Origin of the sequence: Mycobacterium vicinigordonae, from assembly GCF_013466425.1 — a bacterium.
GTDB classification, from domain to species: domain Bacteria; phylum Actinomycetota; class Actinomycetes; order Mycobacteriales; family Mycobacteriaceae; genus Mycobacterium; species Mycobacterium vicinigordonae.
Genome location: NZ_CP059165.1, coordinates 2,010,112 through 2,067,349 on the forward strand (window position 1 = coordinate 2,010,112; position 57,238 = coordinate 2,067,349).

A 57,238-nucleotide genomic window follows, 5' to 3' on the forward strand; every position below is an offset into this window, starting at 1 on the left:
ACCAGGCGGCGGCCTGGCGCTCGTACCGGTCCAGCACGCTGATATTGTCCAGCGGCGGATGGCCCGCGGTGCCCAGGAATGCGGGCCGCTGTGATTTGACCGGCCGGTCGAGCCAGAGCCGGTGTACGACAAACGGAGGTGCGGTGCGCAATCCTGCTATCTGCGCACGCCACTGCTCGCTGCCCAGGCCGTCGGATTCGCCGACGATGCTCTGCAGCCCATTCACGTCGACCGCGAGCACCACCGCGTCAGCGTCGGTGATCTCGCCTGAATCATCGAAGATGCGAAAGCGTTTGGCGCTGCCGGTGTCGACTTGCCGAACCCGGGTGCCGAGTCGGAACTCGACGTCCAGTTCACTCAGGTAGTCGCGCAGCGGGTTCCACAGGCCGTCGAAATTCGAGTTTGCGACATCGAAGATCAGGCCCTCGCTGGATCCCAGGAAGTAGATGTGGAACATCGTCGCCAACTCGCCGGCGGACAACTGTGACGGCTCGGCGAAGAAGCTGCGGGAGAACACTTCGAACGCCAGGTGGCGCGCCGAATGGGGGAAATTGATGCTCTTCAGGAAAGTTTCGGCGTCGATGTGATCCAGCTGGTGATAAATGTCGGGGACCGATACCGCGGCCAGGGGCGCGGCTGCCCGGGCATCGATGCGCGCCAGGTCGGCCAGTCGGAAAGTCGGGCTGCGCAACGCGAACGCCAGCGCGTTCCACGGTGGTATGCGGGGCAGGCCGCGGAAGCTGTCGCGTCGGCCCGCGCCGTCGACCAACGGATAGTCGCGCACCGGCGTCAGCATTTTAAGCTGCGGGTCGACACGGCGCAGCAGCGCGCGCAGATTGTAGTACTGGCGGAAGAACGCGTGGAAGCCGCGGTTCATCGCGAGTTCGGCGCCATCATGATGCTCGGTCCAGCCGCCAACTCGTCCCCCGAGGTAGTGCTCGCTCTCCACAACCGCGACGGCGACCCCGCGCTCGGCGAGGCCGGTGGCGGCGGCCAGGCCGGCGATGCCGGCTCCCACCACCACCGCACGCGGCCGCCACGACAGCGCACCGGCATCGGCGTAGCCGGGCGAAGCCGGATGGATCTGGCGGTGCCGGTCGGTCATCGCGGGTCCTCTCCGTTGGGAGCCTTTCCGACGAAGGTGTGGACGATGTTCTTCTCCCACCCTGGCACCGTTTCGCTGTGCACCGCAACGTATCCGGCTTCGGACATCCGGCGCCGGAACGCGGCGGCGCCGTCGAAGGCCAGCACGCTGCGCCACAGGTGCCGGTACAGGGTGCTGCTCCGGGTTCGCCACCAGCCGGCGGGGATGATGATGCCCCAGCAGACCGCGGTCCAGATTCGGGTGGCCGCACGCGAATCGCGCACCGAATACTCGTGCGCCACCAGCGTTCCGCCCGGGCGCAGGAGGTTGCGGAAAGCGCGCAGTTGGCGGTCGGGGTCGTCGAGGTTGCGCAGCAGGTAGGCGGCGAAGATGCCGTCGAAAGGTCCGGTGACCCCGTGTTCCTCCATTTCTTCGACGCGGGAGTTCACGAACCGCACCGACGACGGCCACGATTTCGCTTTGGCCGCATCCAGCATGCCACTGGCGGCGTCGACCGCGACGATCTGTGCCTGGGGGGCTGCCGCCAGCAGTGCGGCCGTCGACGCCCCGGTGCCGCAGCCGGCGTCCAGCAGTCGCAAACCCGAACCGTTGCGCGGCAAGCCCATCCGGCGCGCCGAAAGCCTCAGGTTTGTGTGATATCCAGGGTTGGCGCCGACCAGGCGATCGTAAGCTGGGGCGCCCACGTCAAAGGCTCCCGGCACTTCACTGCGAGACAGGCCGGCCCTATCCACGCTGGCGCTCCCAGAGCATGAGCACCGCGGTGACGAGCGCGAACCCGAACAGGAAATCCTCGACGGGGATGTCGAGCGGAAACCGCACACCGCTGGTCTGCCGTTCGTTGTAGATCACCACTGGTGCGCTCAGTTTGGTCAACCAGCCATCGACCGGTATCTGGAACCCCAGCACGATCGCCATCGACAACCAATAGGCGGGCTTACGAAACAGACCGGTGCGCAACAGCTTCCATTCCAGCACGCATACTCCCAACACCGACAGTACGGCGGGCAAGGTGTAGCCCAGGCCCGTCATTTGCGCTTGCCCCAATTCACGATCGTGGACACGGCGTTGTAGGTCAACAGTCCGCACAGCGGGATTACCAGGAAAAACAACACCTCCTCGATCGGGATGTTGGGCGGCACATCGAAACCGCTGATGTACTTGCCATCGTAGGTCCACACACCGGCCGCGATCGCCACCGCGTCCCACACCAAGAACACAACCGCCACCGGCAGCACCGCGCGCACCGTCCGGTGCAGTCGACGGTAGACGCCGTCGCCGAACAGTTCCAGCGGTGCCGTGATCAACAGACACAGCCCGAGCAGGATCAGGTACTGCCACCGGTCGCTCACGCTGCACGCGGCCTGCGTTGCTCGTGCGCACGGCGTGCGCGCCACGACCGGACCAGGGCGCTGCCGGCGACCTGGATCCGGCGAGCGGTCCCGACGGTGGCGCGATGGCTGAACACTGCAAAGTCGCTGTCTTCGATGCGATCCAGGATCTCCGAGTACAACGTCAACGCCGTCGCCACGCATGGGCGGGACCGTGGGTCCAGCATCGCGACGCCGTGGGAAGCGAATTGGTAGATTTGCCGGGTGGTTTCGTGCTGTGCTGCCAGCGCGGCGCGCACCTTGGGATCAGTGCGGCGATGAGTGTGGCACCACATCAGCAGCTGCCGATCAACGCCGTAGGCGGCCAATTCGTCGGCCGGCAAGTAGACGCGATCGCGCATCAGGTCCTCGTCGACATCCCGCAAGAAGTTGGTCAACTGGAAGGCGCGACCGAGTGCGGCGGCGTAAGGTTCCGCTTCGGCGACGTCGACGACCGTTCCGAGTATCGGAAGCATTTGCAGGCCAATAACTTCCGCCGAGCCTCTCATGTAGCCATCGAGGGCGGACCGATCAGCGTAGTCGGTGACGGTAAGGTCCATGCGCATGGAGGACAGGAAGTCCTCGAACAGCTCGCTGGGAATGTGGTAGCGGTTCACGGTGTGGTCCACCGCCGCCAGGATCGGTTCGTCTCGATGTTCACCGCCGGCGAAGAACCGCTCGGACAACCGCTGCAACCGGGCGGCCCGCGCGGCGGTATTGAGGTCTGCGTTGAACTCGTCGAGAATGTCGTCGGCGTGGCGGGCGAACGCGTACAGCGCGTGCACAGCCGGTCGCTGGTCCGGGGCGAGCAGCCGGGTGGCTAGGAAGTAGGTGCGGCCGTTGTCGGCCGCGATCTTGCGGCAGCGGCGGTACGCGGTGCGCAATCGCGGATCTTCGATGCCCGCGGCGTCCAGTTCATGTCCAATCACGGCATTTTCGCCTTCAGGTCCAACCGGGTCGCTGATTCGCGCGCCACCCCGGTGACGCGGTCGGCCGCCAGCCGCCCAGAGATCAGCGTGGTGGGCACCCCTACACCGGGGACGGTCGACGAACCCGCCAGTACCGCGTTGTCGATACCCCGCAACAAGTTTCCCGGTCGGAACGGTCCGGTCTGTGCGAAAGTGTGGGCCAGCGCGAACGGCGTTCCGGCCATCATGTTCTGGCGCGCCCAGTCAGCGGGAGTGTCGATGTGCAGTACACGCGCGTCGTCACGCAGGTTGGGCAGCAGTCGTTGCCGCACCATCTCCAGCATGGACTGCGCATACGGCGCAGTGGTGCTGGTCCAGTCGACCTGACGGCGAGACAGGTTGGGCGCCGGGGCCAGCACATAAAGCAGATCACGTCCTGCCGGTGCCAGGTCGGGGTCGCTGGCGGTCGGGCGCGTCACTAGCAGCGAGGGGTCGCGCATGAGACGGCCGTCGCGCACTATATCGCTGAATGTCTGCTCCCAGGCGTCGCCGAAAAGGATGGTGTGGTGCGCGGTTTGGGGCTGGTCGGCCGCGGCGGCCCCGCACCCCACGTGCACTACCACCGCCGACGGTGCGGCGCGATGTGGCAACAGCCGCCGCGGGCGACGTCCCAGCAACCGGTAAGTGTGCGGCAGTTCGGTGGTCAATACCACTGCGTCGCAGGCAATACGATCCCCATCGGCGGTGACGGCCGCGCTGACCCGCGTGCCGCTGCGCTCCAATTCGGTGACCGCCGAGTTGTAGCGGAACCGCACGCCGGCGTCCTGCGCGGCCGCGGCCAGCGCGTCGGGCAGCGCACGCATGCCGCCGCGCGGGAAATAGACGCCCGAAACGGTGTCCATATAGGCGATCACCGCGTACACCGCCAGTGCCTGTTGCGGCGACACCCCCGCGTACAGGGACTGGAAGGTAAATACTCGTCGCAACCGTTCGTCGGCGATGTGCCGCCTGACCATAGTGTCCCACTTGCGAAACCCACCGATCCCGGCAAGCCGGGCCAGCTGCGGGGTCAGCATGGACAGGGGTGAGTCGAAGTTCGACGCGATGAAACCGTCGAATTCGGTGCGGTACAAGCGGTGTAACCAGCTGCGCAGCGAGCGGTAGCCGTCGGCCTCCCGCGGTCCGGCGAAGTCGCGCACTGCGGTCGTCATCGCGTCGGCATCGGTGTGCACATCGATGCTGCTGCCATCGGCGAACTGCGCCCGGTAGGCCGGGTCGAGTGCATCCAATTTCAAACGCTGCGAGGTGTTTTCGCCGACCGCGGCAAACGCCTCGTCGATGATGTCCGGCATGGTGAGCACAGTCGGTCCGGTGTCGAGCAGGTAGCCGTCGATGTCGCGGCGACCCGCCCGCCCGCCGGGCCAGGGCTCGCGCTCTACCACGGTGACCGCCCGGCCCCGCCCGGCCAGGTGTAGCGCCGCGGAAAGGCCGGAGAAACCGGCGCCGACCACTACCACGTGGTCGGCGCGTCCGGAAACGGTGCGCATCTAGCTCATCTCCTGCCCGCTCATGCGGCGCGGCGGGTACACACGCCGGCCATGTCGGTCAGTGCCGACCGGATCAACGTGTCAACGCCGCTGCTGTCCAGCGCTTTGTGAGCAATCTCGACGCGGTTGTCGATCAACTCCTCGATCCACTGCACCGCGCCGGTACCCAGGATCAAGCTGCGCCAGCGGTCCAGCGCGGCGTCGTCAAGATCGTCGGCGTCGATCAGTTCACCGAAATCTTGCCGCGTCGCCCTATTGGCCATCTCATACGCGGCCACCACGACGCTGGTGGCTTTGCGTTCCAGTAGATCCCCGCCATTGGGCTTGCCTGTCGTTTCCGGCGACCCGAAGACACCGAGGATGTCGTCACGAAGCTGGAACGCTTCGCCGACGGCGGTACCGTATTCGCCAAGCCGGGAAAGTGCGCGTTCGTCGCAGCCGGCCATCGCCGCCCCGATCTCGAGCGGCCGGCGCACCGTGTAGTTGCCGGACTTCATTCGAGCCACCCCGAGCACCGACTGCATCGTCGGGAGATTGCGCAGATCCATTGTGAGATCCGCGAATTGGCCGACCGCAAGTTCGGTGCGCATGGCATCGTAGCGGGGCCAGGCCCGCTGCAGGTGGTGGCGTTCGAGGCCGGAGTTCCGCAGCATCTGCTCGGCCCAGATCAAGCACAGGTCGCCGAGCAGGGTGGCGGCAGATTCTCCGAAGCGGCGCGCAGACCCGGACATGCCCTGCTTACGATGCCACTCCGCCAACTGGACGTGGGCTGCCGGCTGCCCGCGTCGCGACGGCGAGTCGTCCATCACGTCGTCCTGGAGAAGCGCGAAAGCGTGCAGCAACTCCAAACTGGCGGTGGCCGACAGAGCGGCGCCGTTGGGTCTAGCACCGGCGAGCCAGCCCAGGTACATAAACGTGGACCGCAGACACTTACCGCCGCGGACGAACTCCAGCAAGACGTCGCCGGCCACGTCGACCCCACAGCCGCCCATTTCGTCCGCGCACCTGGCCGACACGAACTGCGCTACCTCGTCGAGAACGGCGCCACGCAGGCTCAGACGCCAGGAGTCGAACTGCTCGGGAATCGGCACGCGGCCTGCCGCCGGATGGACGGAACTGTCCAAGTTCGCCGACTGAAGTGTGCGCATGGCTCCCACGAGGTGCCCCCTCTCGGGGTCGGTCGGCAGCTGATCCGAACGGCTCAGACTCACGCGTTGGTACCCCCTCGAGGAACTATCAAACGCCGGCGTACCAGCGCGACACAAAGTGTGATTCAACAATTTAATCTTTAATTTAATGAATGAGTGTGCTGTGCGCCAGTCAGGGGTGCCGGAGGGGTAGCGCTGCTCACTTGTCGGTGGGCTTGAGTGCCTCGGGTTTGTGTATGGCGTCCCGGCCGGTCTTGTCGCTGCGGAGCTGGTACTGCGGTTCGTCCTGCGATGCGCGCACCTTACGTCCGGCGGCCTCGGTGTCGGAGGTGATCGCCCTCTGGACTTCTCCGTGCACGGTGTTCCCGTGGCTTTGCCACGTCACCTTGTCACCTTTGTGGAAGTCTTTGTCGCTCATAGTGGTTAAGCACTATCCGGCCCGAAGTCGGGTGGCCGCCAACGCGGTGTTCGATCGACTATTGGTTTGCTTGCTGGCGCTTTTCGGCGGCCTTGGCGCCCGCGCGGGCCGAATCGGCCGCCGCTTCCTTCTTGGCAGCCTCGCGTTGCGCGTCGGCTTTGTCCTGCTGCGCCTTGGCCTCCTCGGCGAGGCGCTCGTTGCCGGTGACCAAGCCTATGATCTGCTTGATCACGCCCTTGATGCCCTCGACAACCCCACTGACGAGTTCTAGCGGTTGGCTCTTTGCCATTTTCACCCTCCGACTGATTGCCCGGCGGGCCTTGCCGTCCGCCGTCCTGTTCAGCGCTGTTCCCGCTGCAGTCGATCAGCAAACCCGGGGAAATACCAGATCGGCGCAGCAGTCCGAAACAGCACAGCGCTGCACTGCGCAGCTGCAATCTTGGAGTGACCGATGTCTCACTGGCGGCAAATCGACTGGTTTGCCAGGCCGAACAGCGGGTAACAGCGTTGATTGTGGCAGTTGGAAAATCCTTGGGGCGGGTCCGTCGCGCCGAACGGACGGCGATGCGCCTGCAACGCCGGCTCTGGCTCACCCAACTGGGTTTCTGGTCTGTGGCAATTGTGACCGCGATGTCCATTTTGGTTGTGGCGGCTCGTATCTGGCGGCACCGATTGCAACAGGGCGGCTTATCTGAGAGCGGCTTGCAAAGCCCCCCGACGCCCTCCGCTACGGATCCGCAGGAGCCGGCGCCGCTGCGCCCGCTGCCGGAGGCCTAGCCGGAGCTGCGGCCCAGCAGGTGACACAGCGCATCGTCGAGGCGAGGCCAGCGAAAATTGTGCTCCGACTGGTTCAGTCGCGCGGGATCCACCCGCTGGCTGGCCAACGCCAACTCGCGAGCGCCCTGGTCGCCCAGCAACACCTTGGGCCCCGCTGCCGGTACTGGCAGCACCGTCGGCCGGCGCAACACCCGACCCAGAGCGCGGGTGTACTCGGCATTGCGAACCGGTTGGGGTGCAACAGCATTCACCGGGCCGCTCAACGCGGCATCCCATAAGCCGCGGTGGTAGACGTCGACGAGATCGTCGATGCCAATCCACGACAGCCATTGTTCGCCGTCGCCGAGCCGCCCGCCCAAGCCCGCGCTGAACAGTGGGCGCATCAGACGTAGCGTGCCGCCCAGTGGAGACTGCACGATGCCGGTGCGCACCAACGCCACTCGGGTCCCGGCCTGCTCGGCCGGAGCCGTCGCTTGCTCCCAGTCGGCGACGACGTCGGCCAGAAAGCCCTCGCCCCGTTCGCTGTTCTCGGTGAGAACCTCCTCGCCGCGGTCATAACCGTAGAACCCGATCGCCGACGCCGAGATCAGCACTCCCGGACCGTTGCGCGCCACCAGTTCGGCTAACTTGCGGGTGGGCCCGATTCGGCTGTCGCGGATAGCTTTGCGATGCTTGTCGGTGAATCGGCCGGCAATCGACGCACCCGCCAAGTGGATGACCGCATCGACGCCGTCGAGCAGGTTGGGGTCGGGGTCCTCAGGGTTCCACCGGCGCTGGTCCGGGCCGCGGGGCGTGCCGCGGATAAACCGGACCACCCGATGACCGCCGGTACTCAGGAACGCGCTCAACGCGCTGCCCACCAACCCCGAGGACCCTGTGACCGCAACCGTAGCCGGGCGTAGGCCGTGCTCGGCCGCGCGTGTGTGCGCTGCCAGGTCGTCGGCCAACTGGCGGTGCCGGTAGGCGAACATGGATCGCAACGCGAAGCCTGGCAACGGCGTGTCGACCCGGTCGGTGACCAGCGTCGCGTTGTCATCCACGTCGGCGAATTCGTGGGTGTGGCGCCAGCGCCCGATCAACCGTGGTGGCAGCGAAGCGGGCCCGTCGCTAGCCAGCACGTCGACGAAACGCCTTGGCGGATCGTAGGAATCGGCCTGGTGCTGGGCGATCCAGCGGATGCCACCCGGCAAACGCAGGGTGGCCCGGCCGTCCTTGAGGGATTGAGCCTCGGCGACCAGCCGCATCGGCGACCACGGCGGCGAAAGCCGGGCGAACGCGCCCGGCCGGCTGTGCCAAGCGAATACCTCGTCGCGCGGCGCGTTGATTACGGTCGAATAAGTCAGCCCCATCTCACGACGCTACCGGCGGGGCGGCCGTAGCGCAGGTCAGCGGTCTGGCAGGGCGTGTTCGACAATGGGCAGCCGGGGCTGTGGCTGTCGCTCGCCGCGTTTGGCGGCCAAGTACACCTGCGCCGTCTCGTCGGCCACCGTCTGCCAGTCGAAGTCCGAGGTGAGCCGGTCCCGAGCCGCGCGGGCGCGTCGCTGGGCGGCGGCCGGATCGTCGAGCACCGTGCGCACCGCCTGCGCCAGCGCGGCAACATCGCGGGGGGGACACGAAACCCCGGTGACACCGTCGATCACCGCCTCGCCCAGACCGCCCGTGTTGGAGGTGACCAGGGGAATGCCGGCGGCGGCGGCCTCAAGTGCCGCCAGGCCGAACGGCTCGTAGTGGCTGGGCAGCACCGCCGCATCGGCCCGATGCAGCGCGGCCAGCAACTCGTCGTGGTGAAGATGGCCGACGAAGCGGGTTGCCTTGAGCACCTTGTGCTTTCGTGCCTGGCCGGCCAGGAACTCCTGCTGGGTTCCGTCGCCGGCAACCGTCAGCGTGGTGCCGGGGTGGATACGTCTGACCCGGGCCAGCGCCGCGATGGCATCGTGCACACCTTTCTCGTACTCGAGGCGCCCGACGTAGAGTAGCTCGGCCGGGCCGGTGCGGGGGCGGCGCGGTGCGAACGGCCAGCGAGCTGCGTCGATACCATTGCGGATCACCGTGGTTTCAGCCAGGCCGGGACCGAACAACTCGGTGATCTCGTCGCGCATAGACGCCGAACACGTGATGAGCGAATCGGATTCACGAACCAGCCACGACTCGACCGCATGCACCTGACGGCTGATGGCCCCGCTGACCCAACCGGAATGACGGCCGGCTTCAGTGGCGTGAATCGTGGAAATCAATGGCACATCATAGAATTGGGCCAATGCGATGGCCGGGTGGGCGACCAACCAATCGTGTGCGTGCACTACGTCGGGGCGCCAAGGCTGGTCACTGTTGGGCCGCTTGAGCGATAGTCCAGCCCGGACCATGGAGTGACCCATCGCCAGCGTCCACGCCATCATGTCAGTGCCGAAGGTGAACTCGTGCGGATCGTGGGCCGCCGCGATTACCCGTACCCCTTCGGCGATCTCGTCCGAGCATGGGTGGGTGCTGGGATCGGTGCCGGTCGGTCGGCGGGACAGCACGACGACATCGTGGCCGGCCGCGGCCAACGCGGTGGACAGATGGTGCACGTGCCGGCCCAGGCCCCCGATCACTACCGGTGGGTACTCCCACGAGACCATCAGGATCTTCATGTGCCGCTCACCGGGGCAGCCTCCGCGCGTCCAGCGCGCCGAACAGTCCGTCGGCCCGCGTCCACCCCTCGGCCAGCCGCTCGGCAGCATCGCGCCGGCCCGACGCCAGCGCCCCGGCGATTTCCCGGGTGGCGTGGGCATGTAGGTGAGCGCGGTAGCGGGCGTAATCCGCGGCGGAATCCTTGCTGACCATGAACGGCCAGTCACTAGACACCGTCAGCAGCGTCTCGCGCAGGATCTGATCGGCGACATTGTCGCGCGGGGTCGGGCCGTCCAGCGACGCGGTCTGCGCCAGCGCCTTGTCCACGGTGCTCAGCGCGGTGTCGACCACCTCGGCGTTGAGCTGGACCAGATCGGCCACCTGCTCGCCGTTCCACACCTGCCAGTCCTTGCCGGAACCCCAAGAGCTGGCGGGCAATTCGACTCTGCTGCCGACAAAGCCATCGTCGAGTGCGTCGCGTAACGTGCCCACCCGAACGCCGGACTCTGGCAGGGCGCGCAACGTCCGCGCCAGCCAGGTGGGGCCCTCGTACCACCAGTGGCCGAACAACTCGGTGTCGAAAGCCGCGATGACGTGCGCCGGACGGCCGATCCGCTCGGACTCCGACAGCAGCCGGTTGCGCACCACGTCCACGAAGTCGGCGACGTGCACGTCGATCGCGCGATCGGCGCGCACGGGATCGTAGGGCGCCTTGTCCTCCGAGGACACGCCGCGCCCGGTGACTCGCGCCGGCTTGAGACCGGTGAGATGGTCGTAGGTGTGGAAGTCGCGGTAGGCCGCGTGGCCGGGATAGCCCGACTTTGGTGACCACACCCGGTAACTGACCTGCAGGTCGCGACCGAAAGCGACCACGTCGGTCTCGCCGACGGGCCGGCCCAATGCGGTGTCCCCGTGCAGCGAAGGGCCGTCGACCATGAAGTGGGAGACGCTGGCAGCCCTGTACTCGGTTTCCAGGCCTGGGGCGTAGGCGCATTCGGGCGCCCAGATACCGGTCGGCCCGCTGCGCCGGCCCAGTCGCAGCCGCGCGTCGGCCAGGCCTTCGCGCAGGGCGAACTCGCGCAACCGCGGCGCGAGCAGCGGCTGGAACGGATGGGCCAGCGGACCGCCGAGCAGCTCCACCGTGCCGGCGTCGATCAGCCCACGCAGCAGCGGACTGCCGCCGTGTCGCCACAGTGTGGCGAAGTCTCTGAGCGCCTGTTCGGCTTCCGCAGCTTCGCGAGTACCGAAGGCGCGCAACGCTTCTGGCGTGCACGACTGATATCCGGCCGATTTGGAACGCGGAATGGAGCGCACGCTGGCAGCCTCGGCGGCGCGCAGCCCCCAATTGGCCAGCCAGTGGTACATGCCCTCCAGGCAGTACGGGTCGTCGAGCTGGGCGTTGACCACCGGCGTCATGCCCAGCGTGAGCAGCCCCTGGCGCCCCTCGGCGGCCAGCTCGTGCAGGACCCGGAAAAGGGGCAGATAGGCCGCCGACCATGACTGGTACAGCCACTCCTCGCCGACCGGCCAGCGGCCGTGATGAGCCAGCCAGGGCAGATGGGTGTGCAGCACCAGGGTGAACATGCCGGGTACCCGGTCGGTCGTCGTTATCACCCGCGCACCGCGATCGCGACAAGATCCAGGCTGGCATCGATGTCACGGACACCGCGCTCGACTAGGTCGAAATCGGACGTGGTCACCGCGGCCACGTCCGCCACCAGCTGGGGGGACCACGGCGCGTCGGCCACTGCTCGCGCAATCTGCGCGTCGATGATCGAGCCGCCGTGCCGCGCGTCCATTTCCAGCAGCCGCGGCCCGTGGAACAAACCATTCATCGACACGTCGCGAAAACCGCTGTCGACCAGCAGCTCGGCGAGCTCGTCAGCGTTGAGCTCGCGGGTGTGGAATGGGTTGATCGGGGTGTCGCGACCGGGGGAGAAGGTGATCCGGTTGGGTGTGGAGATCATCAGCAGACCGCAGGGGCGCAGCACCCGTGCGCACTCCCGAACAAACTGGCCCTGATCCCACAAATGCTCGATGACCTGGAAGTTGACCACCACGTCAACCGACGCGTCCGGCAGCGGCAGCTCAGCCAAATTGCCCTGCAGGACTTCGACCCGCGGGTAGCGGCTGCGGACGTGGGCCACGGCGGACTCGTCGTAGTCCACCGCCACCACCCGGTTTGCCACGCCGGCGATCAGGTCGGCGCCGTAACCTTCGCCACACCCGGCCTCCAGCACATCGCGGCCCGCGCAGCGCGGCGCCAGTCGCTCGTAGACAACCTCATGGCGGCGGAACCAGTAGTTCTCGATGTCCAGGCCAGGGATGGTGCGCTCACCGGTCAGGGTCAACACCGAGTCGACCGCCCCGCCGTCGGCGGAGGCAGCTATCCGGGTGGACCCGTCGGGGACGAATGCGCTCATTGCTAAGGCAGGCTAATGCCTGGCACCGGATTCGCGAACCGCACCGTGGATCAACCGGTAGCCCGGGCGGACGAACACGGTGTCGGCAAGGAGCCCCGGCCCACTAGTGAAGCGGGGAGGAGGTGGGCAGATGGGCAAATGCGACCCGCTATGGTGAGGAGGCAAACCGCACGAAGTTACCGCTTAGTAACATGCGCTGTGCGGTTGCGTTAATGCGTGACCGAGGTCCTGCAGCCGTCGCTGCGGGACTCCTTCGAGGAGGACGAACCACACTCATGACGAACATCGTGGTCCTGATCAAGCAGGTCCCAGACACCTGGTCGGAGCGCAAGCTGTCCGACGGCGACTGGACGCTCGACCGCGAGGCCGCTGACGCGGTCTTGGACGAGATCAACGAGCGCGCCGTGGAAGAAGCGCTACAGATCCGCGAGCGCGAGGGCGGTGAAGGGTCGGTGACTGTGCTGACCGCCGGCCCCGAGCGCGCCACCGAGGCGATTCGCAAGGCCCTGTCCATGGGCGCCGACAAGGCCGTCCACCTCAAGGACGACGGCTTGAAGGGCTCCGACGTCATCCAGACCGGCTGGGCGCTGGCCCGCGCGCTGGGCACCATCGAGGGCACCGAGCTGGTGATCGCCGGCAACGAGGCCACCGACGGCAGTGGCGGCGCGGTCCCGGCCATCATCGCCGAATACCTGGGCTTGCCGCAGCTCACGCACGTGCGGAAGCTGTCCGTCGAGGACGGCAAGGTGACGGCCGAACGTGAGACCGACGACGGCGTGTTCACCCTCGAGGCCACCCTGCCCGCGGTGGTCAGCGTCAACGAGAAGATCAACGAGCCGCGCTTCCCCTCCTTCAAGGGCATCATGGCCGCCAAGAAGAAGGAAGTTACGGTACTGACCCTGGCCGAGATCGGTGTCGAGCCCGACGAGGTCGGACTGGAGAACGCCGGATCCACGGTGAAGTCCTCGACACCCAAGCCGCCGAAGACGGCCGGTGAGAAGGTGACCGACGAGGGCGAGGGTGGCAACGACGTCGTCAAGTACCTGGTTGCCCAAAAGATCATCTGACCTAGCCGCTGATCCCTTAAGACGAGAAGAGCGAAATCCATGTCTGAAGTTTTGGTGCTCGTTGAGCACGCCGACGGTGCGCTGAAGAAGGTCACCGCCGAGTTGATCACCGCCGCCCGCGCGCTGGGCGAGCCGTCCGCCGTCGTAATCGGCGCGCCCGGAACGGCAGAGCCGCTAGTAGAGGGGCTCAAGGCGGCCGGTGCCGCCAAGATCTACGTCGCCGAGTCCGACGACGTAGACAAGTACCTGATCGTGCCTTACGTGGACGTGCTGGCCGCCCTGGCCGAGGAGAAAGCCCCGGCCGCGGTGCTGGTGGCCGCCAACGCCGACGGCAAGGAGATCGCCGGCCGGCTGGCCGCCCGGATCGGTTCCGGACTGCTGGTCGACGTGGTCGAGGTCAAAGAGGGTGGAATCGGCGTGCACAGCATCTTCGGTGGCGCGTTCACCGTCGAGGCGCAGGCCAACGGCGACACCCCGGTGATCTCGGTACGTGCGGGTGCCGTGGAGGCTGAGCCCGCGGACGGCGCCGGTGAGGTGATCAATGTCGACGTTCCGTCCCCGGCCGAGAACGCGACCAAGATCACCTCCCGCGAGCCGGTGGTCGCCGGTGACCGCCCGGAGCTCACCGAGGCCACCATCGTGGTGTCCGGAGGCCGCGGTGTGGGCAGCGAAGAGAACTTCAAGGTGGTCGAGGAGCTGGCCGACTCGCTTGGTGCCGCGGTCGGCGCCTCGCGTGCTGCGGTCGACTCCGGCTATTACCCCGGACAGTTCCAGGTCGGCCAGACCGGCAAGACGGTGTCGCCGCAGCTGTACATCGCGCTAGGCATCTCCGGGGCGATCCAGCACCGGGCCGGTATGCAGACCTCGAAGACGATCGTCGCGGTCAATAAGGACGAAGAGGCACCAATCTTCGAGATCGCCGACTACGGCGTGGTCGGTGACCTGTTCAAGGTCGCCCCGCAGATGACCGAAGGGATCAAGGCCCGCAAGGGTTAGCGTTTCCCACGGTAGAGGGCAAAAGCACCTCATTTTCCTCCGTGTTTCGGCGCGTTTTGGGCGGAAATGGGGTGCTTTTTGCATCCGCCTGACGTGACGGCCCGCAATCCTGTCACCTGACGTGCACCGACATGTCAGCGCACCGATGCTACCTAGCCGAACGATTGCGCCACGTTGTTGGCATGAGCATCGCTTCAGTCCTCATACCCAGTGACAAACCCCGCGGTCCGTTCCCGGCATCGGGAGGTCCGCACTACTCCCTGCTGCTCTCCACCGACTCGAGCCTCATCGAGGCGGCCCAGCGCTTGCGCTACGACGTATTCAGCAGCACCCCAGGATTCGCTCTGCCGGCAACCTCCGAAGAATTCGCCGGCCGCGACGCCGACCGTTTCGACGAGTACTGCGACCACCTGTTGGTGCGCGACGACGACACCGGCGAACTGGTGGGCTGCTACCGGATGCTGCCTCCGCCCGGCGCGATCGCCGCCGGAGGGCTTTACACCGCAACGGAATTCGACGTCCGCTCCTTCGACCCGCTGCGGCCGTCGCTGGTCGAGATGGGCCGCGCGGTGGTGCGCGACGGTCACCGCAACGGCGCGGTGGTGCTGCTGATGTGGGCCGGCATCCTGGCTTACCTGGACCGCTGCGACTACGACTACGTGACCGGCTGTGTTTCGGTTCCGGTGCGGACCGGTGCGGATGCGCCGGGCGGCCAGATCCGCGGGGTGCGCGACTTCGTGCACAAGCGGCACGCGGCGCAATACCGGGTGCGTCCCTACCGGCCCGTCTGCATCGACGGCAAGAGCCTGGACGAAATCGAACCGCCGGCACGGCCGTCGGTGCCACCGCTTATGCGCGGCTATCTGCGCCTGGGGGCCCGGGTCTGCGGCGACCCGGCGCACGACCCGGCCTTCGGAGTCGGCGACTTCTGTGTGCTGCTGGGCAAGCGCGACGCCGATACCCGCTATCTGAAGCGTCTCCGGTCGGTATCGGCTGCGTCCGAAATGGGAGGGGCGATGGCGGGCGGAGCAGCCTGATGAACGGGTCGCCGCACGGGCCGGTTGGTCACTCCTGGTTGCCGCGAGCATCGTGCGACATAGGCTGCGTGGGCGGTGCGGCGGTGTCGCGGTCGGTGGCCGAGCGGGTGCGGGTGGCGCTGCGGCTGACGGTGGCGCTGCTGCTGGCGCCGGGAATCCCGCTGCTCGGCGTACCGTTGCCGGGGAGCAGCCATCTGCAACGTGCCTACTGCCGGTTGGTGCTGCGCTGCTTTGGAGTGCGAATCAGCGTGCACGGCAATCCGATTCGCAACCTGCGCGGTGTGCTGGTGGTCAGCAGCCACACCTCCTGGCTAGACGCCTTCGCCATCGGAGCGGTGCTGCCCGGGTCGTTCGTGGCCCGCGCCGACATGTTCACCGGACCTGCCACGGGCATTGTGGCCCGAGCCCTGAAAATCATCCCGATCGAGCGGGCTAGCCTGCGCCGGCTGCCCGGTGTGGTCGACGCGGTCGCCCGGCGCCTGCGCGCCGGACAAACGGTGGTCGCGTTCCCAGAAGGCACGACATGGTGCGGCCGGGCGTCGGGCAATTTCTATCCGGCGATGTTTCAGGCCGCGATCGACGCCGGCCGTCCGGTGCAGCCGCTGCGACTGACGTATCACCACGGCGACGGCAGCGTGTCGACGACGCCCGCCTTCGTCGGCGACGACACCCTGCTGAGGTCGATGTTCCGGTTGCTGCGGCAGCGCCGGACCCTGGCCTGCGTCCGCGTCGCATCACTGCAGCTGCCGGGCACCGATCGGCGCGTCTTGGCCCGCGACTGCCAGTCCGCGGTGCACGCCGCGGCGGCGCCGCGCCCGCATCACGGTCACGTCCTGGTGGCCTGACTGCTGCTGTCTGGCCAGCTGTTCACCAACTGACGATTAGCGCCCTTGCCTGAAACGGATCGGATACCCGCTCGGCAGCCGACGAGTCGGGCCATTCCGGCCTGCTAACGCGCTGGAGGGGACCGGTATCGTGGGGCGGGTCATGGTTTACCTCGATCACGCTGCAACCACCCCGATGCACCCGGCTGCCATCGAGGCCATGACGGCTGTATTGGGCTCGGTGGGCAACGCAGCATCGCTGCACACCACCGGCCGGACGGCTCGCAGACGCGTGGAGGAGTCTCGCGAGCTCATCGCGGAGAAGCTTGGCGCCCGCCCGTCCGAAGTCGTTTTCACCGCGGGCGGCACCGAGAGCGACAACCTGGCCGTAAAGGGGATTTTCTGGGCCCGCCGTGACGCTGAGCCCGTTCGCCGGCGGATCGTGGCGACCGAGGTCGAACACCACGCTGTGCTCGACGCGGTGAACTGGCTCGTCGAGCATGAAGGCGCCGAGGTCACCTGGCTGCCCACCGCGCCCGACGGCTCGGTGTCGTCGGCCGATTTGCGCGAGGCGCTGCAGACCTACGACGACGTGGCACTGATCACGGTGATGTGGGCCAACAACGAGGTGGGCACCGTGATGCCGGTCGCCGAGCTGGCCGCGGTCGCCGCCGAGTTCGGTATCCCGATGCACAGCGACGCCGTGCAGTCAGTTGGCCAGCTACCCGTCGACTTCGCCGCGAGTGGTCTTTCGGCGATGAGCGTGGCATCCCACAAATTCGGTGGCCCGCCCGGTGTCGGCGCGTTGCTGTTGCGTCGCGACGTGACTTGTGTGCCGTTGCTGCACGGCGGTGGTCAGGAGCGTGATGTCCGTTCCGGCACACCATATGTCGCCGGAACCGTCGGGATGGCGACAGCAGCCCGTATTGCAGTGGACGGCCTCGAGGCCGGCGGTGTGCGGCTGCGCGGCCTGCGCGACCGTCTGATCGATGGGGTGCTCACCGGAATCGACGATGTCCGGTTAAACGGTGCCCGCGATCCGATGCGACTGCCGGGCAACGCGCACTTCACCTTTCGTGGCTGCGAAGGCGATGCGCTGTTGATGTTGCTGGATGCCAACGGAATCGAGTGTTCTACCGGGTCGGCTTGTACCGCAGGTGTGCCGCAGCCATCGCACGTGTTGGTCGCGATGGGCGTCGACCCGGCCGGTGCGCGCGGGTCACTGCGATTGTCGCTGGGGCACAACAGTGTCGACGCTGACGTCGACGCGGCGCTGCGGGTGCTGCCCGGCGCCGTCGCGCGGGCGCGGCGCGCCGCGCTGGCAGCTGCGGGGCTTTCGTAATGAAGGTTCTCGCCGCGATGAGTGGCGGTGTCGACTCGTCGGTCGCCGCCGCCCGCATGGTGGATGCCGGACATGACGTGGTCGGGGTGCACCTGGCGTTGTCCACCGCCCCGGGCACACTGCGCACCGGATCTCGTGGCTGCTGCTCCAAGGAAGATGCGGCAGACGCGCGACGTGTTGCGGACGTGCTCGGAATCCCTTTCTACGTCTGGGATTTCGCGGAGAAGTTCCAGGCCGACGTGATCGACGATTTCGTGTCGTCCTACGCGCGCGGTGAAACCCCCAACCCGTGCGTGCGTTGCAATCAGCAGATCAAGTTCTCGGCCTTGTCGGCCCGCGCGCTGGCGTTGGGCTTCGATACCGTGGTCACCGGGCACTACGCCCGGCTCTGTGGCGGCCGGCTGCGGCGCGCCGTGGATAAGGACAAGGACCAGTCGTATGTGCTGGCGGTGCTCAGTGCCAAGCAGCTCAGCCATGCCGCATTCCCGATCGGCGACACACCCAAGCCGCAGATCCGCGCGGAGGCCGCCCGACGTGGCCTGGCCGTCGCGGACAAGCCGGACAGTCACGACATCTGCTTCATCCCGTCGGGAAACACCCAGGCATTCCTGGGTTCCCGCATCGGAGTCCGGCGGGGCAGCGTAGTGGACTCCGACGGCACGGTGCTGGCCGAACACGAGGGTGTGCACGGCTTCACCATCGGCCAGCGCAAGGGCCTGGGCATCGCTGGCCCCGGTCCGGACGGCCGGCCGCGCTATGTCACGGCGATCGACGCTGGCACCGCGACCGTTCATGTCGGTGCCGCGGCCGATCTGAATGTGCACGCGCTGACCGGGCGGCAGCCCGTCTTCACCGCTGGACGCGCACCGGCGGGTCCGATCGAGTGCGAGGTCCAGATTCGTGCCCACGGCGAAATCGTCGCTGCAGTAGCCGAATTGGTCGGCGACGAGCTGCGGGTGCAGTTGCGTGCTCCGGTGCGCGGGGTGGCACGCGGCCAGACGCTGGTGCTTTACCGTCCCGACCCCGCCGGCGACGAGGTGCTCGGCAGCGCCACCATCGCCGGGACCTGCCGCGGCGCGCCTGCGGGCGACTAAACCGCCAATCTCCAGCGGCGATCCACCAAGGTTGACGCTACCCATCCGGCTGAAGTTAGGGTACCCTAATTTGTATTGCCGCGGAGATTGCCAACGAACCTGCAAGCGGCTGAGCACGTTTGACGATGCCTGAGAAGGCTTAGGAGGAGTTGTGCCAAAAACCTGGATGGACACCCTGTTCCTGCCGACGCGCTGGGGTGGAACGTTCCCGTTCCCGCACCAGGCCGCGTTCGCATTGGACAACCCGCTGCGGCGGCGCATCGACAACCCAGCCGAGACTGTCGACGCCCTCGACCTGACCGGGAACGAACGCGTGCTGGAAGTCGGCCCAGGCCCAGGGTTCTTCAGCGTCGAGATCGCGCGACGGCTCGACACCGGACGTCTGGAACTCTTCGACATCCAGCCGCAGATGCTGGAGAAGTCGCGCCGCAAACTCGACCACGCTGGCTGTGCCAACGTGGGGTTTCACGCCGGCCAGGCCGGTGACGGACTTCCCTTTCCGGACAACTCTTTCGACGCCGCCTTCCTGGCCAGTGTGATCGGAGAGGTGCCGGACAAGGCCCAATGCGTGCGGTCGCTGCACAGCGTGCTCAAGCCTGGCGGCCTGCTGGTGTTCCGCGAGACCTTCTCCGACCCCGACCGATTCGATGCCGACGAACTGCGCGAGCTTGCCGAGCCGGCAGGCTTCAAGTTCGTCGACACCACCGGCTCGGCATGGCGCGACATCATCCGGTTCCGTAAGCCGTCCTGAACCAATGTGCCTGTCGTCAAGGAACTTTAGCGACAATGTTGGTCATCACGATCTCGGACACCGATTCGGTGAACCCGCAGTAGGTGACTTCCAGCAAGACCACCGACAGCACCCGGTAATCACGGCCGCAATTGCCCGGCCGCATCTGCAGCGAGTCGGCGTCGGACTGCCAGTTCTCCACCAACAGTGAGCCCATCGAGCTTGTCGCGCATTGCCCCACCGTGGCCACCAGCGCCCCGAAGGCTCGCCGCGCCGCGTCGTTGTCGAGGTAGCTGGCTGCCCCCTCGGAGATCAGCCGGCCGCCGGGTGGATCTTGGAACGTGGTTTTGTGGAACGCCTTGACCTCGGGCCCGAAGGTCGCGGTTTCGGCGAACACGAAGCGGCACTCCGGCGGTGCGGTGGCTGCCAGGTTCTCGACATCCACCGGGTAGCTGCCGTCCATCGACGGGATGATGGTCAGATGCTCACCCGCGCCGGTGATCGCGCGCATCCGCGACTGGTCCAGCAGCACCGCGCCGGCGTCCAGGACACCGACTGGGATGGCGCCGAACGGCAACGTCGCTTCACCGTCCACTACCCGGGTGCAAGCCGACATCAGCAAAACCACCAGACACAGCAGCAGTCTTGCCATCGGCCACCTTTCCAGGTCGAACCTACCTGCGCCGGCCGGCCGTAAACACCCCTGCTGAGCGGTCGCCGAGGTGATCTCGAATACGGTTGCCCGGTGAGTGTTTTCGCAACCGGTACCGGGATCGGATCGTGGCCCGGCACGGCGGCCCGACCCGCCGCCGAGGTGGTAGTCGGCGAGCTGGCGGACGCGATGGCCCATCTGGTCGAGTTGCCGGCCAGGGGAGTGGGCACCGACCTGCTGGGACGGGCCGGCGCGCTGTTGGTCGATGTGGCCATCGACACAGTGCCGCGCGGCTACCGTATCGCCGCACGCCCGGGCGCGGTGACGCGCCGGGCGCGCAGCGCGCTCGACGAGGACATGGACGCGCTGGAAGAGGCTTGGGAGACGGCGGGCCTGCGCGGCGGCGACCGGGTGGTCAAGGTGCAGGCTCCCGGGCCGGTCACGCTGGCCGCGGGGCTAGAGCTGAGCAACGGGCACCGCGCGATCACCGACCCAGGCGCGCTGCGCGACCTGGCTGCCTCCCTGGCCGAAGGGGTGGCCGCCCACCGCGCGACACTGTCGCGACGTCTCGACTCTCCGGTGGTGGTGCAGTTCGACGAGCCCACGCTGCCGGCCGCCTTGGGGGGTGCGCTGAGCGGCGTTACGGCGCTGAGCCCGGTTCGCCCGCTGGATGAGGCGGCGGCCGCCGCTGTGCTGCAAAACTGCGTCGAGACGGTCGGCGCCCCCGTATTGGTCCATTGCTGCGCCCCTAGCATCCCGTGGAGTCTGTTGCAGCGCGGTGCAATCAGCGCGGTCTCTGTGGATGCCGGGACACTGCGGGCCGACGACCTGGAACGCCTCGCCGAATTCATCGACTCCGGCCGTGCCGTGGTGCTGGGCGTGGTTCCCGCCACCGTGCCCGACCGCAGGTTGTCGGCCGAGGAGGTGGCGCTTTCTGTGGTCGCGGTGACCGACCGGCTCGGCTTCGCCCGCGCCGCATTGCGCGAGCGCATCGGCGTCAGTCCAGCCTGCGGGCTGGCAACCGCGACGCCGCAATGGGCACGCACCGCCATCGGTTTGGCCCGTGAGGCCGCAGAAGCATTCGTGTCGGATCCGGAAGCAATCTGAAGTTTCCGGCAATCGTCGATATCGACCTGTTCAGCACCGATGCCACGTCGCCTCACTTTCCTCGCGATGCGGAGTCTTAAAGAGCAACCTTTCACCCTGGCGAGACCCCGACGGAGTGCGGCTCACCATCGTGGAGTCCGGGTTCGACGCCATTCCGCAAGCGCGGAGCGACGACGCGTTCGAGGTCAATGCCGAAGGCTGGACCATTCAGGTCGATCTCGTGCGCCGGTACGTTACCCAGTGAACGCCGTCGAAGCCCTGGTATTCGACGCACTCGGTGACCCCAATCGCCTGCAAATTGTCGTACGGTGGTGTGACCGCGGCCCGGGCTTGAAATCGCAAGTGATACAAGTACTTCCGGTTACCCGCCAAGCTGCCAGCAAGTATCTGCAGTTGTTGGAGTCGGCCGGGCTGGTCACCAGCCGCCGGCGCGGACGCGAACGCGTCTGGACCGTGCAGACCGAACGGCTGGCGAGCGTCTAGCGCAGTTGTCGCGCCGCTGGGACGCCGCGCTGGAACGGTTGCGCGGGTTCGTAGCAGACGATGCTGTCGGCGACGTCCGATAGCCTGCCAGGGTGACTTCGCCCGACGTGCTGCGCGAGTGGCAAGACCTGGCTGAGGAGGTTCGCGAACACCAGTTCCGCTACTACGTGCGCGACGCCCCGATCATCACCGACGCGGAGTTCGACCAGCTGCTGCGACGGCTGGAGGCCCTCGAGACCGAGCACCCCGAGCTGCGCACCCCCGACTCGCCCACCCAGCTGGTCGGCGGCGCCGGGTTTGCGACGGATTTTGAGCCGGCCGACCATCTCGAACGGATGCTCAGCCTGGACAACGCGTTCAGCACCGAGGAATTGGCCGCCTGGGCCGCGCGCATCCACGCCGAGGTCGGCGACGCCGCCACCTACCTGTGCGAACTCAAGATCGACGGCGTCGCGCTGTCGCTGGTCTACCGCAACGGTCGGCTGAGCAGGGCAGCGACCCGCGGGGACGGACGCACCGGTGAGGACGTCACCAACAATGCCCGCACCATCGACGACGTACCGGCGCGGCTCACCGGCACCGACGAGTATCCGGTGCCCGACGTGCTCGAGGTGCGCGGCGAGGCCTTCTTTCAAGTGGCTGACTTCCAGGCGCTCAACGCCAGCCTGGTCGAGGAAGGCAAGGCGCCGTTTGCCAACCCCCGCAACAGCGCGGCGGGCTCACTGCGCCAAAAGGACCCGGCCGTTACCGCGCGGCGCAAGCTGCGGATGATCTGTCACGGCCTGGGGCATACCGAAGGCTTCCGCCCGACCACCCAGCACGGCGCGTACCTGGCGCTCAAAGCATGGGGGTTGCCCGTCTCCCAGCACACCACCCTGGTCGACAGCCTGGACGGCGTGCAGGAGCGCATCGACTACTGGGGCGAACACCGTCATGAGGTCTCCCACGAAATCGACGGCGTGGTGGTCAAGGTCGACGAGGTCGCTTTGCAGCGCCGGCTCGGTTCCACGTCGCGGGCGCCGCGCTGGGCCATCGCCTACAAGTACCCGCCCGAGGAAGCGCAGACCAGGCTGCTCGACATCCGCGTCAACGTCGGGCGCACCGGGCGGGTCACCCCATTCGCCTTCATGGAACCGGTCAAGGTGGCCGGCTCCACCGTCGCGCAGGCCACGCTGCACAACGCCTCGGAGGTCAAACGCAAAGGCGTGCTGATCGGCGACACCGTGGTGATCCGCAAGGCCGGCGACGTGATACCGGAAGTGCTCGGACCCGTCGTCGACCTGCGAGACGGCTCCGAACGCGAATTCGTCATGCCTACAACATGTCCCGAGTGCGGGACCGCCCTGGCCCCGGAGAAGGAAGGCGATGCCGACATCCGCTGCCCCAACAGCCAGCGCTGCCCGGCGCAGCTGCGGGAACGGGTGTTCCATGTCGCCAGCCGCAGCGCCCTGGACATCGAGGGCCTGGGATACGAGGCCGGGGTGGCGTTGCTGGGCGCCGGGGTCCTCGACAGCGAGGGCGACCTGTTCGACCTCACCGAAGACGACCTGCTGCGCACCGACCTGTTCCGCACCAAGGCTGGCGGTTTGTCGGCCAACGGCAGACGGCTGCTGGCCAACCTCGGCAAGGCCAAGGCCGCACCGTTGTGGCGGGTGCTGGTAGCGCTGTCGATACGCCATGTCGGGCCGACCGCCGCGCGCGCCCTGGCCACCGAGTTTGGTGACCTGCAGGCAATTCAGGACGCCTCGACCGAAGAACTGGCGGCCGTGGAGGGCGTCGGAGCCACCATCGCGGCCGCGGTCACCGAATGGTTTACCGTCGACTGGCACCGCGACATTGTCGACAAATGGCGCGTGGCGGGAGTGCGAATGGCCGACGAGCGCGACGACAGCGTGCCGCGCACCCTGGCCGGCCTGACGATCGTGGTGACCGGCTCACTGCCCGGCTTCTCCCGCGACGAGGCCAAGGAGGCGATCGTGTCGCGGGGCGGGAAAGCGGCGGGCTCGGTGTCGAAGAAGACCTCCTACGTGGTGGCCGGCGACTCGCCGGGGTCGAAATACGACAAAGCCGTCGAACTCGGGGTGCCGATTCTCGATGAGGATGGTTTCCGAAAGTTGTTGCAGCACGGCCCTGCTCAGGAAGCTAGTGCGGACCCGCCGGACACCGAGGAGCAACAGTAGCTGGCCGTCACGGGATTGTTCGGAGGACCAAGTGGTTCACCGGTATGACGAACCCGCGACAGGCTCTATGGTGGGCGTTATGACCCAGACTGCCGACCGGACCGTGCAGGCGCCGCCGTGGTCGCCGCGCGAGGCCGAGTTGTTGGCGGCGACGTTGCAGCTGCTGCAGGAGCACGGCTACGACGGGTTGACGGTCGACGCCGTCGCAAGTGCCGCCCGTGCCAGCAAGGCCACGGTGTATCGCCGCTGGCCGTCGAAAGCCGAGTTGGTACTGGCCGCGTTCACCGAAGGAATTCGCCAAGTCGCCGTCCCGCCCAATACCGGTTCGCTGCGCGGCGACCTGCTCAAGCTCGGCGAGATCTGCTGCGAGCACGCCTGCACGCAGGCCGGCGCGATGCGTGCGGTGCTCGCCGAAATATCCCGTCAGCCCGCGCTCAACGACGCCCTGCAGCACCAATTCATCGATCAGCGGGAAGCTCTGATGAAGCACATACTGCGCCAGGCGGTCCAGCGGGAAGAGATCGCTGAGTCGGCTATCACTGCCGAACTCTGGGACCTGTTGCCCGGATATCTCATCTTCCGGTCCGTCATCCAGGGCCGCCCGCCCACCCGGCGCACGGTGCAGGCGCTGGTCGACAACTTCATCCTGCCCGGCCTCGCCCGCTCCACGGGGTAGCGTGTCCGGCCCCGACCAAAAGAGTACGGCCGCGTCTATTGTGCAGTACTGTTCAGTACCGTAGGGTCATAGCCAACGATCACGCGCAGGGTGATTCCCTGGACTGGTGGTATCGCCAGATCGTCGAAAGGTCAACGGGTGGAAATGGTTTCACCTTCAAGGGTCGTCAGGCGGGGGTGGATGATGATCGTCGCCGTAGTCGTCCTGGTAACGGCGGGGTTCGCCATTTACCGCCTGCACGGGATCTTTGGTGCGCATCACAAAGAGGCGGCAAACAGCGGCATCTCCAACCAGATCGTGCCGTTCAATCCCAAGAACGTTGTCCTCGAAGTCTTCGGTGCGCCCGGTGCGGTCGCCACCATCGGCTACCTCGACGTCAACGCCCAGCCGCAACAAGTTGCCAACGCGCCGCTGCCCTGGTCCATCACGCTCACCACCACCGAACCCGCGGTGCTGGGAAACGTTGTGGCACAGGGTAACGGCAGCTTCCTGGGTTGCCGTATCACCGTGGATGGCAAGGTCAAAGACGAACGGACCGTGCATACCCACGACGCCTACACCTTCTGCCTGGACAAATCCGGATGAGCGAGACTACGTCGACCTCGAGTACCGAGAAGCTGCCGCGCATACCGCACGCCATCCGCCGGTTGTCGGTGCCGATCCTGCTGCTGTGGATCGCGCTGGCTGCGGTCACCAACGCGGCGTTCCCGCAACTGGAGGAAGTCGGCAAGACCCACAACGTCGCGCTCAGTTCGCCGGACATGGCGTCGTTGCAGGCCACCAAACGAATCGGCCAGGCATTCAAGGAATTCGACACCGACAGCACCGCGATGGTCGTCCTGGAGGGTGACAACCCCCTGGGCGCCGAAGCGCATCACTACTACGACACGTTGATCCGCAAGATCGAGCAGGACCACAAACACGTCCAGCACGTCCAGGACTTCTGGGGAGACACGCTGACCGCGGCGGGATCGCAGAGCACCGACGGCAAGGCGGCCTATGTGCAGCTGAATCTGGCCGGAGACCAAGGCTCCGCGCTGGCCAACGAATCCGTCGGCGCCGTGCGCGACATCGTCGAACACACCCCGGCGCCGGCCGGAATCAAGACCTATGTCACCGGGGCGGCGCCGATCATCTCCGACCAGTTCGACGTGGGCAGCAAGGGAACTGCCAAGGTCACCTCGATCACCGTCGGTGTGATCGCCTTGATGCTGCTGTTTGTCTACCGGTCATTTATGACCATGCTGCTGGTGCTGGTGACGGTGCTGATCGAAATGGCCGCCGCTCGCGGCATCGTCGCCGTTCTCGGCAACGCCGGGATCATCGGCCTGTCGACCTACGCGACCAATCTGCTGACCCTGCTGGTTATCGCTGCGGGAACCGACTACGCGATCTTTGTCGTCGGCCGCTACCAAGAATCCCGAACGGCAGGTGAGGATCGAGAAGCCGCCTACTACACCATGTTTCGCGGGACGGCCCACATCGTGCTGGGTTCGGGGCTGACGGTGGCGGGCGCGGTGTTCTGCCTGAGTTTCACCCGGCTTCCTTATTTCCAGAGCCTCGGTATTCCCGCGGCGCTGGGCATTCTCGTCGCACTCGCGGCCGCACTCACCCTGTCGCCGGCCGTGCTGACCCTGGGCGCCGCCGCGGGCATGTTCGAACCCAAACGCAAAATGCGGACCCGTGGCTGGCGGCGTATCGGCACCGCCATTGTCCGCTGGCCCGGCCCGGTTCTGACCGTGGCCTGCGCCCTGGCCTTCGTCGGCCTGCTCACCCTGCCCGGCTACAAGACCAGCTACGACACCCGGCCCTATATGCCGGCCAGCGCACCAGCCAACGTCGGATACGCTGCGGCCGAACGACATTTCTCGAGGGCGCGGCTGGAGCCCGAGTTGCTGATGATGGAAACCGATCGCGACATGCGCAACCCAGCTGACATGCTGGTTCTTGACCGGGTGGCCAAGGCGGTGTTCCACGTGCCCGGCATCGCGCAGGTCCAAACCATCACCAGGCCATTGGGCACTCCGCTCACCCACACCTCGCTGGCGTTTCAGATGAGCGCGCAGAGCGCCAACCAGATCGAAAACCTGCAATACCAACGAGACCGGGCTGACGACATGTTGCGGCAGGCCGGCGAGTTGTCGAACTCGATCGACATTCTGCGCCAGCAGTACACCCTGCAGCAGGACTTGGCGACCATCACGCACAGCGAAGCGCAGAGCTTCCGCGACACGGTCGCCACCATGAACGACCTGCGCGACAAGATCGCCAACTTCGACGACTTCTTCCGGCCCCTGCGCAACTACTTCTATTGGGAGAAACACTGTTTCGACATCCCGGCCTGCTATGCGATCCGATCGGTGCTGGACGCGTTGGACGGTATCGACCAGCTCACCTCGAAGTTCGAAGACCTCACCGCGACGTTGGGCAAACTCGATGCGCTGCAACCGAAACTGGTGGCGCTGATACCCCAGCAGATCGCCAGCCAGCAGACCAACCACGACCTGACGATGACGAATTATGCGACGCTGTCCGGAATTTACGCGCAGACCGCAGCCGCCATCGAAAACGCCACAGCGCTCGGACGTGCGTTCGACGAAGCCAAGAACGACGATACGTTCTACCTGCCGCCGGAGGTCTTCACCAACCCCGAGTTCAAGCGCGGCCTCAAGCTGTTCCTCTCACCCGACGGCAAGGCCGTCCGGATGATCGTCACTCATGAAGGCGATCCGGCTACGCCGGAAGGTATTTCACACATCGAACCGATCAGAAAAGCCGCCCACGAAGCGGTCAAGGGGACCCCGCTGGCCGATGCACGGTTCTACCTGGGCGGTACCGCGTCCACCTACGCCGACGTGCAGGAGTCCGCTAAGTACGACCTGATGATCGCCGGAATCGCCGCACTGAGCCTGATTCTGCTGATCATGATGCTGCTGACGCGAAGCCTGGTCGCGGCGCTGGTGATCGTCGGAACGGTGGCCCTGTCGCTGGGCGCGTCGTTCGGGTTGTCGGTGCTGGTGTGGCAGTACATGTTCGGCATCAAGCTGTACTGGGTGGTGCTGGCGCTGGCCGTCATCCTGCTGCTGGCGGTGGGGTCGGACTACAACCTGCTGCTGATATCCCGGTTCCGGGAAGAGATCGGCGCCGGGCTGAAGACCGGGATCATCCGCGCGATGGCCGGGACCGGTTCGGTGGTTACGTCCGCGGGCCTGGTATTCGCAGTCACCATGTGCGCGTTCCTGTTCAGTGGATTTCAGGTGCTCGGTCAGATCGGCACCACAATCGGGCTCGGGCTACTGTTCGACACGCTGATCGTGCGATCGTTCATGACGCCGTCGATCGCGACGTTGCTAGGGCGGTGGTTCTGGTGGCCGCAGCGGGTGCGCCCGCGTCCGGCCAGCTCGATGCTGCGACCCTACGGGCCGCGTCCCGCGGTGCGGCAGCTGCTGCTCTGGGAGGACGACGACCCGGTGGCGATGTCCGGAAAAGCCGGCTGAGGGCTAACCGGTTGAGCGGTTTGCGATGGTCCCGTTCGCCGACGGGGGCGCCGCCCGATCAGCGCAGCATGGTGGCCACGATCCCGGCCAGGTAACCCAACCGGGCGACCTCGGAAGGACGGAATTCAGGGCCGGGGCGACCCAGCACCACCGCGGTGTGCGGGTCTCCCAGCGGGGCCGCGACCATGGTCATGTCCATGTCACGCCATGCCTTCGGCACCCACTCGCCGTCGCTGTCCAGCGGCACGGCCCGCTCGAGTGGCAGCCACGGTGCCGAATCCGCCTTGGTCTCCGGGGCGCCCGGACTAGCGGCCAGGCGATGCAGCTCGCCGCCCGCGCTGCGCAACACCGTGCACCAGCTGACGCGCAGCACCCGCGGCGCCTGGTCGGCCAGCGTCTGCAGCTTCGACGCCCGATCGCCGGCCGCGGCGACATGGTCGAGCAGCTCCAGCTCACGGTGTGCCTCCAGCAGACCGGTGTGCGGACGGACGCTGTCCACTCGCACGCCGGTCAACGCCTCGGCGGCCGTGATCAGCGTGTCCGGCATCGCGCCTGGGGGCAGCTCGATCACCAGGTCGTCGATCGCGTACCCGGCCGCGCGCTCCACCACGTCCAACGACAGAATGTCGGCGCCCACCGAGCCCAGCGCCACAGCGAGCGACCCCAGGCTGCCTGGTCGGTCGATCAACTCGATGCGCAACAGGTATGAGGGCACGGCCAACACTGTTGCACAGCGGCGCGCGCGTGGCATATCGGCGGGGACGGGCGTGACCTTCGGCGGTCCCGGCGTCGGCCGCATCCGTTGGTCCCTACTAGGCTTTTCGCTCGTGTCCCAGATCTCCCGCGACGAGGTGGCCCACCTGGCCCGGCTGGCCCGGCTGGCGCTGACCGACGACGAGCTGGACAGCTTCGCCGGCCAGCTCGACGCCATCATCAGCCACGTCAGCCAGATTCAAGCCGTTGACGTCACCGGTGTCGAGGCCACCGACAATCCCCTCAAAGACATCTTCCGAAACCTCGATGTCACCCGGCCGGACGAACCCCGGCCGTCCCTGACCCAGCCAGAGGCGCTCGCCGCCGCGCCCGAAGCCGTCGATGGGCGCTTCGCCGTACCGCAGATCCTCGGGGAGAGTCAGTGACGGACATCATCCGGCTCGACGCGGCCACGCTGGCCGCCAAGATCGCGGCCAAAGAATTGTCATCCACCGAGATCACCCAGGCTTGCCTGGACCAGATCGCGGCGACCGACGACCGGTACGGCGCCTTCCTGCACGTGGCCGCCGACGCCGCGCTAGCGGCCGCGGCCGCCGTCGACGAGAAGGTGGCCGCCGGCGAGCAGCTGCCCTCGGCGCTGGCCGGGGTGCCGTTGGCCCTCAAAGACGTGTTCACCACCGTCGACATGCCCACGACCTGCGGCTCCAAGATCCTGGAAGGCTGGCGCTCGCCCTACGACGCCACGTTGACCACGCGGCTCCGCCGGGCCGGCATCCCGATTCTGGGCAAGACCAACATGGACGAGTTCGCGATGGGCTCGTCCACCGAGAACTGCGCCTACGGCGTCACCCGCAACCCCTGGGATGTCGAGCGTGTTCCCGGCGGTTCCGGCGGGGGCAGCGCGGCGGCGCTGGCCGCGTTCCAGGCGCCGCTGGCGATCGGTTCGGACACCGGGGGCTCCATCCGTCAACCGGCCGCGCTGACCGCGACCGTGGGCGTCAAACCCACCTACGGGACTGTGTCTCGCTACGGGCTGGTCGCGTGCGCATCGTCACTGGATCAGGGCGGGCCGTGTGCGCGCACCGTCCTGGACACCGCGCTGCTGCACCAGGTGATCGCCGGGCACGACCCGTGCGACTCCACATCCGTCGACGCGCAAGTGCCCGACGTCGTCGCCGCTGCCCGAGCCGGCGCCGGCGGCGACCTCGATGGCGTGCGGGTCGGCGTGGTGCGCCAGCTGCACAGCGGCGAGGGCTACCAGGCCGGGGTGCTGGCCTCATTCGAGGCCGCCGTCGAACAGCTCAAGGAACTGGGCGCGGAGGTCAGCGAGGTCGACTGCCCGCACTTCGATTACGCGCTGCCCGCCTATTACCTGATCCTGCCGTCGGAAGTGTCGAGCAACCTGGCCCGCTTCGACGCGATGCGTTACGGGCTGCGAGTTGGCGACGACGGCACCCACAGTGCCGAGGAAGTGATGGCGATGACGCGGGCCGCCGGCTTCGGGCCAGAAGTCAAGCGCCGCATCATGATCGGCACCTACGCGCTGTCGGCAGGCTACTACGACGCCTACTACAACCAGGCGCAGAAGGTACGCACCCTGATCGCCCGGGACCTCGATGCGGCGTACCAGTCCGTCGACGTCCTGGTTTCTCCGGCAACCCCGACTACCGCGTTCCGGCTCGGTGAGAAGGTCGACGACCCGCTGGCGATGTACCTGTTCGACCTTTGCACGCTGCCACTGAACCTTGCCGGCCACTGCGGCATGTCGGTGCCGTCGGGGCTGTCCCCGGACGACGGTCTGCCAGTGGGCCTACAAATCATGGCACCCGCATTGGCCGACGACCGGATCTACCGGGTTGGCGCTGCCTACGAAGCTGCCCGCGGCGTACTGCCCACCGCGGTCTAGTCCGTCTGCTCGCGCTATCCGTCCCTCCGCAGGGCAAGATATGGGGCATGCGCATCGGAGTACTCACGGGCGGCGGCGACTGTCCCGGCCTCAACGCAGTCATTCGGGCGGTAGTGCGTACTTGCGACGCGCGGTACGGCTCCTCGGTGGTCGGGTTCCAGGACGGCTGGCGGGGTCTACTGGAAAACCGGCGCATGCAGCTCAAGAACGACGACCGCAACGACCGCCTGCTGGCCAAGGGCGGCACCATGCTGGGCACCGCGCGCGTGCACCCCGACAAGCTGCGCGCCGGGCTGGACCAGATCAAGGAAACCCTGGACGAGAACGGCATCGACGTACTCATCCCGATCGGCGGTGAGGGCACGCTGACCGCAGCGCACTGGCTCTCTCAGGAAAACGTTCCGGTGGTCGGCGTCCCCAAGACCATCGACAACGACATCGATTGCACCGACGTCACTTTCGGCCATGACACCGCATTGACGGTGGCCACCGACGCTATCGACCGTCTGCACAGCACCGCCGAATCCCACCAGCGGGTCATGCTGGTCGAGGTGATGGGCCGGCACGCCGGATGGATTGCGCTGAACGCCGGCCTGGCGTCCGGTGCACATATGACGCTGATCCCCGAGCAGCCGTTCGACGTCGAGGAAGTGTGTCGACTAGTGAAACGTCGTTTCCAGCGCGGAGATTCGCATTTCATTTGTGTGGTCGCCGAGGGCGCCAAGCCCGTGGAGGGCTCAATCGCATTGCGCGAGGGTGGGCTTGACGAGTTCGGTCACGAGAAGTTCACCGGCGTGGCGGCGCAACTCGGCGCCGAGGTGGAGAAGCGGATCAACAAGGACGTGCGAGTGACGGTGCTCGGTCACGTCCAGCGCGGGGGTTCGCCCACGGCCTACGACAGGGTGCTGGCCACCCGGTTCGGGGTCAACGCCGCCGACGCGGCGCATGCCGGGGAGTACGGGCAGATGGTGTCGCTGCGCGGTCAGGACATCGGGCGGGTGGCGTTGGGTGACGCCGTGCGGCAACTCAAGTTGGTGCCCGAGAGCCGTTACGACGACGCCGCAGCCTTCTTCGGTTGACATTGGCGGCGGCCGTTAGCCATCCCTTTGTCCGGGCTTAAACCTCGAGCAGGTTTTTGTTTTATAAGAACCGGTTATAGGTCATATATGAGTAACCGCGGTCGGGTGCGCGGAACCCTCGAGCAGGCGCCCAAGCCGGTGTGGCGGGAGCCGCATGCCTGGTGGGTCAATGTGGACACCGGTGCCGCGACTGAGCCACAACCCTGCCGTCGAGATCGGCAAATGCCCAGCTTAGGGGCTTCTCAGCCGCCGCCCACGGCGGCTGCCTCGGCACCTCCCACGTTGGCGCCGCCGGCGCCGGCAGTGACACCGCCGCCAATTCGCCGCGAACGTGGCGGACTGGCACTGGACGGTGTAGAACGCCTGACCGTCCGGGACCCGTCGCACCGCAGCTGGCGCGACTGCATCTCGCGCTACGCGGGCATCGACCTGGGACCTGGCCGCGAAGAGGCGCATCTGAGCGCGCTGCAAGCACAGGTCGGCGCGTCCATCGGCGGCGCATTTCCCATCGCCGTTCTGAACCTCAAGGGTGGCGTCGGCAAGACCGTGGTGGTCGAAACGCTCGGCTCGACATTCGCCAGTCTGCGCGGCGACCGGGTCATCGCAGTCGACATCGATTCTGGGGACCTGTCGGATCGGCACGGGCGCCGCAACGCTTTGACCATGGCCGACCTGATCCGGGACCGTACCGTCGCCCGCTACGACGATGTGCGCGCCCACACCTATATGAACAGTGCGGGGCTGGAGGTGCTGGGTCCGCCGGACTACGCGAAAAGCCGTTGGAGCGTCACCCGCCAGGATTTCGTCAAGGCGTACTCGATCCTGCGGAGCTACTACTCCCTGGTATTGGTGGATTGCCCGAAGACGCTGAAGTCCGACCTGATGGAGGCGGTGCTGCGGGAAGCTCGAGCCCTGGTGATCGTCACCAGCACCAGCATCGATGCGGTCCAGAAAACTCGTACCACGCTAGAGTGGTTGAGCAACAACGGATATCGAGGACTGATCGCGTCGACGGTATGTGCAGTCAACCAGGTCGACGGAGCAAAACCGACGCCCTTGGTGGTCAAGGAACTGGAGCAGTTGTCCACTCAAGTCGGTGCCAGCGTGTCGCTGCCATTCGATCGGCATGTGCATCAGGGCAAAGAGATCGGGCTGGACCGGGTCAGTCGACAAACCAGGCGCGCCTACCTGGAACTGGCCGGGGAGCTAGCGCGTATGTTTCCCCGCCGGTAGGCGGCCGACACCGGCCCCAGCGCTGGGTTTCAAGGCGTAATCCGCAACCCACTAGGATCGGTCTCTATGACCGTTGCTGGGGCTGACCTGCTGGATTATGACGAGGTCATCGAACGTTTCGACCCGGTGCTCGGGCTCGAGGTACACGTCGAGCTGTCCACCGCCACCAAGATGTTCTGTGGCTGCGCCACGGCATTCGGCGCCGAGCCCAACACCCAGGTATGTCCGGTGTGCCTGGGCCTGCCGGGTTCGCTGCCAGTGCTCAACCGAACCGCGGTGGAGTCCGCGATCCGGATCGGGCTAGCGCTGAACTGCGAGATCGTGCCGTGGTGCCGGTTCGCCCGGAAGAATTACTTTTACCCGGACATGCCGAAGAACTACCAGATTTCGCAGTACGACGAGCCGATCGCGATCAACGGTTACCTCGACGCCCCGCTCGAAGACGGCACCACCTGGCGGGTTGACATCGAGCGTGCACACATGGAGGAAGACACCGGCAAGCTCACCCATATCGGCAGCGAGACCGGCCGCATCCATGGCGCCACCACCTCATTGATCGACTACAACCGCGCCGGAGTGCCGTTGATCGAGATCGTCACCAAACCCATCGTGGGGGCCGGGAATAGAGCGCCGCAGATTGCGCGTGCCTATGTGACGGCATTGCGAGACCTGTTGCGCTCGCTGGACGTATCCGATGTCCGGATGGATCAGGGCTCGATGCGTTGCGACTCCAATGTTTCGCTGATGGCGAAGGGGGCGGCCGAGTTCGGCACTCGCACCGAGACGAAGAACGTCAACTCGCTCAAGAGCGTCGAGGTGGCCGTGCGCTACGAGATGCAACGCCAGGCAGCCGTATTGCTGGCCGGCGGCCAAATCGTCCAAGAAACCAGGCACTTTCACGAGGCCGGTTACACAAGCCCCGGCCGCGCCAAGGAGACCGCGCAGGACTATCGGTACTTCCCCGAGCCCGACCTAGAACCCGTCGCGCCCAGCCGTGAGCTGGTGGAGCAACTGCGCCAAACGATTCCGGAGCTACCGTGGTTGAGCCGCAAGCGGATTCAGGACGAGTGGGGCGTCTCCGACGAGGTGATGCGCGACCTGGTCAACGCCGGGGCGGTGGAACTGGTGGCCGCGACCGTCAAGCACGGGGCCGCCAGCAGGGAGGCGCGGTCCTGGTGGGGGAACTACCTGGTGCAGAAAGCCAATGAGGCCGGCGTCGGGCTGGACGAACTGGCCATCACGCCGGCTCAGGTTGCCGCGGTGATCGCGCTGGTCGACGAAGGCAAGTTGTCCAACAAGCTGGCCCGCGAAGTGGTGGAAGGGGTGCTGGCCGGGGAAGGGGAACCCGTGCAGGTGATGTCGGCACGGGGTCTGGAACTGGTGCGCGACGACTCAGTGACCCAGGCCGCGGTCGACGAGGCGCTGGCCGCCAATCCTGATGTGGCGGAGAAGATCCGCGGCGGCAAGGTGGCTGCGGCGGGCGCGATCGTGGGTGCGGTGATGAAGGCCACCCGCGGCCAGGCCGACGCGGCTCGGGTGCGAGAACTGGTGCTGGCGGCCTGCGGGCAAGGGTAATTCAGCGCAGCCGATGATCTTGGGCGGCAATGGTTCTGGTCATCTTCCAGTAGTCGACGATCCGCCAGGGCAGCAGCACGTAGACGTTGCCGTCGGCGGCCTTGTACCACGAGTTCTCGATACAGGGATGCCCCCACATCAACGTGGCCATCTCAGCCTGCAACGCTTCGGCGTAGTGTTCGTAGGCGATGGCCGTTGGCTCGATACTGGTATGCCCGCCCTCAATCACGGTGCGCAGTGCCTCGCCGATGTAGCGCATTTGCAGTTCGGACATCAACATGACGCTGCCGGCGTGGGCCAGCCCGGTACCCGGGCCCATCATGATGAAGAAATTAGGAAAGCCGGGAATGGAAACACCGTTGTAGGCGACCGGTTTCCCGTTCCATAGGTCGTGTAGCGCGAGCCCGTCGCGGCCGACGATCTGCATCGGCCACAGCACCTCGTTGGCCCGAAAGCCGGTGGCTAGCACAATCACATCGACTTCGTAACAGCCATTGCCCGTGTAGACCGACGTGGCGTCGATCTCGTGGATCGGGTCACGCACGAGCTCGACGTGCGGGCGGGTCAGACAGCGCAGCCAACTGCCGTTGTCCTGCAGCATCCGCTTGGCCATCGGCGGGTAAGCGGGGGTGACGGCGTCGATCAGTTCGGGATGCTGGCCTAGTTGGCTCTCGATCCACTTGGTGAACACCTCGCGGCGCGCCGCACTGGCTTTGTTTGCGGTGCGTGGAAAGTCGGGCCAGTCGGGGTCGGCGCGCACCAGCTCGAGTAATTGATCGCTGGACTGCCACATCAGCATGAACCGGTACCAGCGGGAGTATCCGGGTAGATGCTCCATCGCCCACCGCTCGCCGGCGGTGACCTTGCTGTGATAGCGAGGGTTGGGTGCCATCCACTGCGGGGTGCGCTGGAAGACCACGAGTTGTTGCACTTCGTCGACGATGGCGGGGCCGATCTGAAAGCCGCTGGCGCCGGCGCCAATCAGTGCGACCCGCTTGCCGGTGAGGTCGACGCTGTGATTCCAACGGGCGGAATGGAACACCGGCCCGGCGAAGTGATCCAGGTTCGGCAGCGCCGGGATGGCCGGACGGTTGAGGATACCGACACTGGAGATCACGGCATTGGCCGACCGCGTCAATTCGGTGCCGTCGGCGGCGCGCATTGTCACGGTCCACCGGGCTTCGGCGTCGTTCCATTCGGCTCTGATCACCTCGTGGCGCCACCGCACATGTTCGCCGATACCGTGTTCTTCCATGAGTTTTCGGAAGTAGGAGTGCAATTCGGGTTGGCGGGTGTAGTAGTCGCTGAACTGGTCATTACGCTCGAACGAATACGAGTAGTAGTGGCTGGCGACGTCGACCCGGCACCCCGGGTAGGTGTTCTCCAGCCAGGTGCCGCCCACGTCGTCGTTCTTGTCGATGACCTCGAACGCGATCCCGGCCTCTTTCAGGCGGATGCCAGCCAGCAATCCGGATTCGCCGCATCCGATCACCAGTACCGAAAAGTTCTCCGGTACCGCAATATTCGGATCCAGGATGATGGCGCGCGGATTGGCGGCGGACAAGTCCAGCTCCTCGGTGTACAGGGCCGCGTAGTCGTCGGGCACCGGGGTGCAGGCAATCCAGTCCATGATCTCGCGGATGGTCGCGGTGTCGGGTGGTTCCGGCGGGGGGCAACCCGCATCGCGCCACGTACAGATAACTTTGATTGCGTCGCGGCGCAATTGGTCTTTGTCGGCCGCGTCGAGGCAGCCCTGGAACTCGTTGACGACGAACTGTCGCGGCCGGATCGGTCCGCGCAACAACGAGACATCACCAGTCAGCTGGACGGCGGAAGCGATCAGCGCCGGCACCGAGACTTGAGTCAGTGCCGCGACGATCGCTGCATCGTCGTCGGTGATCGGTGTGGTGACCAGATGTCGCGCGGGGTCGGGGAGTGGCGTCATGGCAGCCTTTCGGAATGGCACGATTGAGTGTCTAATATGGCACTTATAAGTGTCAATCGTGTGCCCGGGCGTATTCTCGGGCGATGGCCGCCCCCCGCCCCGGATCACTGGCCGACGCCAAGCGGCAGGCGGCAGTTGACCACATCCTGGCTGCCGCGCGACGCCTCGTCCTCGGCAAAGGTCTGGACGTCACCATGGACGACCTGGCCGAAGTGAGCGGGGCCAGCCGTCGCACCCTGTTTCGGCACTTCACCAGCCGCGACAAGCTAATCGCGGCGGCCTTCGACGCCGGCATCGTCGACTACCGACACCAGCTGCCGCGCTTCGAAGGCGACCTGACCAACTGGCTGCGCGAGACTTGCGACAGCGCCCACCGGATGAACGCGACGATCGGCCCCGGCTTCTTCGAGCTAGCGTCGCGCCAGGACCTCTCCCCAGAGCTGGCCGCTGCAGAAACCAAGCGCCTCAACGAGTTTCGGGGAGCGATGACCGATATCTGCGTCACGTTGTGGCGCGCCGGCGGCCACCAAAGCGATCCACCGGCATCGTTGTACACGACTGTCTGCGCCCATCTGAGTCCGCACTTCACCGCAGCGCTGATGATCGATGCGGGGCAAACTTGGGCTGCGGCAGCCGAGTTGGCCTACCTTGCCATCGAGTCTGCGATGCACCGCGCGATTGATTCATGATGGGTGGCGTGACACACGACGGATTGGACCGGCTGACCGAGCAGATGGACACCGCGATCCTGGTGGTGACGACCCAGGCGGATGGCCAACGATCTGGTTGCGTCGTCGGCTTCGCGACCCAGGCCAGCATCAACCCACCGCGACTATTGGTGTGCCTGTCACGCACCAATCACACCTTCGGCGTCGCCGCCCGATCCGACCACCTCGCGGTGCACCTTCTGGCCCACCGCGACATGGCGCTGGCTGAACTTTTCGGTGGCGAAACCGACGATGAGATCGACAAATTCGACCGCTGCACATGGCATCGGGGTCCGCAACAGATGCCGATTCTCACCAACGCGATCGGCTGGCTAGTGGGCAGGACAGTCGAGCGCGTCGAGTTCGGTGACCACGTCGGCTATTTGCTGGCGCCCGTCGACGCCTGGTTTGCCGACAGGGACGACGATCCGCTGCGCTTCTCCGACGTCATGGACATCGATCCCGGCCACGATCCGTAGCGCGTCCCGGCCGGATCACGATTGCGTCCGAAGAATGTCGTAACCGGTGGTCGAGGACGCATCATGGTGTGGTGACCGCAGAACCGTTCGACGACCTGATGTCGATGCTGGACTCCCCGGTGTTCCTGGTGACCACCCAGGCCGACGGTCAGGCGTCGGGCTGCGTGGTCGCCTTCGCCACCCAGACCAGCGTCCAGCCGCCCAGCTTCATGATTGGTCTGCCGTCGCACAGCCCCACCCATCAGGTGGCGTGTCGCTCCGATTTCCTGGCGGTGCACGTGCTGGCACGGCACAAGCAGGTGCTGGCCGAATTGTTCGCACGCCAGGTCGACGGCACCGACACGTTCGCGCACTGCTCCTGGCGCGGCGGACCCGCGGGCATGCCGATCCTCGACGACGCCGCGGCCTGGTTCGTGGCGCGGATATTGAGCCGCAGCGAGGTGGGCGATCACGTCGCCTACCTGCTGGATCCGGTCGCCGCCTGGGCTCCCGAGAGTGCCGAGGAGTTGCTCTATCTGTCCGACCTCGACGAGGACGACCTCGAACCCGGCCAGGAGGCGCCGCAGCGGTTATACGACGGCAAGCGCGCCGACGGGACCGGCCGCTACGGGATGCGCTTCACCCTCGACGTCCCCTGAGTCGCCGGCACTGGCCCGTCAGGTCTTGTCGTCGTTATTGCGTGGGAAGCCGCCACCCTGCGGGAACAACGGGAACACCACGTCGTCGAGCTTCTCGGCGTCGCCGGCGGTTCGATTCACCGTGGCACCCCAGACGTTGCCATCCGGCGACATCCGCAGTGCCCAGGCGTGGGCGTGGCTGTCCTTGCGGACGACGTCGGGCTCGCCGGTCACCGCGCCCGTCTTCGCTGCGAGCCGGACCGCCACGGTCAGCTTGGTGTTGATCAGGTTGACCAGCACCGTCCCGTCCATGGCCGCGCAGCCGGCAACCCCAGGCTTGTCCGGCCAGGTCCACACTGTGGACACCTCGGACTTCTTCGTGATGCGCTGCAACCGGTCGGCGCTGGGCGTGCGATCGGCGACGTAGAGCGAGCCGTCGACAGGATCGATGCACAGGCCGCCACCTGAGCCGATGCCCGACAACGCCGTCGTCGGCGGGGCCTGACCCAGTGTGGTTGGCTGCTCGATGCGTAAAACCTTGCCCGCCAACGAATTGGGGTCAGCAGCCAGCGCCGGATTGCCGGCATCGCCGGTCATCACCACCAGAGTCGTGGGGCTGGTGAAGATCAGCGCTCCGGTGTTGCCCGTCGCGCCCTTGGGGATCCCGGTCAGGATGTCCTTGGGAACGTCGCCCTCGGCGATGCGGATAACCCGATTGTCAGTCGGAGTGCTGACGTAGGCGTACATCAAGCGGTCCTGCGAGAAGGTGGGCGACAGCACGATGTCCATCAGGCCGCCGTCTCCAGACGGATCGACCGGGATGACCATCTTCACCTTGGGCTCGGCACTGACCGAGATCTCCTTGACCGCGCCGGTGGTGCGCTCGGCGACCAGCGCGGTCTTGCTGTCGACGCCCATGATCAAGCCGCTGGTGCTCTCTAGGCAGCCCTGCATCACCCCCGGCGCCGGGCAGGCCTTGGGGAACGGCGTGGGCGGCAACGGCGGCGGCGGAGGAGGTGTCGAGCTGGGCTGGGGCTTGAGTTCCGGGACGGTCGTGAACGGTTGTGACTGGGCGTCGTTGAAGCGTGCGCAGCCGCTCGACACCAGCACCGCCGCGCACAGCGCAGCGAGCGCGCATCGAACCGACCGCCGTATCCGCATGCCCGACAGGCTACCTGTCGGTCATACCGCGACTCGCTGCCAACTGCGCTGCTGAACACCAGGGCGCCCCATCCCGTGGCCACCGACCAACCCACGAGCGGGGGCGGGCATTGCTCGTCGAACTGCGCTGGGGGTCGCAAAAGAACAGGTCACGCCCGACTCCGCTGCGTCTTCTTGTGTCGTCTACCTGGGTCGACGAGCAATTACCCCTTGGCAAACCAAATGCATCTCTACCGAGCTTCCATGCTCGATCAGTGGCCCATGGTCGGCCGAGATCAACAGATCGGCGACATAATGCGCTCGATCGCCGACCAGGCCGTGCGAGGTGTGGCGCTGGCGGGAAAGGCCGGGGTCGGGAAGTCTCGGTTGGCTCGTGAGGCGGTGCGCGAGGCGATCGCCACTGGGTGGAGCGTTCGGAGCATTGCTGCTACGGCGACGAGCCGCTCGATCCCGCTCGGTGCCTTCGCGCAGTGGGCCGGCGACGCGGAGAGCGCGCCGGTTGCGTTGGCGCGCATGGTCGTTGAGAGGTTGACCGAGGGCACCCAACCGGACCGCCTACTGGTCTTCATCGACGATGCGCATCTGCTGGATGATTTGTCCGCTCTGGTCCTGCACCAACTTGTGCACTCGCGTGCTGCCGCGGTGATCGTCACGATCCGTACTGGCGAGGCATCCCCGGCCGCGGTGACGGCGCTTTGGAAGGACGGCCTACTGCGCCGACATGAACTAGAACCGTTCACCCGCAACGAGATTGACGCCCTATTGGTGGCGACGCTAGGGGCGGTTCCGGATCGGCCGTGCGCGGAGAGGCTGTGGCATCTCACCGAGGGAAACGTGCTCTTCTTGCGTCAGCTCGTCGAACAGGAGTGCCGAGCGGGACGGATGACAGTCCTCGATGGCGACGTTCGTTGGCTCGGCAACACTGCCATCTCCGGATCCCTCGCCGAAGTAGTGGACGCGCAGATCGGCGCAATCCCCGCCGACGTTTGCGACGTGGTGGATCTGGTGGCCATCTCCGAACCCGCCGACTGGGACTGCCTGCGGCTGATTACCGAGCAGGCCGCCATCGAAGACGCCGAGCAGCGTGAACTGATCCGCACGGTGCAAGGCGAGATCTACGTCGGTCACCCGCTGTACGCCGAGGTCCGGCTGAATCGGTGCGGCCCCTCGCGGCTGCGCCGTCTGCGTGGGCAGATGGCCACCGCGATGAAGGACGGCGGAGGTGCCGCAAAGGTGGTCAAGCCGGGACTGCTGTGGTTGGAATCCGACCTGCCACCCGAGCCGGAGGTGCTGCTGGCGGTGGCCACCGCCGCGAGTTCCCTGCTGGACTTCGAGACGGCGGAGCGGCTCTTCACCGCTGCCGCCGCAACCGGAATCGGTGCGCAGGCCCGAATCCCCCTCGCCTATTCGCTGTTCATGAGGGAAAAAGGTGAGCTTGCGTTGGAGGTGCTCGACGGCGTGGAAGTCGACGCCGCGACGGAATCCGCCTTCATCAACGACGTAATAATGCGTGCATCCAACCTGCTGTGGGGAATGCGCTCACCGGAGCGGTCTTGGCGGCAGATCGACGAGGGGCTCAAGACCGCCCGCAGAACGCGACGCCAACAGTTGCTGGTGTTCCGGGCCAATCAGTTCGCGCTGGCGGCCAGGCCGCGTGAGGTTCTAGAGACCATGGCCGATGTCGATTACCGGGATATCGATCAGTACGGCGCGGCGATGGCGTACGGCGCCGAGAGCATGGCCTACGGCGAACTTGGTCAACCCGATCAAGCCGCGGCGAGGGTAATGGAGGGTGATCTGGCGCTTCGGCTGAGCGAGCAGGGCAAATTCCTCCGCCAGCCGTTGGCCGAATTCCACACGTTCGCTCTGGCGGCGGCGGGACGCATCGGCGAAGCAATCGAGGTGGCCGAACGGCACTTCCGTGCCCAACGTGAGGAACCGGCAGACGTACGAGCGGTGGCCGCGGAGATTTTCGGCATGGTGATGCTGGCTAGCGGTGACCTTGACGCAGCCCTGCGTTACCTGCCCGAGAGTCAAGGTGGCACCGGTGGTCGGAGCACCGGCGTCGCCAGCCAAGGCGGCACCGGCGGTCAAGGTGGCACCGGCGGCGACGGCGGCACCGGTCTGGTCACCGGCGGCATTGGCGGCGATGGCGGAACCGGCGGGACGGGCGGAGCGGGCTCCTACGGAGCTGGCGGTTTGGGCAGCTACGGCGGCGGGGGGAATGCTGGCAGCGGACCCTCCGGTGTCTCCGGAGGCGCCGGCGGGTCCGGCGGCTCGCAGGGTTCCGGCGGCGGCGGTGGGGGCGGCGTAAGCACCACCGTCACCGGGGGCAGCCCGCAAGCGGTGGCGGTCGGACCCAACGGCAACGTCTATATTGCTGACACCACCGGCAAGGCTGGGGGCCACACGGTTGACGTGTACGACCCCACTCAAGGCGCGATCGTCGACATCATCCAGGTTGGAAACGGCCCGACGTGGATAGCAATCAACCCGGCGACAGGCAACGTCTACGTCACCAACCTGAACTCCGGAACGCTATCCGTAATCGACTCCGGCGACAACGTCATCGCTACCGTCCCCATCGGCCCGATCTTCGGGTCCTCTTTCCCATACGGGGCGGCAGTCAGTTCGGCCAATGGCGACGTCTACGTCGCCAGCCACATCACCAACCCCACCACGATTTCGGTGATCAACCCCGCCACCAACACCATCACCGCCACCGTCGGCGTGGGGGCCGGAGCCTCGCCGATCGGGCTAGCCGTCAGCCCCACCAGCCCTCACGCCGGCTTCATCTACGTCGCTAACTCGGCCGCCGACACGGTGTCGGTGATCAACCCGGCGACCAACGCCGTCGTTGCCACCGTCCCGGTCGGCGACACCCCGGTGAGTGTGGCGATCAGCGGGACGGGCCCCTGGGCGGGCGACGTCTTCGTCACCAATCAGGTCAGCGGCACGGTGTCGGTGATCGACTCCGCAACCAACACCGTGATCGCCACCGTCCCGGTCGGCAGCCTTCCGGAGGGGGTGGCGGTCAGCGCCGCCGGCCCTTCCGCGGGCGAAGTCTTCGTCACCGGCCGCAATGGCACACTGACGATCCTCAGTTGAGTCCGAATGGACGGCGATGCGAAGACGCGACGCTGCGGTCAATGGCCGTGCCGCGCCAATAAAGGGCCGCCCAATCGGTCCGGGAAAGTTGGCCGCCGCGTCCATTCGAACCGTCGATCGGCCGAACTGCGGATTTAACAAGCAGAAGCGCCGCTCAAATCCCAGATTCAGGCCAAAATGCCCTTACCCTGACACCCGTGACCAGTTCGAAAGACTCACCATGGCAGCGGCCGGATGGCTCATTCGGCCCCACCCCGGGACGTCCCGCATCGGCGAGCCTGGTTGATCCCGAAGACGACCTGACTCCGGCTGGCTACTCAAGCAGCTTCGGCAACACCGGAACCACCACGATCATCCCGCCCCTGGATGCCGGTGACGCCGGCGGCGCCGGATATCACCTGCTCGACGCGCAGGAACCGTTGCCCTATGTGCAACCACAGGCGGCCGCGCGGCCGATTCCGGCGGCGCCGGCTGCCGTCGACATCGACGACGAGGAAGATCGATTCCGGGCCGCGGGACGACGCGGCACTCAGAATCTCGGCTTGCTGATCCTGCGGATCGGGCTGGGCGCGGTCCTGATCGCCCACGCTCTGCAGAAGCTTTTCGGCTGGTGGGGCGGCTCGGGTCTGCACAGCTTCAAGAACTCGCTGACCGATGTCGGGTTCCAGCACGCCGACATCCTGGCCTACGTCAGCGCCGGCGGTGAGCTGGTCGCGGGCGTGCTGCTGGTGCTGGGCCTGTTCACTCCGGTCGCTGCCGCGGGTGCGCTCGCCTTCCTGATCAACGGCCTGCTCGCATCGGCGTCGGTGCGACCGCACACGCACACCTTCACCTACTTCCTGCCCGACGGGCACGAGTACCAAATCAGCCTGATCGTCATGGCGGTGGCCGTCATCCTGGCCGGTCCGGGACGCTACGGACTTGACGCGGGCCGGGGCTGGGCAAGTCGGCCCTTTATCGGGTCATTCGTCGCGCTGCTCACCGGGATCGCGGCGGGTATCGCGGTGTGGGTGTTGCTCAACGGCGTTAACCCGATGGCCTGATTCGCGCGCTTTGGTGCGCTTTCCGAGCAGGCCCGGCATGGCTTAGCGTGAAGGCCGCCGGTGTTGTTCGACGATCGGGGACTTCATGAGCACACCTCGCGACCGCATCCAGCCTCCTTGGCCACCGAACCGCGGGCCGGACCCGTCGCAGGAGCCGACCCAGCATGCTGAGATCCCGTGGTACAAGCAGCCTGTCGTGCGCCCGGCACCGCCGCAGAGCCCGCCCCGTCCACCGTCGCCGTACCCGGGTCAGTACGGGTCGCCGCCGCAGTACCCGCCGCCGGGCCCGGGTGGCCCACCACCGGCCACACCCACCCTGCCGCAGAAGCCGCGCAGCTCCAATCGCACGCCGCTCTTGGTAGGCGCAGCGATCGTCGCCGTCGTGATTGCCGGGGTGATCGCCGTGCTACTGCTAGCCGGGGTGGTGAACGGCGATACCAAGAAGATCGCCGTCAGCGGAGTGCAGACCGAAGTCGAACAGATCCTGTTGGACCGGACCAGCGGGTACTACTCCGACGACATCAAAAACGTCCGCTGCAACAACGGACAGGACCCGACCGTGAAGAAAGGCCAGAAATTCAGCTGCGACGTCACTGTGCGGGGCAAACCGCACCAGCTGACGGTGACCTTTGATGACGACAACGGCACCTACACGGTGGGTCTGCCCCAGCTCGGCGGCGGCAAGTGAGACGTACAAGCGTGGTCAAGTCGATCGCCTTGATCGGATGCGCGGCGCTGGTGTTGGCCGGTTGCGCGGGCAAAAGCGGCACCACGAGCATGGTGAACGGCCACGCGGTGTCGGTGCTGTACGACCCGGCCAGCGTGGCCGGGCTGCCGGTGTCCGAGGGGCCCAGCGGGCCTCGTGGCGATGCGCCGAAACCGACCGGCACGGTGAAGAACACCGACAACGGCGATATCGACCATCTGTCCCTATTGGCACTCAACGACATCGAGGAATTCTGGAAGCAGAATTGGCCCGACGAGGCGAAAAAGCCATTCAAAGAAGTCAGCTCATTCGTGTCGTACGACTCCACCGACCCGGCTAGCCCAATTGTGTGTCGATCCAAGACATATAAGGTGATCAATGCCTCGTACAACTATGGGTGCAATATCGTGTCATGGGATAGGGGACAGTTGTTCCCCGCGGCGAAGAAATATTTCGGCGATATGTCTGTGGTCGGCATCCTGGCCCATGAATTCGGGCATTCGTTGCAATTTAACGGGGGACTGGTGAACCCCAGGACAACGCCGACCCTGGTCGAGGAGCAGCAGGCGGATTGCTTCGCAGGCGTCTACCTGCGATGGGTTGCCGAAGGGCATTCGACGCGCTTCACGTTGAGCACCGGTGACGCGCTGAGCCACGTGATCGCCGGAATGCTCAAGATTTCCGATCCGATCATGACCGAGGCGGAACTGGAGGAATCCGAAGACCAGGCGCACGGCACTGGCCTCGACCGGATCAGCGCGTTTCAAATGGGATTCAACAGCGGATCGGGAACGTGCGCCAAAATCGACATGGATGAAATCAAGAAAAGACGCGGAAACGAGCCGTTGGCGCTGCAGGTGGACACCTCGGGTGAAACGACCAGCGGCGAGGTGGCCATCGATAGCGACAGTGTCGGCACGTTGGTGGAGATCCTCACCGCGATCTTCTCACCCAAGTCGCCGCCTACATTGACGTTTTCCAACAGCACCTGTTCGGATGCGAAAGCCACCCAGGGAGCCACCTACTGTCCGTCGACCAACACCCTCATCGCCGATCTGCCTGCGCTGCAACAGCTCGGCAAACCCGGGGGCCGGAAGGGTATGACCGACCCGCAGATGCTGCAGGGCGACAACACTGCGATGTCCATCGTCGCCTCGAGGTATGTGCTGGCGGTTCAGCACGAGCGGGGGCTGCCGCTGAACACACCGGCAGCCGCCGTGCGGACGGCGTGCCTGACTGGCGCATCACAGCGGAATATGGCGCAGCCCGTCAGCATCCCGTCCGGCAAGCAGCTGGTGCTGACGGCCGGTGACCTCGACAAGGCAATCATCGGGCTGCTCGTCAACGGCGTCGCCGCCAGCGACGTCAACGGCGAGAACATGCCCGCCGGCTACACCCGTGCCATTGCGTTTAGGGCCGGGGTTCTCGACGACTCCGACGAGTGCTTCAAGCGGATCCCCTGACACCTCAGCGGTAGGGGTTGGGCACCCGACCCCCACTGATCTGTGTCAACTGCGGCAGCGTCGAGAACGTCACCGCAGGCAGGCGCACTTCTTCGCCAGACTTGAGCTTCGCGCGTGCCCACGAGCCGCGGTGGAACCGCAGACCGTCGATGTCCTCCCAGGCCATGGTTCGCCCGCCCAGCAGGGTGCGTACCCGCACGCCCTGTGTGTCGGCGACCGTCCGCAGCCGGATGATCAACGCCGACAACAACACCGGGATGACCAGTACCGGTGCACTGGGCGGCCAGGCCAGCACCGGCACCAGTAGGCCCAGGGACAGGAATCCGACAGCCAGATGCGCCATCGGCGATACCTTGATCACGACGGGCGACTCAGTAACCACTCTCGTATCATTCCATCGCCGCGCGCGACATTCGCCGACCAGCGGTCCCAGGAGCAGGATTTGACGGTTGAGCTGTGCGAAGGCTACCGTCGGACGCTATGAAGCCTGGAATGCTCGTAGTACTTAGTCGGCGCGTTGGTGCCTGACTAGCCATCGAGCACCAACGCGGCCCTCGTACAGCAGCTGTGCTGACGGGGGTTTTTTGTTGCCCACCGACTTTAAGAGGACAAAAGTGAGCGCACCGACCAAGCCGCACCCACCCCAGCGGCAGGACGCTACCCATGGCGCCAAGCCTGCGCAACCGAAACGTATTGGGCCAGAACAACTTACCGGAGCACAAGCGGTCATCCGGTCGTTGGAGGCTCTTGACGTCGACGTCATCTTCGGCATCCCCGGCGGCGCCGTACTGCCGGTATATGACCCACTGTTCGACTCTCAGCAGCTGCGCCACGTGCTGGTGCGCCACGAGCAGGGCGCCGGGCACGCCGCCAGCGGTTATGCGCACGCGACCGGTCGGGTCGGGGTATGCATGGCCACGTCGGGTCCCGGGGCGACCAACCTGGTGACGCCGCTGGCCGACGCCCAAATGGACTCGATTCCGGTGGTGGCCATCACCGGCCAGGTCGGACGGCAGCTAATCGGGACCGACGCCTTCCAGGAGGCCGATATCTCGGGCATCACGATGCCGATCACCAAGCACAACTTCCTGGTCCGCACCGGCGACGAGATCCCCCAGGTGATCGCCGAGGCCTTCCATATCGCGGCGTCGGGGCGCCCGGGCGCAGTGCTCGTCGACATCCCCAAGGACGTACTCCAGGGCCAGTGCACCTTCAGCTGGCCGCCGCGCATGGATCTGCCCGGCTACAAGCCGAACACCAAACCGCATAATCGGCAGATCCGCGAGGCCGCCAAGTTGATCGCGGCGGCCCGCAAACCGGTGCTTTACGTCGGCGGTGGTGTAATCCGCGGCGAGGCGACCGCCGAGCTGCGTGAGCTGGCCGAGCTCACCGGCATCCCGGTTGTCACCACCTTGATGGCCCGCGGCGCGTTCCCCGACAGCCATCACCTGAACATGGGCATGCCCGGCATGCACGGCACTGTGGGGGCCGTTGCGGCACTGCAGAAAAGCGATCTGCTGATCGCGCTGGGCACCCGCTTTGATGACCGGGTGACCGGCAAACTGGAGTCGTTCGCGCCCGAAGCCAAAGTTATTCACGCCGACATCGACCCCGCCGAGATCGGCAAGAACCGGCATGCCGATGTGCCGATCGTCGGCGACGTCAAGAATGTCATCACTGACCTGATCGCGATGCTGCGCCACGACGGCGTGGGCGCTGGCGACCCCAAGATCCCAGAGATGACGGACTGGTGGGTCTACCTGGAGGGCATCCGCAAGACGTATCCGTTGAGCTACGACCCCCAGAGCGACGGCAGTCTGGGCCCGGAATACGTGATCGAGAAGCTCGGCCAGATCGCCGGCCCCGACGCCATCTACGTAGCCGGGGTGGGTCAGCACCAGATGTGGGCGGCGCAGTTCATTAAGTACGAAAAGCCCCGCACCTGGCTGAATTCCGGTGGTCTGGGCACCATGGGATTCGCGATTCCGGCGGCGATGGGCGCCAAGATCGCCCTGCCTGACACCGAGGTGTGGGCCATCGACGGCGACGGTTGCTTCCAGATGACCAACCAGGAGCTGGCTACCTGCGCCGTCGAGGGCATCCCGATCAAGGTGGCCCTGATCAATAACGGCAACCTGGGCATGGTTCGGCAGTGGCAGACGCTGTTCTACGACGAGCGCTACTCGCAGACCGACCTGGCTACCCACTCGCGCCGCATCCCGGACTTCGTGAAGCTGGCCGAGGCGCTGGGTTGCGTCGGGATGCGTTGCGAGCGTGAAGAAGACGTGGAAGAGATGATCAACCGGGCCAGGGAGATCAACGACCGCCCGGTGGTGATCGACTTCATTGTCGGCGCCGACGCGCAGGTCTGGCCCATGGTCGCCGCCGGCACCAGCAATGACGAGATCCAGCAGGCCCGCGGTATCCGCCCGCTGTTCGACGACATCACCGAAGGGCATGCCTGATGAGCACCGGACCGACTGTGACACACACTCTTTCGGTGTTGGTCGAGGATAAGCCCGGTGTGCTCGCGCGGGTGGCAGCGCTGTTCTCGAGGCGTGGCTTCAACATCGAGTCGCTGGCGGTGGGCGCCACCGAGCAGAAGGACATGTCGCGGATGACCATCGTGGTCTCCGCCGAGGAGACTCCGCTCGAGCAGATCACCAAACAGCTCAACAAGTTGATCAACGTCATCAAGATCGTCGAGCAAGACGACGACAACGCCGTCTCCCGCGAGCTAGCGCTGATCAAGGTCCGCGCCGATGCCGGCACCCGCAGCCAGGTTATCGAAGCGGTGAACCTGTTCCGCGCCAAGGTCATTGACGTATCGCCGGAATCACTGACCATCGAAGCCACCGGTGATCGGGGCAAGCTGGAGGCCTTCCTTCGGGTGCTCGAGCCATTCGGCATCCGTGAAATCGCGCAATCAGGAATGGTGTCGCTGTCGCGCGGGCCGCGCGGCATCGGCACCGTCAAATAACTTCAACGCCAACCGATTAAGGAGATATGTAGTGTCAGGGCAGACATTGGAGATGTTCTACGACGACGACGCCGACCTGTCGATCATCCAGGGCCGCAAGGTCGGGGTGATCGGTTACGGCAGCCAGGGGCACGCGCACTCGCTGAGCCTGCGTGACTCCGGCGTGCAGGTGAAGGTGGGCCTCAAGGACGGCTCGAAGTCGAGGGCCAAGGTCGAAGAGCAGGGCCTCGAGGTCGACACCCCCGCCGAAGTGGCCAAGTGGGCCGACGTCATCATGCTGCTGGCGCCTGACACCGCGCAGGCGGACATCTTCAAGAACGACATCGAGCCGAATCTGGAAGACGGCAACGCGCTGTTCTTCGGGCATGGCCTGAACATCCACTTCGACCTGATCAAGCCGCCGGCCAATGTGACCATTGGGATGGTGGCGCCGAAGGGCCCGGGTCACCTGGTGCGCCGCCAGTTTGTGGATGGCAAGGGTGTGCCCTGCCTGATCGCGATCGACCAGGATCCCAAGGGTGAGGGGCAAGCGCTTGCGCTGTCGTACGCCAAGGCCATCGGCGGCACTCGCGCCGGTGTCATCAAGACCACGTTCAAGGACGAGACCGAGACCGACCTGTTCGGTGAGCAGGCGGTGTTATGTGGTGGCACAGAGGAGTTGGTGAAGACCGGTTTCGACGTTATGGTCGAGGCGGGCTACCCGCCGGAGATGGCCTACTTCGAGGTGCTGCACGAACTGAAGCTGATCGTCGATCTGATGTACGAGGGCGGTATCGCCCGGATGAACTACTCGGTGTCTGACACCGCGGAGTTCGGTGGCTACCTGTCGGGTCCCCGTGTCATCGACGCCGACACCAAGGAGCGGATGCGCGGAATCCTGCGCGACATTCAGAACGGCGAGTTCGTCAAGAAGCTGGTTGCCAACGTAGAGGGCGGCAACAAGCAGCTGGAGCAGCTCCGCAAAGAGAACGCCGAACACCCGATCGAGGTCACCGGCAAGAAGCTGCGCGACCTGATGAGCTGGGTCGACCGGCCAATCACTGAGACGGCTTAACCACCAGGCCTTCGCGCCGAGCGTCACGCGAGTGTGGCGCTCGGCGTGGGTCGTTGCGCTGCCGTGACGCTCGGTAAATTTCGCGTGTGAGATAGCATGGCGACACGTTTTCCGAGGGCGTCAACGAAAGCGCCCCGTCGCCCCACACAACTCGTCACGATCCGGCTCGGCAACAATCTGAACAATCCGCCCATCCAATGGCATTGCGCTGACCGGTCAACTCCGCCAACTCCTCGATCAACACCTCAAGACGCTCTGCAGAACTCACCACCACAGCCCCAGACGATGCGATCGACGACATACCCCCATCATCGCAACCACCACTGACGAGTCCCGGCCGCCCTAGGATCAGCCTGATCGTGCGAGCTGGTCGGCGACCGAGACGACGCGGCGGGCCAGGTGATCCAACGCGGCGGCGGTCGCGTCGTCGATATCGGTGATGTTGTCGTGGGTTGCGACCAGGCTTGCGCCATAAGGGTTTCCGTCGACGAACTTCGACGGATCGGTGTAGCCCGGTGCGACGATGATGCCGCCCCAGTGCATCAAGGTGACGTAGAGCGTCAGCAGCGTGGACTCCTGTCCTCCGTGCAGGGTGTTGGTGGAGGTGAACGCCGCATACACCTTGTCGGCGAGCTTGCCTTGCGACCACAGCCCGCCAAGGCCGTCCAGGAAGTCGCGCAGCTGCGCGGCGACAGAGCCGAATCGGGTGGGGGAGCCGAAGATCACCGCATCGGCCCATACGACATCGTCGCCGGTAGCCACCGGAAGATCCTTGGTGGCTTCGTAATTCGCCGTCCAGGCTGGGTTCTGGGCGAAGGTGGCCGGGTCGCGGGTCTCGGCCACGTGGCGCACCCGGACTTCGGCGCCGGCGGCCTCGGCTGCCGCCGCGACACGCGTGGCCATCGTGGTGCCGTGCCCGGTGGCGGAGTAGTAGATGATCGCGAGTTTGGTCATGGCCACAGCCTAGGCATCTCGGTGATCCCGAACTCGTGCCGCAGTAGCGTGCGCGCGGCGTAATAGCCGGCCATGCCGTGCACCCCGGCGCCCGGCGGGGTCGCCGCCGAGCAGAGGTAGGCCTTGGGAATTGGCGTGCGCCAGGGGGTCAGCGCCGGAGTGGGGCCAAGCATGTTGCGCCACAACGAATTCGCGCCCACCGAGATGTCGCCGCCGACGTAATTGGCGTTGTGATCGGCCAGTCGTGCCGCAGGCACTGCCCGAGCGGCCACCACGACATCCCGAAAGCCGGGAGCGAACCGCTCGACGACCGCGGTCACTGTCTCGGTCGCGTCGACGGTGGAGCCCGCCGGCACATGGGCGTAGGTCCAGAATGGACGTCGCCCGTCGTCGTCTCGGCGGCGAGGGTCCACGAGGTGTGGGACAGCGGCCAGCACCATCGGCCATTCGGCATGTCGACCGGCGGCGACCTGCGCCTCGGCGCGCGCCATTTGCGCGCGGGTGCCGCCGAGATGCAGCGTCGGCGCCTCGCGCAGTCGGGGGTCCGCCCACGGGATGTCTTCGCTGAGCACGAAATCCACCTTCGCAACGCCTGGCCCGAATTGGTAGCGGCGCAACGCTTTTGCGTAGCCATCTGGGATGGTGTCGCGGTAGACACGCAACAGCGTGGTGGGCGCGGTGTCGAAAACGGCCACCCCTTCGGGCGGATCGGTGACCTCGGCATCCGTCGCCATCTCCCCGCCGTGCACACGCAGATCGGCGATCAGCGCTTCGACGATCGCCTGGCTGCCGCCCGTCGGAATCGGCCAGCCGACCGAATGGGCAAGCGTGGCCAACATCAATCCCGCGCCCGCCGAAACCAATGATGGCAAGGGCGAAATTGCATGTGCGGCAACACCACTAAACAATGCACGAGCGTCCTCGCCGCGCAGCAATCCCCAGGCCGGGGTGCCCTGGGCTAGCATCCGCAGACCAAGGCGCGCAGGGGTCAGCAGCGAGCCCGGTGCCGACCGCTTGTCGCCGAGCATGAACTCGACCGCCGCATCCGAGTTGACCACTAAAGGCTCGAGAAGCCGCCGCCACGATGCGCCGTGGTCCAGCTCCGCGCAGGTGCGCCCTAGGTCGCGGTAGGCCACTGCGGCCGGTCGACCCGGCAGTGGGTTGGCGTACGAGATATCCGGCACGCCCAACTGCACCCCGCGGGCGGTCAGATCGAACTCCGCGAAGAACGGCGACGCCACGGCCAGCGGATGCACCGCTGAGCACACGTCGTGCCACACTCCGGGGAACTCGATATCGGCTTGGGTTCGGGCACCGCCGCCGAACGTGGGCTGGGCTTCGACGACCCGTACTGCAAGGCCGGCGCGGGCACAGATAACGGCTGCGGCGAGCCCGTTGGGCCCGCTGCCGACGACGGTGACGTCCATCTATCGATTCAAGCCGACAGAACCGCCGCTGGCGACCTCACTCGCGACACGCTTTAGGCTGTCCGGGTGAACTTGCCTGTTGTGTTAATCGCCGACAAACTCGCCGAATCGACCGTCGCTGCCCTGGGAGACCAGGTTGAGGTGCGCTGGGTGGACGGGCCGGACCGGGAGAAGCTGCTGGCCGCGGTACCCGAGGCCGACGCCTTGCTGGTCCGGTCGGCCACCACCGTCGACGCTGAGGTGCTGGCAGCCGCCCCCAAGCTGAAGATCGTCGCCCGCGCCGGAGTCGGGCTGGACAACGTCGACGTGGACGCCGCCACCGCTCGCGGCGTGCTGGTGGTCAACGCGCCGACGTCGAACATCCACAGTGCTGCTGAGCACGCAATCGCCTTGTTGTTGGCCGCATCCCGCCAGATCCCGGCCGCTGACGCCACCCTGCGCGAGCACACCTGGAAGCGCTCCAAGTTCTCTGGCACCGAGATCTTCGGAAAGACCGTCGGCGTGGTCGGCCTGGGCCGGATCGGTCAGCTGGTGGCGCAACGGATCGCGGCATTCGGCGCCCACATCGTTGCCTACGACCCCTATGTGTCCTCCGCCCGCGCCGCCCAGCTGGGGATCGAGCTGCTCTCCCTGGACGACCTGTTGGCCCGCGCGGACTTCATCTCGGTGCACCTACCCAAGACGCCGGAAACCAAAGGCCTGCTGAACAAGGAGGCGCTGGCCAAGACCAAGCCGGGCGTCATCATCGTCAACGCCGCTCGCGGCGGGCTGATTGACGAGGCGGCGCTGGCCGAGGCGATCACCAGCGGGCACGTGCGCGCAGCCGGCCTCGACGTGTTCGCGACCGAACCGTGCACCGACAGCCCCCTGTTCGAGCTGCCGGAGGTGGTCGTCACGCCACACCTGGGTGCCTCCACCGCCGAGGCTCAGGACCGCGCGGGCACCGACGTGGCCGAAAGCGTTCGGCTGGCCCTCGCCGGCGAGTTCGTGCCCGACGCCGTCAACGTCGGTGGTGGCGTGGTGAGCGAGGAGGTGGCACCGTGGCTGGATCTGGCGCGCAAGCTCGGGGTACTGGCCGCCGCGCTGGCTGACGAGGCGCCGGTCACGTTATCGGTGCAGGTGCGTGGCGAGTTGGCCGCCGAGGACGTCGAGGTGCTCAAGCTTTCGGCGCTGCGCGGCCTGTTCTCGGCGGTCATCGACGAACCGGTGACGTTTGTCAATGCGCCTGCCCTGGCGGCCGAGCGAGGCGTCACCGCCGAGATCAGCAAGGCCACCGAAAGCCCCAACCATCGCAGCGTGGTCGAGGTGCGGGCGGTGGCCGCAGACGGCTCGGTGGTGAACGTGGCGGGGGCATTGTCCGGACCTCAGCTGGTTGAGAAGATCGTGCAGGTCAACGGCCGTCACTTCGATCTGCGCGCCGAGGGCATCAACCTGGTAATCAACTACGCCGACCAGCCGGGGGCCTTGGGCAAGATCGGCACGCTGCTGGGCGCGGCAGGGGTGAACATCCACGCCGCGCAGCTGTCCGAGGACGCCGAGGGTGCGAACGCGACGATCCTGCTGCGGCTGGATCAGGACGTGCCGGAGGAGGTGCGCTCGGAGATTGCGCAGGCTGTGGGTGCCAACAAGCTCGAAGTGGTCGACCTGTCGTGACCAAACTTGCTGTCATCCCCGGTGACGGTATCGGGCCGGAAGTCATCGACGAGGCACTTAAAGTGCTCGACGCGGTCAAGCCCGGCATCGAGACAACCACCTACGACCTGGGGGCCCGGCGCTACCACGCCACCGGCGAAGTACTTCCGGAATCGGTGGTGCCCGAACTGCGCCAGCACGACGCGATCCTGCTGGGTGCGATCGGTGATCCGTCAGTGCCCAGCGGTGTCCTCGAGCGCGGCCTGTTGCTGCGCATGAGGTTCGAACTTGACCACCACGTCAATCTGCGGCCGGCCCGGCTGTACCCGGGGGTGCAGAGCCCGCTCGCCGGTAACCCCGATATCGATTTCGTCGTGGTGCGCGAGGGAACCGAGGGCCCGTATACGGGCAACGGCGGCGCGATCCGCGTCGGCACCCCGCATGAAGTCGCCACCGAAGTGAGTGTGAATACCGCGTTTGGGGTACGCCGGGTGGTGATCGACGCCTTCGAGCGGGCCCGCAGTCGTCGTAAACACCTAACCCTGGTGCACAAGACCAACGTGCTCACGTTCGCCGGCGGACTGTGGCTGCGCACGGTGCAGGACATCGGCACGCAGTATCCCGACGTGGAGGTCGCTTACCAGCACGTCGACGCGGCCACAATCTTCTTGGCCACCGATCCGGGGCGCTTCGACGTGATCGTCACCGACAATTTGTTCGGCGACATCATCACCGATCTGGCCGCGGCGGTATGCGGCGGAATCGGCTTGGCTGCCAGCGGAAACATCGACGCGACCCGGATCAATCCGTCGATGTTCGAACCGGTGCATGGCAGTGCGCCCGACATCGCCGGTCGGGGCATCGCAGACCCCACCGCCGCGATCATGTCGGTGGCGCTGCTGCTGGCCCATCTTGGCGAGGACGAGGCGGCGGCCCGGGTGGATCGTGCGGTGGCGGCCTATCTGTCGACTCGCGGGGACGAACGGCCTGCCACCACCGATGTCGGCGAACGGATTGCAGCCGCGCTCTAGTCTCCAGGCCCGGCGGCAGTAGCCGGGTCGGCACCAACGGCACGGCGGCCAGCGGGAACAGTCCGCACAACCCCCACGCTAACGGGTAGGCGGCCGTGGTGATCAGCGCCCCGAACATCGGGGGACCGGCCGCGGCCATCAAGCGCTGCATGGTGTTCTGCGTGCCTAACGCGCGTCCACTCCAATAGGGTCCGGCGAACTCGGTGATGGCGGTGGCCTCCAGCCCGTTGTCCAGTACCGCGATCACCGAGATGGTGATCATGAGCCACACGTCGCAGCGGGAATCCACGTGGTCGGCGAGGGCCAGTAGGAACAACGTCAACGCCGACGCGGCCGCGATGAAGCGGACCGGCCGCATCCTCGATCCGATGCGATCCGACCACCGACCGACCAGGATTCGGCCACCGGCCCCGATCAATTGTGAGACGGTCATCAGGCCGCCCGCGGCCGCTACCGACCAATGATGGTGGTTGATCAGCCAGACCAGCATGAACGTCACGGTCACCGTCTGCGGCATCATCAGCAACGCGGAGACGGTGTGGATTCGCCACAACACCCCCGAGCCGAGATAAGGGCTGGACAGTTCTTCGTTGCTGGCCGCCGCGCGTGGTTTGCGTGGCGGGTTGACCACGCCGATCAGGCTGGCCACCGCGGCTACGCCGCACACCACCGCGGGAAACATCAGCCCGGCATGCGCTCCACCTTCGGCCAACTCGGGAATTGCAATGGCACCCAACGCAATTCCGAGTGGCTGCGCGGTTTGTCGGATCCCCATCGCCAGGCCGCGCTGCTGCGGTGGAAACCAGCCCGACACCAGTCGGCCGCCGGCACTGTTTGCACTCGCGGCGGCCATCCCGCCGAGAAACAGAAAGACCCCCATCGTCAGCAGGGAGTGCACCGACGCGGCGGCGTAGGAAGCGGCGGCAGTCAGGGCCGAGCCCAGGGCCAGCACGATCCGCTCGCCGATTCGGTCCAGTGCATAGCCCCACGCGATCAGCGTGACCACCATTCCCCAGCTCGGCATCGATGCCAACAGGCCGGCCTGGGTCAGTGGAATTCCGCGCGCGGCCTCCAGTCGGGGGATCAGGAAGGCGACGCCATTGATAAAGAGGAAAGAGCTTGCCGTGACAAATAGCGAGATGACCAAGATCGACCAGCGGGCGCCCGCGCCGGTCGGCTCTTCAAGCATCCACCCATGCTTGCACAGCACTGCGGCAATCGGCCTGATGAAGCAGCTGCCGGTACCAACGCGAAATCAGTCGCGCGTTCCCACTTCCTTCTCGGTAGCCCAGCCACTCGCCTCCCCGTCCGCCAGGCCCGGTATCTCCAACCCGCTCGGTACCACGGGCACCGCCGCCAGCGGGAACAGCGCGCACAACGCGAACGCCACCGGATAGCCGAATGCTCCGATGACCGCACCGAATACCGGCGGACCGGCGAGTGCTATCAGCCTTTGCCCGGTGTTCTGCACACCCAGCGCACGCCCGCTCCAGAACTGCCCGGCGAATTCGGTGATCGCGGTCGCCTCCAGGCCGTTGTCCATCACCGTTATCACCGATACCGAGACCATCATCAGCACGGAAATGGCGTGGTGCCCGTTGGTGAACGCCAGCAACATCATCGTCAGACTGGTGGCCAAGGCGATCAGACGTATCGGGCGCATCCGGGAGCCGATGCGATCCGACCACCGCCCGGCCGCGATGCGGCTGACCGCGCCGAGCATCGCGGTGACCGCGACCAAGATCCCGGCGGACTCTTTGGTCCATCCCTGGTCGCACCGCAGCCACACCAGCATGAACGTCACGGTCATCGACTGCGGCATCACCATCAATGCGGACAGCGCATGAATGCGCCACAGCACCGCCGAACCTCGGTAGGGGCTCGCCAACTCGTCCGGGTGAGCTCGCGCACGTGGCTTGTGCGGCGGGTCATGCGCGACGACAGCGGCGACCACCGCCGACACGGCACACGCCAATGCCGGAAACAGCAGTCCACCGGCGGGTGACCCGTGCTCGGCGAGCCCCGGAATCACCAGGGCGTCCATCGCGATTCCGACAGGTTGGGCGGTCTGACGGACACTCATCGCCAGGCCACGCTGCTGCGGCGGGAACCATCCGGCGACCAACCGACCGCAGGCGGGATTGCAACTGGACGCGGCCATGCCACCCAGGAACAGGAAAACTCCCATCGCAACCAGCGAGTGGGCCGTCGACGCTGCATACGCGGCGGCCGCCGTCAAGGAGGAGCCGACGGTGAGCACGATGCGTTCTCCGATGACGTCGGCTATGTAACCCCAGCCGATGAGAGTAACCACCATGCCCAGGCTCGGCATCGCCGCCAACAGCCCGCTTTGTGACAACGGGGTGCCCCGGCTGGACTCCAGAGCTGGGATCAGGAAGGGCGTCGCATAGACAAAGCTGAACGTGCTGGCTGTCA

52 protein-coding genes and 3 pseudogenes (2 of these 55 running past the window's edge) are annotated in these 57,238 nt (G+C 66.2%); 32 read left to right on the top strand and 23 right to left on the bottom strand.

The window, feature by feature from the left end:
• From H0P51_RS09165 to mbp1, 9 genes are all read right to left on the bottom strand, one after another.
• Positions 1-1,105 carry the 5' portion of an FAD-dependent oxidoreductase gene (locus H0P51_RS09165; RefSeq protein WP_180917619.1) on the bottom strand. The gene continues 416 nt to the left of window position 1, outside the view, so the window shows 1,105 of its 1,521 coding nt (coding positions 1-1,105); it begins with the start codon at positions 1,103-1,105; its stop codon lies beyond the left edge, outside the window.
• Positions 1,102-1,836, bottom strand: a complete 735-nt coding sequence (locus H0P51_RS09170; protein ID WP_180917620.1) for a class I SAM-dependent methyltransferase — start codon at positions 1,834-1,836, stop codon at positions 1,102-1,104. Before H0P51_RS09170 ends, H0P51_RS09165 begins: the two co-directional genes overlap by 4 nt.
• Complete coding sequence (locus H0P51_RS09175) at positions 1,829-2,134, bottom strand: lycopene cyclase domain-containing protein (protein WP_180918847.1); 306 nt, start codon at positions 2,132-2,134, stop codon at positions 1,829-1,831. The genes H0P51_RS09170 and H0P51_RS09175 overlap by 8 nt, the downstream gene beginning before the upstream one ends.
• Positions 2,131-2,454 (bottom strand): lycopene cyclase domain-containing protein, encoded by a 324-nt coding sequence (locus H0P51_RS09180; RefSeq protein ID WP_180917621.1) that lies wholly within the window; start codon positions 2,452-2,454, stop codon positions 2,131-2,133. The genes H0P51_RS09175 and H0P51_RS09180 overlap by 4 nt, the downstream gene beginning before the upstream one ends.
• Positions 2,451-3,401: a phytoene/squalene synthase family protein gene (locus H0P51_RS09185; protein WP_180917622.1), complete on the bottom strand. Its 951-nt coding sequence runs from the start codon at positions 3,399-3,401 to the stop codon at positions 2,451-2,453. The genes H0P51_RS09180 and H0P51_RS09185 overlap by 4 nt, the downstream gene beginning before the upstream one ends.
• Positions 3,398-4,927, bottom strand: a complete 1,530-nt coding sequence (gene crtI, locus H0P51_RS09190; RefSeq protein ID WP_180917623.1) for a phytoene desaturase family protein — start codon at positions 4,925-4,927, stop codon at positions 3,398-3,400. The genes H0P51_RS09185 and crtI overlap by 4 nt, the downstream gene beginning before the upstream one ends.
• A gap of 20 nt (positions 4,928-4,947) precedes the next feature.
• Positions 4,948-6,075, bottom strand: a complete 1,128-nt coding sequence (locus H0P51_RS09195) for a polyprenyl synthetase family protein (protein ID WP_180917624.1) — start codon at positions 6,073-6,075, stop codon at positions 4,948-4,950.
• Between the two features lie 199 nt (positions 6,076-6,274).
• Complete coding sequence (locus H0P51_RS09200; RefSeq protein ID WP_180917625.1) at positions 6,275-6,493, bottom strand: hypervirulence associated TUDOR domain-containing protein; 219 nt, start codon at positions 6,491-6,493, stop codon at positions 6,275-6,277.
• 58 nt (positions 6,494-6,551) lie between these two features.
• Positions 6,552-6,782: a microaggregate-binding protein 1 gene (gene mbp1 / locus H0P51_RS09205; protein ID WP_180917626.1), complete on the bottom strand. Its 231-nt coding sequence runs from the start codon at positions 6,780-6,782 to the stop codon at positions 6,552-6,554.
• Positions 6,783-6,937: 155 nt separating this feature from the next.
• On the opposite strand from mbp1, the gene H0P51_RS09210 reads away from it, so the two are divergent.
• A complete protein-coding gene (locus H0P51_RS09210) occupies positions 6,938-7,270 on the top strand; it encodes a hypothetical protein (RefSeq protein WP_180917627.1) in 333 nt (110 codons plus the stop codon).
• Here H0P51_RS09210 and H0P51_RS09215 read toward each other — a convergent pair.
• The 4 genes from H0P51_RS09215 to H0P51_RS09230 are packed head-to-tail and all read right to left on the bottom strand — an operon-like array spanning position 7,267 to position 12,303.
• Positions 7,267-8,619, bottom strand: a complete 1,353-nt coding sequence (locus H0P51_RS09215; protein WP_180917628.1) for a TIGR01777 family oxidoreductase — start codon at positions 8,617-8,619, stop codon at positions 7,267-7,269. The genes H0P51_RS09210 and H0P51_RS09215 overlap by 4 nt on opposite strands.
• Positions 8,620-8,655: 36 nt before the next feature.
• The gene (locus H0P51_RS09220; protein WP_180917629.1) at positions 8,656-9,900 is read right to left on the bottom strand and encodes a glycosyltransferase family 4 protein; all 1,245 of its coding nucleotides are present in this window, start codon (positions 9,898-9,900) and stop codon (positions 8,656-8,658) included.
• A gap of 7 nt (positions 9,901-9,907) precedes the next feature.
• The gene (locus tag H0P51_RS09225) at positions 9,908-11,464 is read right to left on the bottom strand and encodes a 1,4-alpha-glucan branching protein domain-containing protein (RefSeq protein ID WP_180918848.1); all 1,557 of its coding nucleotides are present in this window, start codon (positions 11,462-11,464) and stop codon (positions 9,908-9,910) included.
• Positions 11,465-11,490: 26 nt separating this feature from the next.
• Positions 11,491-12,303 (bottom strand): class I SAM-dependent methyltransferase, encoded by an 813-nt coding sequence (locus tag H0P51_RS09230; protein WP_180917630.1) that lies wholly within the window; start codon positions 12,301-12,303, stop codon positions 11,491-11,493.
• Positions 12,304-12,578: 275 nt separating this feature from the next.
• Here H0P51_RS09230 and H0P51_RS09235 point away from each other — a divergent pair, with 275 nt between their 5' ends.
• The 7 genes from H0P51_RS09235 to H0P51_RS09265 all read left to right on the top strand — a co-directional run bounded on the left by H0P51_RS09235 (position 12,579) and on the right by H0P51_RS09265 (position 19,414).
• On the top strand, positions 12,579-13,370 hold the full coding sequence (locus tag H0P51_RS09235; protein WP_180917631.1) for an electron transfer flavoprotein subunit beta/FixA family protein: 792 nt from the start codon (positions 12,579-12,581) through the stop codon (positions 13,368-13,370).
• Between the two features lie 39 nt (positions 13,371-13,409).
• Positions 13,410-14,366: an electron transfer flavoprotein subunit alpha/FixB family protein gene (locus H0P51_RS09240; protein WP_180917632.1), complete on the top strand. Its 957-nt coding sequence runs from the start codon at positions 13,410-13,412 to the stop codon at positions 14,364-14,366.
• Positions 14,367-14,548: 182 nt separating this feature from the next.
• Positions 14,549-15,403, top strand: coding sequence for a GNAT family N-acetyltransferase (locus tag H0P51_RS09245; RefSeq protein ID WP_180917633.1), 855 nt, complete (start codon positions 14,549-14,551; stop codon positions 15,401-15,403).
• Positions 15,403-16,248, top strand: a complete 846-nt coding sequence (locus H0P51_RS09250; protein WP_180917634.1) for a lysophospholipid acyltransferase family protein — start codon at positions 15,403-15,405, stop codon at positions 16,246-16,248. The genes H0P51_RS09245 and H0P51_RS09250 overlap by 1 nt, the downstream gene beginning before the upstream one ends.
• A 142-nt stretch (positions 16,249-16,390) precedes the next feature.
• On the top strand, positions 16,391-17,569 hold the full coding sequence (locus H0P51_RS09255; RefSeq protein WP_180917635.1) for a cysteine desulfurase family protein: 1,179 nt from the start codon (positions 16,391-16,393) through the stop codon (positions 17,567-17,569).
• On the top strand, positions 17,569-18,663 hold the full coding sequence (gene mnmA / locus H0P51_RS09260) for a tRNA 2-thiouridine(34) synthase MnmA (RefSeq protein ID WP_180917636.1): 1,095 nt from the start codon (positions 17,569-17,571) through the stop codon (positions 18,661-18,663). Before H0P51_RS09255 ends, mnmA begins: the two co-directional genes overlap by 1 nt.
• Before the next feature lie 166 nt (positions 18,664-18,829).
• Positions 18,830-19,414 carry a class I SAM-dependent methyltransferase gene (locus tag H0P51_RS09265; RefSeq protein WP_180918849.1) on the top strand — a complete coding sequence of 195 codons (585 nt, stop codon included), beginning with the start codon at positions 18,830-18,832 and terminating at the stop codon, positions 19,412-19,414.
• A gap of 16 nt (positions 19,415-19,430) precedes the next feature.
• Here H0P51_RS09265 and H0P51_RS09270 read toward each other — a convergent pair whose 3' ends face one another.
• Positions 19,431-20,045: a sensor domain-containing protein gene (locus H0P51_RS09270; RefSeq protein WP_180917637.1), complete on the bottom strand. Its 615-nt coding sequence runs from the start codon at positions 20,043-20,045 to the stop codon at positions 19,431-19,433.
• A 93-nt stretch (positions 20,046-20,138) separates the two neighbouring features.
• Between H0P51_RS09270 and H0P51_RS09275 the strand changes: the two genes are divergently transcribed.
• The 7 genes and pseudogenes from H0P51_RS09275 (at position 20,139) to H0P51_RS09300 (ending at position 27,988) form a co-directional block, all read left to right on the top strand.
• Positions 20,139-21,152 carry a uroporphyrinogen decarboxylase/cobalamine-independent methonine synthase family protein gene (locus H0P51_RS09275; protein WP_180917638.1) on the top strand — a complete coding sequence of 338 codons (1,014 nt, stop codon included), beginning with the start codon at positions 20,139-20,141 and terminating at the stop codon, positions 21,150-21,152.
• 115 nt (positions 21,153-21,267) lie between these two features.
• Complete coding sequence (locus H0P51_RS28890) at positions 21,268-21,396, top strand: SRPBCC family protein (protein ID WP_281373905.1); 129 nt, start codon at positions 21,268-21,270, stop codon at positions 21,394-21,396.
• Positions 21,393-21,718, top strand: a pseudogene (locus H0P51_RS09280) (ArsR/SmtB family transcription factor). The gene H0P51_RS28890 and the pseudogene H0P51_RS09280 overlap by 4 nt, the downstream one beginning before the upstream one ends.
• 9 nt (positions 21,719-21,727) lie before the next feature.
• The gene (gene ligA, locus H0P51_RS09285) at positions 21,728-23,815 is read left to right on the top strand and encodes an NAD-dependent DNA ligase LigA (RefSeq protein ID WP_180917639.1); all 2,088 of its coding nucleotides are present in this window, start codon (positions 21,728-21,730) and stop codon (positions 23,813-23,815) included.
• 67 nt (positions 23,816-23,882) lie between these two features.
• Positions 23,883-24,491, top strand: a complete 609-nt coding sequence (locus H0P51_RS09290; protein ID WP_246398762.1) for a TetR/AcrR family transcriptional regulator — start codon at positions 23,883-23,885, stop codon at positions 24,489-24,491.
• Positions 24,492-24,671: 180 nt separating this feature from the next.
• Complete coding sequence (locus H0P51_RS09295; RefSeq protein WP_246398522.1) at positions 24,672-25,076, top strand: MmpS family transport accessory protein; 405 nt, start codon at positions 24,672-24,674, stop codon at positions 25,074-25,076.
• The gene (locus tag H0P51_RS09300; protein ID WP_180917642.1) at positions 25,073-27,988 is read left to right on the top strand and encodes an MMPL/RND family transporter; all 2,916 of its coding nucleotides are present in this window, start codon (positions 25,073-25,075) and stop codon (positions 27,986-27,988) included. Before H0P51_RS09295 ends, H0P51_RS09300 begins: the two co-directional genes overlap by 4 nt.
• A gap of 58 nt (positions 27,989-28,046) precedes the next feature.
• Here H0P51_RS09300 and H0P51_RS09305 read toward each other — a convergent pair whose 3' ends face one another.
• Entirely contained in the window at positions 28,047-28,703 is a 657-nt protein-coding gene (locus H0P51_RS09305) for an ACT domain-containing protein (protein WP_180917643.1), read from the bottom strand.
• Positions 28,704-28,815: 112 nt separating this feature from the next.
• On the opposite strand from H0P51_RS09305, the gene gatC reads away from it, so the two are divergent.
• The 5 genes from gatC to gatB all read left to right on the top strand — a co-directional run bounded on the left by gatC (position 28,816) and on the right by gatB (position 34,495).
• Positions 28,816-29,127, top strand: a complete 312-nt coding sequence (gene gatC, locus H0P51_RS09310) for an Asp-tRNA(Asn)/Glu-tRNA(Gln) amidotransferase subunit GatC (RefSeq protein ID WP_180917644.1) — start codon at positions 28,816-28,818, stop codon at positions 29,125-29,127.
• Positions 29,124-30,608 (top strand): Asp-tRNA(Asn)/Glu-tRNA(Gln) amidotransferase subunit GatA, encoded by a 1,485-nt coding sequence (gatA, locus tag H0P51_RS09315; RefSeq protein WP_180917645.1) that lies wholly within the window; start codon positions 29,124-29,126, stop codon positions 30,606-30,608. The genes gatC and gatA overlap by 4 nt, the downstream gene beginning before the upstream one ends.
• Positions 30,609-30,655: 47 nt before the next feature.
• Entirely contained in the window at positions 30,656-31,687 is a 1,032-nt protein-coding gene (locus tag H0P51_RS09320) for an ATP-dependent 6-phosphofructokinase (RefSeq protein ID WP_180917646.1), read from the top strand.
• 87 nt (positions 31,688-31,774) lie between these two features.
• Positions 31,775-32,920 carry a MinD/ParA family ATP-binding protein gene (locus tag H0P51_RS09325; protein ID WP_180917647.1) on the top strand — a complete coding sequence of 382 codons (1,146 nt, stop codon included), beginning with the start codon at positions 31,775-31,777 and terminating at the stop codon, positions 32,918-32,920.
• Positions 32,921-32,986: 66 nt separating this feature from the next.
• On the top strand, positions 32,987-34,495 hold the full coding sequence (gene gatB / locus H0P51_RS09330) for an Asp-tRNA(Asn)/Glu-tRNA(Gln) amidotransferase subunit GatB (RefSeq protein ID WP_180917648.1): 1,509 nt from the start codon (positions 32,987-32,989) through the stop codon (positions 34,493-34,495).
• A 1-nt stretch (position 34,496) separates the two neighbouring features.
• Here the strand turns inward: gatB and H0P51_RS09335 are convergent, their stop codons facing one another.
• Entirely contained in the window at positions 34,497-36,461 is a 1,965-nt protein-coding gene (locus tag H0P51_RS09335) for a flavin-containing monooxygenase (protein ID WP_343061780.1), read from the bottom strand.
• A 62-nt stretch (positions 36,462-36,523) separates the two neighbouring features.
• Here H0P51_RS09335 and H0P51_RS09340 point away from each other — a divergent pair, with 62 nt between their 5' ends.
• From H0P51_RS09340 to H0P51_RS09350, 3 genes are all read left to right on the top strand, one after another.
• The gene (locus tag H0P51_RS09340) at positions 36,524-37,129 is read left to right on the top strand and encodes a TetR/AcrR family transcriptional regulator (RefSeq protein ID WP_180917649.1); all 606 of its coding nucleotides are present in this window, start codon (positions 36,524-36,526) and stop codon (positions 37,127-37,129) included.
• Positions 37,129-37,626, top strand: a complete 498-nt coding sequence (locus H0P51_RS09345; protein ID WP_180917650.1) for a flavin reductase family protein — start codon at positions 37,129-37,131, stop codon at positions 37,624-37,626. Before H0P51_RS09340 ends, H0P51_RS09345 begins: the two co-directional genes overlap by 1 nt.
• Positions 37,627-37,724: 98 nt before the next feature.
• Entirely contained in the window at positions 37,725-38,264 is a 540-nt protein-coding gene (locus H0P51_RS09350) for a flavin reductase family protein (RefSeq protein WP_180918851.1), read from the top strand.
• Between the two features lie 18 nt (positions 38,265-38,282).
• On the opposite strand, the gene H0P51_RS09355 is transcribed toward H0P51_RS09350, so the two are convergent.
• The gene (locus tag H0P51_RS09355) at positions 38,283-39,404 is read right to left on the bottom strand and encodes a PQQ-dependent sugar dehydrogenase (protein WP_180917651.1); all 1,122 of its coding nucleotides are present in this window, start codon (positions 39,402-39,404) and stop codon (positions 38,283-38,285) included.
• A 243-nt stretch (positions 39,405-39,647) separates the two neighbouring features.
• Between H0P51_RS09355 and H0P51_RS09360 the strand changes: the two genes are divergently transcribed.
• From H0P51_RS09360 to H0P51_RS09375, 4 genes are all read left to right on the top strand, one after another.
• Complete coding sequence (locus H0P51_RS09360) at positions 39,648-42,512, top strand: AAA family ATPase (RefSeq protein ID WP_180917652.1); 2,865 nt, start codon at positions 39,648-39,650, stop codon at positions 42,510-42,512.
• A 197-nt stretch (positions 42,513-42,709) separates the two neighbouring features.
• The gene (locus H0P51_RS09365; protein WP_180917653.1) at positions 42,710-43,555 is read left to right on the top strand and encodes a DoxX family protein; all 846 of its coding nucleotides are present in this window, start codon (positions 42,710-42,712) and stop codon (positions 43,553-43,555) included.
• 85 nt (positions 43,556-43,640) lie between these two features.
• A complete protein-coding gene (locus H0P51_RS09370; RefSeq protein WP_180917654.1) occupies positions 43,641-44,243 on the top strand; it encodes a DUF4333 domain-containing protein in 603 nt (200 codons plus the stop codon).
• On the top strand, positions 44,240-45,724 hold the full coding sequence (locus H0P51_RS09375) for a neutral zinc metallopeptidase (RefSeq protein ID WP_180917655.1): 1,485 nt from the start codon (positions 44,240-44,242) through the stop codon (positions 45,722-45,724). The genes H0P51_RS09370 and H0P51_RS09375 overlap by 4 nt, the downstream gene beginning before the upstream one ends.
• A 4-nt stretch (positions 45,725-45,728) precedes the next feature.
• Here H0P51_RS09375 and H0P51_RS09380 read toward each other — a convergent pair whose 3' ends face one another.
• On the bottom strand, positions 45,729-46,067 hold the full coding sequence (locus H0P51_RS09380) for a PH domain-containing protein (RefSeq protein ID WP_180918852.1): 339 nt from the start codon (positions 46,065-46,067) through the stop codon (positions 45,729-45,731).
• Positions 46,068-46,338: 271 nt separating this feature from the next.
• Between H0P51_RS09380 and H0P51_RS09385 the strand changes: the two genes are divergently transcribed.
• Genes H0P51_RS09385 through ilvC form a run of 3 tightly spaced genes read left to right on the top strand, consistent with a single transcriptional unit; the run spans position 46,339 to position 49,758 of the window.
• The gene (locus H0P51_RS09385) at positions 46,339-48,189 is read left to right on the top strand and encodes an acetolactate synthase large subunit (protein ID WP_180917656.1); all 1,851 of its coding nucleotides are present in this window, start codon (positions 46,339-46,341) and stop codon (positions 48,187-48,189) included.
• The gene (gene ilvN / locus H0P51_RS09390) at positions 48,189-48,704 is read left to right on the top strand and encodes an acetolactate synthase small subunit (RefSeq protein ID WP_180917657.1); all 516 of its coding nucleotides are present in this window, start codon (positions 48,189-48,191) and stop codon (positions 48,702-48,704) included. Before H0P51_RS09385 ends, ilvN begins: the two co-directional genes overlap by 1 nt.
• 52 nt (positions 48,705-48,756) lie before the next feature.
• The gene (gene ilvC / locus H0P51_RS09395; RefSeq protein WP_180918853.1) at positions 48,757-49,758 is read left to right on the top strand and encodes a ketol-acid reductoisomerase; all 1,002 of its coding nucleotides are present in this window, start codon (positions 48,757-48,759) and stop codon (positions 49,756-49,758) included.
• 132 nt (positions 49,759-49,890) lie between these two features.
• On the opposite strand, the pseudogene H0P51_RS28425 reads toward ilvC, so the two are convergent.
• From H0P51_RS28425 to H0P51_RS09405, 3 genes and pseudogenes are all read right to left on the bottom strand, one after another.
• Positions 49,891-50,059 (bottom strand): annotated as a pseudogene (locus H0P51_RS28425) (hypothetical protein); the annotation flags it as partial.
• A 47-nt stretch (positions 50,060-50,106) separates the two neighbouring features.
• Positions 50,107-50,712 (bottom strand): NAD(P)H:quinone oxidoreductase, encoded by a 606-nt coding sequence (wrbA, locus tag H0P51_RS09400; RefSeq protein ID WP_180917658.1) that lies wholly within the window; start codon positions 50,710-50,712, stop codon positions 50,107-50,109.
• On the bottom strand, positions 50,709-52,139 hold the full coding sequence (locus H0P51_RS09405; RefSeq protein WP_180917659.1) for a phytoene desaturase family protein: 1,431 nt from the start codon (positions 52,137-52,139) through the stop codon (positions 50,709-50,711). Before H0P51_RS09405 ends, wrbA begins: the two co-directional genes overlap by 4 nt.
• A gap of 66 nt (positions 52,140-52,205) precedes the next feature.
• Between H0P51_RS09405 and serA the strand changes: the two genes are divergently transcribed.
• Together serA and H0P51_RS09415 are read left to right on the top strand one after the other, a co-directional pair.
• Positions 52,206-53,792, top strand: a complete 1,587-nt coding sequence (gene serA / locus H0P51_RS09410) for a phosphoglycerate dehydrogenase (protein ID WP_180917660.1) — start codon at positions 52,206-52,208, stop codon at positions 53,790-53,792.
• Entirely contained in the window at positions 53,789-54,802 is a 1,014-nt protein-coding gene (locus H0P51_RS09415) for a 3-isopropylmalate dehydrogenase (protein ID WP_180917661.1), read from the top strand. Before serA ends, H0P51_RS09415 begins: the two co-directional genes overlap by 4 nt.
• 181 nt (positions 54,803-54,983) lie before the next feature.
• Here H0P51_RS09415 and H0P51_RS09420 read toward each other — a convergent pair.
• Both H0P51_RS09420 and H0P51_RS09425 read right to left on the bottom strand, forming a co-directional pair.
• Positions 54,984-55,991 (bottom strand): annotated as a pseudogene (locus tag H0P51_RS09420) (MFS transporter); the annotation flags it as partial.
• Positions 55,992-56,057: 66 nt separating this feature from the next.
• A protein-coding gene (locus H0P51_RS09425) for an MFS transporter (RefSeq protein ID WP_180917662.1) crosses the window boundary here: on the bottom strand, positions 56,058-57,238 show its 3' portion. It continues 61 nt past the right edge of the window; only the last 1,181 of its 1,242 coding nucleotides appear in the window; the start codon falls outside the window, past its right edge — the gene reads right to left on this strand; its stop codon occupies positions 56,058-56,060.

Bases quoted from the DNA above. Each gene is read 5' to 3' on its own strand.
- H0P51_RS09175 (WP_180918847.1), bottom strand. From the start codon at position 2,134: ATGACGGGCCTGGGCTACACCTTGCCCGCCGTACTGTCGGTGTTGGGA.
- crtI (WP_180917623.1), bottom strand. From the start codon at position 4,927: ATGCGCACCGTTTCCGGACGCGCCGACCACGTGGTAGTGGTCGGCGCC.
- H0P51_RS09195 (WP_180917624.1), bottom strand. From the start codon at position 6,075: ATGCGCACACTTCAGTCGGCGAACTTGGACAGTTCCGTCCATCCGGCG.
- H0P51_RS09200 (WP_180917625.1), bottom strand. From the start codon at position 6,493: ATGAGCGACAAAGACTTCCACAAAGGTGACAAGGTGACGTGGCAAAGC.
- mbp1 (WP_180917626.1), bottom strand. From the start codon at position 6,782: ATGGCAAAGAGCCAACCGCTAGAACTCGTCAGTGGGGTTGTCGAGGGC.
- H0P51_RS09215 (WP_180917628.1), bottom strand. From the start codon at position 8,619: ATGGGGCTGACTTATTCGACCGTAATCAACGCGCCGCGCGACGAGGTA.
- H0P51_RS09220 (WP_180917629.1), bottom strand. From the start codon at position 9,900: ATGAAGATCCTGATGGTCTCGTGGGAGTACCCACCGGTAGTGATCGGG.
- H0P51_RS09225 (WP_180918848.1), bottom strand. From the start codon at position 11,464: ATGTTCACCCTGGTGCTGCACACCCATCTGCCCTGGCTGGCTCATCAC.
- H0P51_RS09230 (WP_180917630.1), bottom strand. From the start codon at position 12,303: ATGAGCGCATTCGTCCCCGACGGGTCCACCCGGATAGCTGCCTCCGCC.
- H0P51_RS09235 (WP_180917631.1), top strand. From the start codon at position 12,579: ATGACGAACATCGTGGTCCTGATCAAGCAGGTCCCAGACACCTGGTCG.
- H0P51_RS09240 (WP_180917632.1), top strand. From the start codon at position 13,410: ATGTCTGAAGTTTTGGTGCTCGTTGAGCACGCCGACGGTGCGCTGAAG.
- H0P51_RS09245 (WP_180917633.1), top strand. From the start codon at position 14,549: ATGAGCATCGCTTCAGTCCTCATACCCAGTGACAAACCCCGCGGTCCG.
- H0P51_RS09250 (WP_180917634.1), top strand. From the start codon at position 15,403: ATGAACGGGTCGCCGCACGGGCCGGTTGGTCACTCCTGGTTGCCGCGA.
- H0P51_RS09255 (WP_180917635.1), top strand. From the start codon at position 16,391: ATGGTTTACCTCGATCACGCTGCAACCACCCCGATGCACCCGGCTGCC.
- mnmA (WP_180917636.1), top strand. From the start codon at position 17,569: ATGAAGGTTCTCGCCGCGATGAGTGGCGGTGTCGACTCGTCGGTCGCC.
- H0P51_RS09265 (WP_180918849.1), top strand. From the start codon at position 18,830: ATGGACACCCTGTTCCTGCCGACGCGCTGGGGTGGAACGTTCCCGTTC.
- H0P51_RS09270 (WP_180917637.1), bottom strand. From the start codon at position 20,045: ATGGCAAGACTGCTGCTGTGTCTGGTGGTTTTGCTGATGTCGGCTTGC.
- H0P51_RS09290 (WP_246398762.1), top strand. From the start codon at position 23,883: ATGGTGGGCGTTATGACCCAGACTGCCGACCGGACCGTGCAGGCGCCG.
- H0P51_RS09295 (WP_246398522.1), top strand. From the start codon at position 24,672: ATGATGATCGTCGCCGTAGTCGTCCTGGTAACGGCGGGGTTCGCCATT.
- H0P51_RS09300 (WP_180917642.1), top strand. From the start codon at position 25,073: ATGAGCGAGACTACGTCGACCTCGAGTACCGAGAAGCTGCCGCGCATA.
- H0P51_RS09320 (WP_180917646.1), top strand. From the start codon at position 30,656: ATGCGCATCGGAGTACTCACGGGCGGCGGCGACTGTCCCGGCCTCAAC.
- H0P51_RS09325 (WP_180917647.1), top strand. From the start codon at position 31,775: ATGAGTAACCGCGGTCGGGTGCGCGGAACCCTCGAGCAGGCGCCCAAG.
- gatB (WP_180917648.1), top strand. From the start codon at position 32,987: ATGACCGTTGCTGGGGCTGACCTGCTGGATTATGACGAGGTCATCGAA.
- H0P51_RS09340 (WP_180917649.1), top strand. From the start codon at position 36,524: ATGGCCGCCCCCCGCCCCGGATCACTGGCCGACGCCAAGCGGCAGGCG.
- H0P51_RS09345 (WP_180917650.1), top strand. From the start codon at position 37,129: ATGGGTGGCGTGACACACGACGGATTGGACCGGCTGACCGAGCAGATG.
- H0P51_RS09350 (WP_180918851.1), top strand. From the start codon at position 37,725: ATGTCGATGCTGGACTCCCCGGTGTTCCTGGTGACCACCCAGGCCGAC.
- H0P51_RS09355 (WP_180917651.1), bottom strand. From the start codon at position 39,404: ATGCGGATACGGCGGTCGGTTCGATGCGCGCTCGCTGCGCTGTGCGCG.
- H0P51_RS09360 (WP_180917652.1), top strand. From the start codon at position 39,648: ATGCTCGATCAGTGGCCCATGGTCGGCCGAGATCAACAGATCGGCGAC.
- H0P51_RS09370 (WP_180917654.1), top strand. From the start codon at position 43,641: ATGAGCACACCTCGCGACCGCATCCAGCCTCCTTGGCCACCGAACCGC.
- H0P51_RS09380 (WP_180918852.1), bottom strand. From the start codon at position 46,067: ATGGCGCATCTGGCTGTCGGATTCCTGTCCCTGGGCCTACTGGTGCCG.
- ilvN (WP_180917657.1), top strand. From the start codon at position 48,189: ATGAGCACCGGACCGACTGTGACACACACTCTTTCGGTGTTGGTCGAG.
- ilvC (WP_180918853.1), top strand. From the start codon at position 48,757: ATGTTCTACGACGACGACGCCGACCTGTCGATCATCCAGGGCCGCAAG.
- wrbA (WP_180917658.1), bottom strand. From the start codon at position 50,712: ATGACCAAACTCGCGATCATCTACTACTCCGCCACCGGGCACGGCACC.
- H0P51_RS09405 (WP_180917659.1), bottom strand. From the start codon at position 52,139: ATGGACGTCACCGTCGTCGGCAGCGGGCCCAACGGGCTCGCCGCAGCC.